Origin of the sequence: Bacteroides sp. 3_1_23, assembly GCF_000162555.1 — a bacterium.
GTDB lineage: Bacteria > Bacteroidota > Bacteroidia > Bacteroidales > Bacteroidaceae > Bacteroides > Bacteroides ovatus.
Map to the genome: position 1 here is coordinate 656583 of NZ_GG774949.1, position 57671 is coordinate 714253.

General features: G+C 42.2%; 29 protein-coding genes and 3 pseudogenes (1 of these 32 only partly in view). 10 read left to right on the forward strand and 22 right to left on the reverse strand.

Translation table 11 applies throughout. From position 1 onward, the window contains the following. Nucleotides 1–750 precede the first annotated feature (750 nt). Nucleotides 751–1194, forward strand: coding sequence for a VOC family protein (locus HMPREF9010_RS21655; protein ID WP_008646812.1), 444 nt, complete (start codon nt 751–753; stop codon nt 1192–1194). Between the two features lie 169 nt (nt 1195–1363). On the opposite strand, the pseudogene HMPREF9010_RS21650 reads toward HMPREF9010_RS21655, so the two are convergent. From HMPREF9010_RS21650 to HMPREF9010_RS21630, 5 genes and pseudogenes are all read right to left on the reverse strand, one after another. Beyond that, nucleotides 1364–3568, reverse strand: a pseudogene (locus HMPREF9010_RS21650) (glycoside hydrolase family 2 protein). 5 nt (nt 3569–3573) lie between these two features. Next, nucleotides 3574–5241 (reverse strand): arylsulfatase, encoded by a 1668-nt coding sequence (locus tag HMPREF9010_RS21645; RefSeq protein WP_004298622.1) that lies wholly within the window; start codon nt 5239–5241, stop codon nt 3574–3576. Continuing rightward, a complete protein-coding gene (locus HMPREF9010_RS21640) occupies nt 5238–6425 on the reverse strand; it encodes a family 43 glycosylhydrolase (RefSeq protein WP_008646813.1) in 1188 nt (395 codons plus the stop codon). The genes HMPREF9010_RS21645 and HMPREF9010_RS21640 overlap by 4 nt, the downstream gene beginning before the upstream one ends. A 47-nt stretch (nt 6426–6472) precedes the next feature. Next, the gene (locus HMPREF9010_RS21635) at nt 6473–8026 is read right to left on the reverse strand and encodes a sulfatase (protein ID WP_008646815.1); all 1554 of its coding nucleotides are present in this window, start codon (nt 8024–8026) and stop codon (nt 6473–6475) included. Between the two features lie 26 nt (nt 8027–8052). Further along, a complete protein-coding gene (locus tag HMPREF9010_RS21630) occupies nt 8053–10110 on the reverse strand; it encodes an alpha-L-arabinofuranosidase C-terminal domain-containing protein (protein ID WP_008646817.1) in 2058 nt (685 codons plus the stop codon). A gap of 208 nt (nt 10111–10318) precedes the next feature. On the opposite strand from HMPREF9010_RS21630, the gene HMPREF9010_RS21625 reads away from it, so the two are divergent. Continuing rightward, nucleotides 10319–14329: a two-component regulator propeller domain-containing protein gene (locus tag HMPREF9010_RS21625; RefSeq protein WP_008646819.1), complete on the forward strand. Its 4011-nt coding sequence runs from the start codon at nt 10319–10321 to the stop codon at nt 14327–14329. A gap of 106 nt (nt 14330–14435) precedes the next feature. On the opposite strand, the gene HMPREF9010_RS21620 is transcribed toward HMPREF9010_RS21625, so the two are convergent. The 10 genes from HMPREF9010_RS21620 to HMPREF9010_RS21575 all read right to left on the reverse strand — a co-directional run bounded on the left by HMPREF9010_RS21620 (nt 14436) and on the right by HMPREF9010_RS21575 (nt 31934). Beyond that, nucleotides 14436–15338, reverse strand: a complete 903-nt coding sequence (locus HMPREF9010_RS21620) for a BT_3987 domain-containing protein (protein WP_008646820.1) — start codon at nt 15336–15338, stop codon at nt 14436–14438. A 29-nt stretch (nt 15339–15367) separates the two neighbouring features. Continuing rightward, the gene (locus HMPREF9010_RS21615; protein WP_032852425.1) at nt 15368–17164 is read right to left on the reverse strand and encodes a RagB/SusD family nutrient uptake outer membrane protein; all 1797 of its coding nucleotides are present in this window, start codon (nt 17162–17164) and stop codon (nt 15368–15370) included. A gap of 25 nt (nt 17165–17189) precedes the next feature. Beyond that, nucleotides 17190–20273, reverse strand: a complete 3084-nt coding sequence (locus HMPREF9010_RS21610) for a SusC/RagA family TonB-linked outer membrane protein (protein ID WP_008646822.1) — start codon at nt 20271–20273, stop codon at nt 17190–17192. Between the two features lie 22 nt (nt 20274–20295). Then, complete coding sequence (locus tag HMPREF9010_RS21605; protein WP_022199270.1) at nt 20296–22182, reverse strand: RagB/SusD family nutrient uptake outer membrane protein; 1887 nt, start codon at nt 22180–22182, stop codon at nt 20296–20298. 20 nt (nt 22183–22202) lie between these two features. Further along, nucleotides 22203–25391, reverse strand: coding sequence for a SusC/RagA family TonB-linked outer membrane protein (locus HMPREF9010_RS21600; RefSeq protein WP_008023524.1), 3189 nt, complete (start codon nt 25389–25391; stop codon nt 22203–22205). Nucleotides 25392–25531: 140 nt separating this feature from the next. Beyond that, nucleotides 25532–26521, reverse strand: coding sequence for a glycoside hydrolase family 43 protein (locus tag HMPREF9010_RS21595; RefSeq protein ID WP_008646827.1), 990 nt, complete (start codon nt 26519–26521; stop codon nt 25532–25534). Nucleotides 26522–26565: 44 nt separating this feature from the next. Continuing rightward, on the reverse strand, nt 26566–28191 hold the full coding sequence (locus HMPREF9010_RS21590; protein WP_004317375.1) for a DUF1735 domain-containing protein: 1626 nt from the start codon (nt 28189–28191) through the stop codon (nt 26566–26568). Nucleotides 28192–28203: 12 nt separating this feature from the next. After that, nucleotides 28204–28614, reverse strand: a complete 411-nt coding sequence (locus tag HMPREF9010_RS21585) for a hypothetical protein (RefSeq protein ID WP_004317373.1) — start codon at nt 28612–28614, stop codon at nt 28204–28206. Between the two features lie 21 nt (nt 28615–28635). Beyond that, nucleotides 28636–30294 (reverse strand): hypothetical protein, encoded by a 1659-nt coding sequence (locus HMPREF9010_RS21580; RefSeq protein WP_008646829.1) that lies wholly within the window; start codon nt 30292–30294, stop codon nt 28636–28638. Between the two features lie 113 nt (nt 30295–30407). After that, complete coding sequence (locus HMPREF9010_RS21575; RefSeq protein WP_008646831.1) at nt 30408–31934, reverse strand: sulfatase-like hydrolase/transferase; 1527 nt, start codon at nt 31932–31934, stop codon at nt 30408–30410. A 930-nt stretch (nt 31935–32864) separates the two neighbouring features. On the opposite strand from HMPREF9010_RS21575, the pseudogene HMPREF9010_RS26835 reads away from it, so the two are divergent. Beyond that, nucleotides 32865–33404, forward strand: a pseudogene (locus tag HMPREF9010_RS26835) (transposase); the annotation flags it as partial. Between the two features lie 46 nt (nt 33405–33450). Here the strand turns inward: HMPREF9010_RS26835 and HMPREF9010_RS25135 are convergent. The 7 genes and pseudogenes from HMPREF9010_RS25135 to HMPREF9010_RS21540 all read right to left on the reverse strand — a co-directional run. Beyond that, nucleotides 33451–34076: pseudogene (locus HMPREF9010_RS25135) on the reverse strand (glycoside hydrolase family 3 N-terminal domain-containing protein); the annotation flags it as partial. A gap of 451 nt (nt 34077–34527) precedes the next feature. After that, nucleotides 34528–36084, reverse strand: coding sequence for an endo-1,4-beta-xylanase (locus HMPREF9010_RS21565; RefSeq protein WP_008646838.1), 1557 nt, complete (start codon nt 36082–36084; stop codon nt 34528–34530). 97 nt (nt 36085–36181) lie between these two features. Then, nucleotides 36182–39268 (reverse strand): glycoside hydrolase family 2 TIM barrel-domain containing protein, encoded by a 3087-nt coding sequence (locus HMPREF9010_RS21560; protein WP_008646840.1) that lies wholly within the window; start codon nt 39266–39268, stop codon nt 36182–36184. Nucleotides 39269–39283: 15 nt separating this feature from the next. Beyond that, nucleotides 39284–41746 (reverse strand): hypothetical protein, encoded by a 2463-nt coding sequence (locus HMPREF9010_RS21555; RefSeq protein ID WP_008646842.1) that lies wholly within the window; start codon nt 41744–41746, stop codon nt 39284–39286. 133 nt (nt 41747–41879) lie between these two features. Then, entirely contained in the window at nt 41880–43409 is a 1530-nt protein-coding gene (locus tag HMPREF9010_RS21550) for a hypothetical protein (RefSeq protein ID WP_157453719.1), read from the reverse strand. Between the two features lie 13 nt (nt 43410–43422). Continuing rightward, nucleotides 43423–45153 carry a RagB/SusD family nutrient uptake outer membrane protein gene (locus tag HMPREF9010_RS21545; protein ID WP_008646846.1) on the reverse strand — a complete coding sequence of 577 codons (1731 nt, stop codon included), beginning with the start codon at nt 45151–45153 and terminating at the stop codon, nt 43423–43425. A gap of 11 nt (nt 45154–45164) precedes the next feature. Beyond that, nucleotides 45165–48545: a TonB-dependent receptor gene (locus HMPREF9010_RS21540; RefSeq protein WP_008646848.1), complete on the reverse strand. Its 3381-nt coding sequence runs from the start codon at nt 48543–48545 to the stop codon at nt 45165–45167. 243 nt (nt 48546–48788) lie between these two features. Between HMPREF9010_RS21540 and HMPREF9010_RS21535 the strand changes: the two genes are divergently transcribed. The 7 genes from HMPREF9010_RS21535 to araJ form a co-directional block, all read left to right on the forward strand. Continuing rightward, nucleotides 48789–50663, forward strand: a complete 1875-nt coding sequence (locus HMPREF9010_RS21535) for a fimbrillin family protein (RefSeq protein ID WP_008646849.1) — start codon at nt 48789–48791, stop codon at nt 50661–50663. 22 nt (nt 50664–50685) lie between these two features. Next, on the forward strand, nt 50686–51558 hold the full coding sequence (locus tag HMPREF9010_RS21530) for a fimbrillin family protein (protein ID WP_008646850.1): 873 nt from the start codon (nt 50686–50688) through the stop codon (nt 51556–51558). A gap of 107 nt (nt 51559–51665) precedes the next feature. Next, the gene (locus tag HMPREF9010_RS21525) at nt 51666–52226 is read left to right on the forward strand and encodes an RNA polymerase sigma-70 factor (protein WP_008646851.1); all 561 of its coding nucleotides are present in this window, start codon (nt 51666–51668) and stop codon (nt 52224–52226) included. Nucleotides 52227–52266: 40 nt separating this feature from the next. After that, the gene (locus HMPREF9010_RS21520) at nt 52267–53292 is read left to right on the forward strand and encodes a FecR family protein (protein ID WP_008646853.1); all 1026 of its coding nucleotides are present in this window, start codon (nt 52267–52269) and stop codon (nt 53290–53292) included. A gap of 6 nt (nt 53293–53298) precedes the next feature. Continuing rightward, entirely contained in the window at nt 53299–55305 is a 2007-nt protein-coding gene (locus HMPREF9010_RS21515) for a glycoside hydrolase family 97 protein (RefSeq protein ID WP_032852431.1), read from the forward strand. Between the two features lie 386 nt (nt 55306–55691). Then, on the forward strand, nt 55692–57101 hold the full coding sequence (locus tag HMPREF9010_RS21510) for an alpha/beta hydrolase family protein (protein ID WP_022199497.1): 1410 nt from the start codon (nt 55692–55694) through the stop codon (nt 57099–57101). Nucleotides 57102–57402: 301 nt separating this feature from the next. Further along, nucleotides 57403–57671, forward strand: partial view of an MFS transporter AraJ gene (gene araJ, locus HMPREF9010_RS21505; RefSeq protein WP_008646862.1) — the 5' portion only. Its footprint extends 874 nt past the window's final position; the window shows 269 of its 1143 coding nt (coding positions 1–269); its start codon is at nt 57403–57405; its stop codon lies off the right edge, out of view.

Here is a 57671-nt window from a genome sequence, read left to right on the forward strand (position 1 = left end):
ATTAATTCTGACCTAGAAGATAGAGGATGAAAACGAAGATTATTGTTGAAATTTTCTTCTTCCATTGCTATTTAGTTGATTATATCGGCTCAAAAATCATAATATTATTAATATATCGGCTACAAAATGAGCCAATAATTACAGTGTATAGGACTCTTTTTGAGCCGATATAAAAATCTTCAGCTACCTGTTAGTAGTCTCATATTGTTTCTGCATTGCTTTGATCTATTCTTCAGAATTCTTATTTATCACAGCAATTTTATCCTGTAATTCTTTATTCTGGATTTCAGATAATCTCATCTGTTCAGTATGGATCTTCTGACTGTCCTCTGTGGTGAAATAGTTTATTTACGTACGGGTTTGGCTCATTCTCTGTACGGTTTTGAATAAAATAATGAAGTATTCTGGAAACGTTGTGGTAAATCTGAAAAAGATGATTGAGTTTTTAAGATTCCCCGTTATCTTTTTATTATAAGATATGGGTCCAGGGTGAGGGGTGGTGAGGGTAGATTTATAACTTTCGTATTTTTTTTTGAGGATAAAAAAGGAGATAGTATAGAAAATAATAAAATAAAAGGTTATAAATCTACCCTCACCACCCCTCACCCTGGACCCATTCATTAGCGCACCGTTTAACTCGTTTCTATGCACTAATGAGGTAAATACAGTTTTTTGAAACGCTATCCAATAGAATGATTATATTTGCATTTTGATATAAGAAACAAATTACAAACTATTAATCAGTAAACCATGAGATTCAGCAACGTAAGATTATTAGTGAAAGACTTCGCCAAATGCTTCAAGTTCTACACCGAACAACTCGGATTAGAGCCATCCTGGGGAGATGAAAATAGCGGATATGCCAATTTTAAAGTAGCTGACGGGATAGAAGGCTTCACCCTTTTTGTATCCGACTGGATGGCACCTGCGGTAGGCAATGCAGATAAGCAACAGCCCGTTGCGATGCGTGAGAAATTAATGGTTTCATTCAGTGTAGATAACCTCGACGAAACTTTTGCCGATCTAAAAGCAAAAGGCGTGACGTTTATCACCGAACCTGCGGATATGCCCGATTGGGGGATGCGTACCCTATACCTGCGCGATCCCGAAGAAAACCTGATAGAACTCTTTACCCCTCTAGCACCGGAGCAATATAGCCAAGAGCTCCTCGAAGAAGATAAGAAATTTCAATAAGAAAGTTTGTTATAAAGAAATGTGCCCATACGAGTGAGCCGGAAAAATGATAGTTAATGAGCCCTATAGTGACATCGCTATGGGGCTCATACATTAACTTGATATTGCAGATATTCACTTGCCTTTCAACTTTATAGCAAGAAACTCACAAAGTAGAATATGAATCTGATTAATAAGCCCTCAACCCATAATCGAATCTCATCTTCTTGCTATCTTTCACTTCGATTTTCAACAGATTACTTCCTTTCCGCAAGTAACGGCTGTAATCGCTGATATTATATTGATTATATTGCCTGGTCTGCTTTGCCTCCTGCGCAAAGACTTCTACACCATTCAGCCAAACTTTGGCTTCTCCGGCAACATTCAGCCATAAAGACAGATGATTGAAATCCTTATCCACCTTAAAAGTAGCTTCTGATACTACCGTAGAACGAGGGGGACAGTCGAAAGGCAAAGAAGTCATTTTCAGCTCCTGACCGTTCATACCGACAAGGCGGGTATTCTTGCTTCCGTTCTGACTGTCTGCAATCAAAGTAACCGCTTTCACGGGAGTGATTTCATACAAACGGTTGTGCATCAGGTGTAACAAGCCTTCCGGTATTTTAGTTACTTTCCGGTCGTAAGTAATCAGGCCGTTCACTTCTCCTTCCACATCAGTGGTTTGTGTATAAACAGCCGCACTCAACCCTTGGGCAATCAGCGTTTCCAAATCATATACCAGACGGCCGTAACTATCAATCAGAGCCATTGCTCCGTCTATATTCTTATACCCCCAGTTCCTCATATTCGGATTCCAGATATGTTCCTTGATCGCCCAGCCATAGCCGCCGAATTCTCCCAGTACGGAAATGCGGTTACCGTTGTTCTCCGGCAGAATCATGGAAGTGACAGGATAATTATGTACGTCGTACATATCGCCTACGCCTCTGTCCGTCCAGCCGGTCACTCCGTTTATCAGGCGTGTATCGTCGTATTTTATCACTTTATTTACGATTTCCACCGTGTTATGCTGTCCCCATCCTTCATTGAAAACCACCCAGGTAGTGATACAGGGATAGAAACGGAGACGGTCGATCATTTCGAACATTTCTTTTTGCCATTGCCGGGTGTGTTCTTCGGGAGCGTTCCAATCAGTAGTAGCCAACGGATTGACGTGTTCCTCCTTCTTCCTTGACGTAGCAAAACCGGAAACCATGTCTTGCCACATCATCAATCCCAGAGAATCAGCGTAATAATAATATTGCTCCGGTTCTACTTTGATATGTTTACGGATCATATTGAATCCCATCTTCTTCAACTGCACCATGTCCCACAACATCGCTTCCTCGGAAGGAGGAGTCAACAATCCATCGGGCCACCAGCCTTGATCGAGCGGACCGTATTGGAAGATGGGTTGGTTATTCAGGCAAATACGGTTATATCCGCACTCATCTTTACGGACATCTACTTTTCTCAAGGCAAAGTAACTCTTTACCCGGTCTAAAACACGTCCTCCATTGGATAAGACAATATTCAAATGATACAGTTTCGGAGATTCGGGAGACCATAAGACAGCGTTCGGAACGTCTATTTCTATCGCATTAGTCAACTTCTGTTCCACCGTCTTGATTACTTTGCCATCATCCAACACTTCTATTTTCACTTCTTCATTGCCTTTGGCTCCGATTATATCGAAAGCCAGCTTCACGGATTTTCTCTCAATATCAGTGGAAGGAAGTACCTGACGAATATAGGTTTTATTCACCGCTTCCAGCCACACAGTTTGCCAAATGCCCGATACAGGCGTGTACCAGATACCTTCCTGGTTAAGTTGCTGTTTTCCTCGGGAGATAGACTCCGTGTCCGTCGGGTCGGTGACGGCTACTTCAATGCTTTGAGGACCACTCTTCTTCAGGTATTTAGTAATATCAAACGAGAACGGGTTATTTCCTCCTTTATGCGTACCGACCAACCGGTTATTCACCCATACTTGACATTCATAATCCACTGCTCCGAAATGCAGGATAGTAGATTTGTTCTTTCAGGAAGGATCTAAGGTGAACTCACGTTGATACCATAATTTATCCGTAGGAAGAAATGTTTTCTGCACTCCGGACAGAGATGATTCAATCGCAAACGGGACCAAGATTTCCCCTTCAAAGGAAACATTCTTCCGAGGCGTGTTCTGATCCGTTACGGCATACTTCCACAATCCGTTCAGATTGATCCATTCTGCCCGTTGCAACTGTGGTCTAGGATAACTTTGCCACACATTTTCCGGCGTCACCTGTTCAGCCCATACTGTTTTAATTTTATCTCCTTTAGGCTCCCATGCATGGGTAAACACCTGCGACATGGCTCCTAAAGCCAGAGTTAGTAAGATTCTCTTATCCATAAGCATTAGCGGGTTTTATATTCTTTAAAATCTTTCCGTCGATTCTTATTGTAGGTATTCCACATTTTCTGGAAATACAAAACATCACTCTTGTCCGCCCATTCGAAATAGGCTGTTTCCAATTCTTTTGCCATTTCAGGATATTTACCGATCAGGTTGTGCTGTTCGGTACGGTCTTCCTTGATGTTGTACAATTCCCATTCATCTCCCTTGAAGTTGGCGGAAACCAGCTTCCAGTCACCTTTACGCACCATGCGGTTGCCTTCATGCTCGGCATAAATATATCTTTCGGGCATCTTCTTTCCTTTCACAATCGGAAGGATAGACTGACCTGCCGTAGGCAGAATCGCTCTTCCCTGATATTCTTTCGGATAAGTGGCTCCTGCCAGTTCCACACAGGTAGACATGATATCGGAGAATTGTGCAGGCTGATGATTCAGTCCGCCTTTGTTCTTCACATGATTACCCCAGGAAATGATACACGGAGTGGAAATACCTCCTTCGTGTGCATAATGTTTATAGAGCGTGAACGGCGTGCAGCAGACATTTGCCCAGCCTGTACCGTAATGATGATAGGTTCCGGGCAAACCCATCTGGTCGAGTTCTTCTCCGGTATGGGTATGGTATTCGACTCCGGTCTGTTTGTCGAAGCCAAATTCGTGCCATTCGGCACAAGCTCCGTTATCGGACATAAACATGATAAACGTATTGTCCAACTCACCGTTTTTCTTCAATTCATCCACTACCCGGCCGATGTTCGCGTCCATCACATCTACCATAGCGGCAAAAATGGACATACGGCGTGCGAGGTCGGTCTGCTGATCTTTCGTCAATGAATCCCATGCCGGTAGCGGATGCGTTTCATCTTCAAACAGACTTTCGGGAACTACACCACGCGGACTAAGTGCCGGCTTTCCCTGCATAAGTTTCAGGTCCACAATCCGTTTCCAGCGGGCGTCACGAATCTTGTCCCATCCCTGCATATAGAGAGACATATATTTATCGGTCACTTCTTTCGGTGCGTGCAAAGGGAAATGGGGAGCGTTATAGGCCAGATACAGGAACAACGGTTTCTTCTCCTGATGTGCCTGGTCGATAAAGTCAATCGCATAATCCGTTATCACATTGGTAGCGTAGAAAGTTCCTTCCTCATAATGTCTGGGGGTACGGTCTTTCGGCAAACGGGTATATACTGCCGGATTCCAGAAAGAATTAAATCCGCCCAACAAACCGTAATACTCCTGGAAACCACGAAGAATGGGATTCGACTTATTCCCTAGATGCCACTTTCCTGACATAGCCGTAAAATATCCGGCATCTTTCAGGACTTCTGCAATCGTGACGTTGTCCGAATTGGAACGGAAACCGGAATATCCTTTCGGCCAGGCAGGATGACTGCCGTCCATGTGTCCCAATCCCGTCTGATGCGGATAAAGTCCCGTCAACAGGTTGGCACGCGACGGGCAACTACGGGCACTGTTGTACATCTGCGTCATACGGACGCCATTCTTTGCCAGTTTATCCAGTACCGGTGTATGAATCTCACCACCGAAACAGCCGAGATCGGAGAAGCCCAAATCGTCTGCCAGTATGATAATAATATTCGGCTTGTCCTGCGCATACGTCATCGGGACCAGAGCCAGGCTGCCTGCTATCAATAAAGAAGTTTTCATTTGGTATTATAATTAAAGTTGGGTTTGAATTTACCATTCTCATAGATCATCGGAATTAATCCGGGACGGCACGTCACTTTATACTCTGCCGCCTGTGCCCCACGCGGATTGAAGAACATGGTAGCCCACCAGTTTCCATCCTTATCCTGGAAAAGATTGTTGTGTCCTCCTCCCGTGATGGCATTGTAGCGTTCGCTATAGGGACCATACACATTATCGGCTGTCGAGATGATGCAGTCGTAACTATAACGTGTCTTCGGCGAGGTTACTCCCTTTTTCTCGATATAGGTATCTCCCTCCGACGTACGGTGCGACCATATAGCCTGTACGAGGTGATATTTGTTATCATATTTGAAGATAAACGCTCCTTCAATATACGGTTCCGGATTATATTTTTTCTCTTTCAATGTTTTCAGTTCCTCGGCAAATCCGCTCATATCCGGTTTCATACGGGCGATATAATGGTTGTGCCCGACAAAGTAGACAGTGCCGTTCGTATCTTCGAACAAACTTCCGTCGATGTTCGGGAAGATAGCTTTGTCTTTATTACCTTCGACATTCTCGTACGGACCTTCCGGTTTTCCGGTCTTGCTCCGCAAAATAAAAGAACCTCTCCCGCCTGCCGACTCATTCATGCAGGCAACGATAAACCAGTTCTTCGCGCTTTTGATATAATGCATTTCCGGAGCCCACACTGCATGAAAGCGGTTGTCCATCGGATCACCGTTGATGGATTTCTTCTGATATTTCTCTCCTGCTTTATATACTTTCGGTTTCTTTTGCCAGGTTCCGTCTTTTTCCATCGACCATATTTGTCCTCTGGCTTCCCAGGACTTCATATCTTTGGAACGCCACAGGTACAAACCGTCGTTCCAGTCCCAGCAATGCCTCTGTCCCGGAAAGTAACGATCGGGAGTAGAGGTGGTTCCTGTGATATAATAATAACCGTCGGGACCCAGTGTAGCCCAAGTGTCCCTCATCCAATAATCAAATGCCGGCTTTACAGATGTCGGAACACGTAGTTCCGGAGCGTTTGTATCTGCCGTTCCATATAACTGTGCTGATGCTGTAGAGATGGAAATAAATCCTGTAAACAAGATCAATCCTAATCGCAAAATCAATTTCATATATTTCTGTTTTATGTTTACGGATACAAAAATAGGCCGTTGCGGGGCAGACTTCATGGAATCATGTTTTTAATATCCGTAGGTATGTACAATCTTCTTATTTTTTAGTATTCCGGATGGAGATAATTAAATGGATTCTGTTTAAAATGGTAACGTCTTTGCGGGAGAGGCAGCGGGTCCTGCAAACGCAACTCCCATGCCAGTAAACGGGTCAGAAGTTCTGTTTGAATTTCGCTGTATTTCTTCTCGCCAAACAGATTATGAACTTCCGAAGGATCTTTCTTTAAATTATAGAGTTCTCCGTTGCCATAATGATTCATGACCAGTTTCCAGTCATCCTTTCTTATCATGCGTGAGGTACCGCTTTGCGTCCAGGTGTTCAGTTCGTCGAAGTGGGCTATTTTGCCGGGAGTCAATGCTCCTTCCTGTTCAAAAGTCAGGGAGGCATCCAGTCCGACATCGGCTCCTCCGAAGCCTTGTTGTACGACCATGCTGGAGAATTCTTCTTTAGGGTAAGCTTTTCCGGTCAGCATCGGCCACAAGCTACGACCCTGAACTCCTGCCGGTATTTCGGCACCGATGGCAGAGCAGAAGGTGGGGAAAAGGTCGGCTATCGATACGTGGCTATCCATAGGGGCAGGCTGGTTTTTAATGTGATATCCTGCCCATACCATCGGGATACGTGCGAGGCTTTCGGAAAGTCCGGCTCCTTTACGGATCAATCCGTATTCCCCCCAGTAGTCACCGTGGTCGGAAAGTACGACAAAGAGGGTGTTTTCATATTGTCCGCTGGCTTTCAATGATTCGATCAGTCTCTTGATCTGATCGTCTATCAACCGGATCATTCCGATATAGTTGGCACGGATTCGAGGCAAGTCTTGTTCCAGGTTCGGGCAGGACGCGTCTTCCTGTTGCGCCAAAATACGGTATTTCTCTCCTTTCTTTGCCAAATCTTTGCGGGAGGTCTTTAAGACAGGGAGCTTATCGGGGGAGAACATGGAGTAATAGGGTTCACATACCTGATAAGGGTTGTGAGGTTCCGGAAAAGAGACCCATACGAAGAAAGGATTTTCTTTCTGCTGTTTAATCCATGCCAGCGCTTCGTTCACGATTTTGGTGGGATGCTGTTCTTCCAGCGAGATGGGAGATGGCTCCAGCCATTGCCCCCTAGCTTGCTGATTCAGGAAACGGGCAGTCTCTTTCTCTGCGGGAGTCGTCTTTTTGTGCTTTCCCCAGTGTCCGTATTCAGACCAAAAATCCAAGTCGGCAGGTTTCAGGTAAGCGTGGTTCTTGCCGACCAATGCTGTTTTATATCCGTTTTCTTTCAATACTCTCACTAAGTCCTGTTTATAGGAGATGTCGGGAATATTATGATTCGTGCGTACGTGAGTGGCGGAAGGAAAACGCCCGGTGAACATGGAACAACGTGCCGGAGAGCTGGCCGGCATCACAGTGTATGCCTTATTGAACCATACATTCTCCTGCGCCAACCGGTCGACAAAAGGAGTCACTTCCAGCGGAAAACCTTCCCTGCCGCACAAATCGGCACGCTGCTGATCGGTCATAATAACCACAATATTCGGTTTGCCGATTTGCGCCTGGACTGACATAGCCAAACCTTGTATGGCAAGTCCTGTGATACAAAAGATTGTTTTCATTTTATTTATTTCTTATTTAAAAGATCCTATTTAAAACGATATACAACCATGGAAGCGGCCTCCAGTTCGAGCGGCTGGTTCAGATCCAGTCCGACTTCCGTCTCTACCGGTTGGACTTCATTCGGAGCAAACGGTGTGTTTTCTTTTCCCGGAACCAGTACCAGGCTTGTTTTATGTGCCTTGACGGGACGTTTAAAGCCGGAAACTTCCGGTTGTAGAGTGACTTTTTTATCCTGCAGGTTTATCAGTTTCAGGATATATTGTTTGCTGGCCGTATCATATCCCATCGTAACAAAGATATTCTGCAAACCTGCTATATCCTTGATCGCTGCATCCAGACACACGTCAAACGTGTTATCCCTGAACATCTTTGCCAGGTAGAAGAAGGAAGTCTTTACGCTACTGTCTACTCCATTAATCAACATCGGCAGGAAGATACGGTGTTCCAGAAAGTCCCAATGCCTCATCACCGGACGTTCAGCAAACAAGGGATTCAAATCGCCGTTGCGTTCTATTGACATACGGATGGCTCCGGTAGCCAGCAGGTTATAAGGATATTTTCCGTTGATTCCCAATTCGCCGATAAATAGATCGGCAACACCCCGTTTGTAGTTATCAAAACGATAATGCTGTTCGCAAGCCCATTCGATTGAGTTATAATAATGTTCGTCGAACACTTTCACATTCTTCGGGTTGACAAAATTGGGAATATCCTTCCGTTTGTCATCATTCTCTCTTCCGACTACACGGATGACACTATTGGCTATATAAATCAAGTCAGGATATTTGGCGGACAACGCCTGATAGATTTTCTCATAACGCTCCCAATACACAGGTCCGAAATCTTCATTTCCAATCTCGATATATTTTAGCGGGAAAGGAGCAGGATGACCGTTCTTTGCCCGTTCGGCTCCCCATTTCGTAGTTGTATCACCAATGGCATACTCGATGGCATCCAATGCATCCTGGATATAAGCGTCCAGATCGACATCAATGTGTCTGAAATTCCACTGTGGACTTTGCTTCACCCAACCGCTGCAAATCATACCCGTAGGCATCACATACATCGCATCAGCTCCCACATATTCGCACAATTCATAAAACTCATGATAACCGATTCCGTCGGTACGGTAATAAGGCGCCCATTTGCTCCACTGTCCCGGACGATTTTCAATCGGTCCGAGCGTCTTTTTCCAGTGATACATCGTTTCTTCATTGACTCCGTGCACGATGCACCCGCCCGGAAAACGGATAAAGCTAGGAGAAAACTCTTTCAAGTTCTGAACAATGTCTTTACGAAATACGGATTTTCCATCGTTCCAGGTATCGGACGGGAACAGGGAAACAACATCTACCTGAAATTGCCCTTTCGACATCGGTTGTATGGCAAACATTCCACGCCGGACGTTCTTTTCCGGTTTCAGTTCACCGGTGTATTTTGTCCAGTCCCGATTCCCTACATTCACTTCGATCACATTGCTCACTCGTTGTCCCCATTCGTCAACTAGAAATACACGTAACGGAGCGGAATAATTCCTGTTCTTCAGAAACAAGGAAAGGCGGTAAGACGTATCCGTCTTCAAGTTCATTCCATAATATCCACGGTTGAGAATCAGGGCATCCGGATGGTTCGCAATATCTTCCGTGACATTAACCAGCATCGAATACTTATTTTCCCCGCTCATCGGATTTTCATCCGTGCGACTGATAAATACAGGAGTATATGATAACGGATAAGTCGTCCATCCAATCAGCGGATCGGCCTGAAACACTTTTTTCTCTTTAACGCGGGGAGCCGGAACATTTTCATAAAGACCGTTCTTCACAGATAATCCGGCAGGCGGTGTAGCTTCTTCAAACGAACGGTTACGTATCAGTTCGGCGTGCAAGGCACCCTCGCCCATCATTCCTATTTCCTCATAATGGAAACCGTACTTTACGGGAGCCACTTTGTGGGTTTTCGATTTATTGATATACAACGTTCCATCGGAGGAAGACGGAGAGGAACTATTCCCATATACCAGAGGTAATGTGAAAAACAGACCGATACCAAACGTAAAGGATTTGAATGTCGAATGATTCATAGCATTTGTTTTTAGAGTTTCACATTGCAAATGTGGTCTTTTCTATCCAAGAAAAACAGAAAAATAATGCTTAATACCTGCAATCATGTATAAAAATCTGTAGCGAAGCGGCAAACTGAACATGAGTGCTGCCCGTTTGAACAATTCTACGACTGTTCAAAACAAAAAAAGACGTATCTTTAGGTCGTGAAAATCAATCAGAAAAGCCATGAGAACCACCTTACTTAAATTCGTACTCTTATTTAGTCTCGTGCTCTTAAATACAAGCTTGTCGACGGGACAGATTCAATATAATAACATACGCTTCAAACAGCTAAGTATAGCTGAAGGACTCCCGCATAATACGATCAATGCAATCACCCAGGACAACCACGGGTTCATCTGGTTTGGTACACGCAACGGATTGTGCCGATATGACGGTTATAATATCAACCTGTTCGCACATAATGAAGCCGACAGCACCTCACTCCGCCACAATTTCATCACACGCTTATATAACGATTCGCTCCGTAACATTCTATGGATCTCTACCGATCAGGGCATCTGCAGCTATAACTACGAGACAGAAGATTTCAGCCGTTACCAGATTAAAGGGAACACTAAGGATGATGTTTGTTTCCTGAACACCAGCGATGGTATGCTTCTGGCAGCTTGTAGCAACGGACTCTATCGCTACAATGAACAAGACAGCTTGTTCGTTCCTTTTCTTCTCGATGAAGAAAAACCTCATGTGAGATACTTTGCGGAGGACGGAGACAAAACCTTATGGATAGACACCAACAAAGGACTGATGCGATACAGTCTGGAAAAGAAACAGTTCGTTTCCCTCCCGACTCTCATCCAGCCTTTTACACTGCAATGCAACAATGCCGTCCTGATCTCGTCCAACCAGCTGTTATTTAATACTAACAACGATTTTTTCGTCTATCATATACAAAGCAATACCCTGTGTAATCTCTCGAAAGACCTGGAAGTAAAACACTTCCGCTGTGCGGCAACCGACCATACGGGGAATATATGGGTAGGCACGGAGTATGGCATCTTTGTCTTCAACAAACTCTATCAACTGATTGCACATTACGAACAATCGGAACGGGATTTAAGTGCGCTGAACGATTCTCCCATTTACAGCCTTTATCAGGACAAGGCTCATAATATGTGGGTGGGAACCTATTTCGGAGGAGTCAATTATTATATATTCGGTTCCGACCAGTTCCAGATATATCCATACGGAGCCAGTTTCAATCATTTGAGCGGAAAGGCTGTCCGCCAGATTATCAATGCTCCGGACAATGGTCTGTACATCGCCACCGAAGATGGCGGATTGAATTACCTGAACAATAAGAAAGAAATCACCCGTGCCGAACGGCTGCACAAGCAGATGCAAATCTACGCCAAGAACATACATTCCTTATGGCTCGACAAAGATAACAGTCTGTGGCTCGGACTGTTCCTGAAAGGAGCTCTTCACTATATACCGCATCTAAACCGCACGGTGGACTATAATCTACTGTCGGATGAGGTTTCTTCCGGCTTCTGCATCATCGAAGACAAGAACGATCATATCTGGTACGGAGGCCCTTCCGGCTTATTCCTGATCGACAAGAAGAAAGCAAACTCCCGCCCGGAAAAGATTTCATCTCTCCGTGTCTTTAACCTGGTACAGTTTAATGACAGTATACTTTGGGCAGGAACCCGAAAAGGCAGTATATTTCAGATCAATACCCATACACTGAAAGTAACCTCGCTCCCCATCCTGCCGCATACCGATCTCTACATCACCTATATCTACCCCGATTCACATCAACGGATATGGATAGGTACAGACAACAACGGGCTTTATGTATCAGACCGCAACGGTAGCATTATCGCCTTTTACAGTAAAGAACAGTTGGGATCCAACGCCATCAAAGGTATCATTGAAGATGAGATGAGTAATGTTTGGGTAGGTACCGGAAACGGGCTTTGTTGTATCAATTCCCAAACAGGAAGCATTGACCGATATACCACGGCCGACGGATTGCCCATCAACCAGTTCAACTACTCCTCCGCCTGCAAGAAGCCTGACGGAGAATTGTATTTCGGAACTATCAACGGTATGATTTCTTTCTACCCGGAACAGGTACGCTCCGTCAATCCCCGTTTCAACATTGCACTGACTGCCATTTGGAGCAACAGCGAATATATGTCGCCCAACAATGAGAAAGCATTCATCCCTTCCTCTATCTCCGAACTGACAGAGATCACCCTGACGCACGAACAAGCCCAATCCCTGCGTCTCGAATACTCCGGACTGAATTATCAATATACCGACAACACTCAATATGCGATGAAAATGGAAGGTATCGACAAGGACTGGCAGTTTGTAGGCAACCAGCATCAGGTACGCTTCTCCAATCTGCCGTCAGGAAGATATATCTTAAAGATCAAAGCCAGCAAAGATGGTATCCACTGGGACGAAACGGGCCAAAAGGACCTTGCTATCAGAGTCCTTCCTCCCTGGTGGCTCTCGCCGGGAGCATATTTAGTTTATGCACTACTCTTCCTATTAATCATTTACGCCGCATACAGATATACCAAAACGCGTATCATCCTGCTCATGCGACTGAAAACGGAGCATGAACAGCGCGTCAACATAGAGAATATGAATCAACAGAAGATCAATTTCTTCACTTACATCTCCCATGACCTGAAAACACCGTTAACTCTGATTCTATCGCCTCTGCAACGATTGATCCAGCAGCCACAAATCAGCAACAACGATAAAGAGAAACTGGAAGTCATCTACCGAAACGCCAACCGGATGAATTATCTGATTAATGAACTATTGACGTTCAGTAAAATCGAGATGAAACAGATGCGTATCAGCGTCCGGAAGGGAGACATCATGCACTTTCTGGAAGAACTGTCGCACATCTTCGACATCGTAGCCGGAGAACGGGAGATTGACTTCATCGTCAATCTGGAAGACACCGAAGAGGAAGTCTGGTTCTCGCCTTCCAAGCTGGAACGGATTCTTTATAACTTGCTCTCAAACGCATTTAAATATACCCAGCCCGGCGGATACGTCAAGTTGAGTGCCAAACTAATAAAAGAAGAGAAAGAAACATTTGTGCAAATCTCCGTCAAAGACAATGGCAGGGGGATTCCTAAAGAAGCTCAAGAACAAATATTTGAAAGTTATTACCAGGTTGAGAAGCGCGACCATCGCGAGGGATTCGGACTGGGACTATCGCTTACGCGTTCGCTCATACACATGCACAAAGGGGAAATCCGGGTAGAAAGCGAAATCAACAAAGGTTCGGACTTTATCGTTACCCTGAATGTATCCGAGGATGCTTACAACCCCGATGAACGCTCGTCCGAGAACATCACGACCGAAGAAATACAGAAATATAACCAGCGAATCAAGGAAACCATCGAACTCATTCCTGAAAAGCTGACCAACAAAGAAAAAGATCCTGCCCGGGAATCTATTATGATTGTGGAGGACAATAAAGAAATGAATGATTACCTCGCCAGTATATTCAGCGAGAAATATGATATTATACGGGCGTATAACGGTGCAGAAGCCTGCAAGAAGATAGCCAAACAGTTACCTAACCTCATTATATCGGATTTAATGATGCCAGTGATGGACGGACTGGAATTTACGGAACGTGTCAAACAGGACGTAACGACCAGCCATATCCCCGTTATCCTCCTGACTGCAAAGACCGATGAAAACGACCATACGGAAGGTTATCTACGGGGAGCCGATGCGTATATCACTAAACCTTTTAACGCCAAGAATCTGGAACTGCTGGTACAGAATATCCAAAAGAGCCGGAAACAGAGTATTGAACACTTCAAACAGGCGGAAGAACTGAACATCAAGCAAATAACCAACAACCCGCGGGATGAAATATTCATGAAAGAACTGATGGAACTGATTATGGCGAACCTCACCAAGGAAGACTTCGGAGTAACGGAAATCACAGCCCATCTCCGCATCAGCCGCAGCCTGTTGCACATGAAGCTGAAATCACTCACCGGATGTTCCATCACTCAATTCATACGGACCATCAAGATGAAAGAGGCTAAAACTCATTTACTGAATGGTATGAATGTCTCCGAAGCATCATTTGCCGTCGGCATATCAGATCCGAACTACTTTACAAAGTGTTTCAAAAAAGAATTTAATATCACTCCGACAGAGTTTCTCAAGCAGTTGAAGTAGAAGTTACTATGATAGAAAAGATATCGCCGGTAATTAACCTGCAACATTCGCTGATGCACCTAATTACCGGCGACCAATAGCCACCTATAATTGACTAATACCTATTCTACCATTCCTGGAAGCGTAAATCGGCTTCCGGATTCTGACGTCGGATCAGTTCCTCGTCAACCTGATAAGTGACGCCACCTTTCGTGTACTTATAAGAAAGTGTAAACTTAGGCTGTTTCCCTACAAATTCCAATGATTCGGCTGCAGGATCTAATGTGGCAGATGCATCTGTGATAGCGACGCTTCCTCCGGCTTCAATATTGACGCTTCCATCCGGATTGACTGTCAGATTCACTGATTCATTGTTTTCCAATGTGTTTCCGAAACCCGGTCTGCGTACTTTGTTTCTACCTAACGAAATAAAGTCGCGGGTCATATTCTGACTCAAATCCTTGTTACTGTATTCAGTAACCTGCTGGGTAGACAAATTGGTAACCTTTCCTTTCACAAAGTAGGTGCCGTGATACTGGCTGACAAATTTGACAACTACAATACTGTAATCCTTCAAATTACCATTCACATCAGTACTAATTTCATCCTGATTATGATCGACCAACCGGAAAGGGATTGCATAGTGCTTGTTCAAAGCAGCATTGTCTTCATAGAAAGCATCGGAGAAAGTCACTTTCACATCTGCAATTGCCAGGTTCGGGTTGCTGATCGTCATCTTGTTCGGATTAGCCAACTGATAATAGTTTTCCGGCATTAGTGTCAAGCCCGTACCATCCAATAAAGACGGATCGATCTCGAATGTAGCCCAATCATCGGTATGCACCTCTCTTTTACCGCCAATAGCCACTCCTACCTTTATCGACATATCTGTATCGGCTACCAGTGTCCGCAGAGGTTTTTGCGAAGCAAAGTACACAGAACTCTTATCGTAGTCCTTTTCATAATCGTCATAACAAGCAGTCATCAGAACGCTTATCAGCCCTATCCATAATATATTTAGTCTTTTCATTGTAAATAAGTATTTATATCAACAGCACGTTATTCCCAACCCTGATTATTCATTAGATTCTTATTCTTTTCCAGCTCTGCATACGGTAGCGGCATGAAATAGTTTTTCACTTCATATTTCCGTTGTTCCACTTTCTGTACTTTGAAGCTGAATGTACCATCTTCCTTGCGGGTAACGGCAACGCCCTCCACCTCTTCGTTCAACGGTAATACCCAACGACGCATATCAAAATAACGATGATTCTCGAAAGTAAATTCCAAGCGGCGTTCGTTCTGAATCAACTTTCTGAACGAGTCTTTACTTTGAGCCATTTCATCCAGATAAAGATCAAAATTGATACCCCCGGCTTGCGAACGGATTGTTTTCAATATTTCGTATGCAGAATACAGGCATCCTTCGGCTTTCACCGTCGGGTTGCCCCAAGCCTCATTAGCAGCTTCGGCAAAGTTAAGAAGAACTTCCGATTTTCGTAACAAAGGATTGTAATGAACCGAGTTTAAGGTCTGAATCGGATTCAGCATAGCCGATTTCTTGGAAACGAATTTAGCCAAATAATAACCCGTACGTGTAGCATTCTCACTAAACGAAGGAGAATCTTTTCCACCCTCGGACATATCCAACGGCTGACCGGAATCGCCAAATGTAGCACTATGATAGTAGACATTCAGCGCAAAGCGATTATCCAGTACGGCATAAAGCTGCGTCAGATCGAAATCAGGATCAGACAGATCGACACCGGAACGGACATCGGTTGCCGGATAACCATTCTTCGCATAAAAAGCCTTTACCAGATTATGAGAAGGAGTGGCACGGGCACTTCCATAATAGAATGGCGGGAAATGAAGGCCTTCCAGTAGATTACTATTAAAATATTTGCGGAAAGCATAATCGGAACTTTCGGTCTGCACATCGGCAATGGAGGAAGCCGTAACAGGAACATAAGTTCCGAAACCTTCCATGCCCAGAATCTTATTGATCTCTTTGGCCACCGCTTCCCATTTTGCCTGGTAAACCGTAGGGTTCAGAATTTCGAATTGTCCCATGCCGGTGACCTTCGTCACGTCATCATCCTGCATGGCAGGACTTGCGCTATATAAAAGCGCACGACTTTTCAGAACAGCTGCCGCCGCTTTCGTGGCACGGCCGATTTGTGTATTACCAAACTCCAGGTCATCTCCCTGATACACATTCGGCAATAACTCGATGGCATTATTCAAATCGTTGACGATAAAATCGACTGTTGCCTGATAAGTAGGACGAAGAAATTCACCGTTCTGCGCGGCCTCATCCTGCGAAATAAAATGATCTGCCAACGGAATACCCAACGCTTTTCCATTCTTCGCCTTTCCGCCATACATCTTCAATAGCTCAAAATGCCACCATGCACGCAAGAAATACGATTCACCTTCCAGACGCAGCTTGATTTGCTTGTCCACTTCCGGATCGGTGCGGTTGTACTGCACCTGGTCGGTCAGGCCGTTTTCGAGGAAGGAGTTTACATAGTTCAACATGTTGTACGCATTACTCCAGTTTCCGATCGGGTTGTTAAACGCCGTCATCCCACCCATATTTAATTTATAGACAGAAGAGCTGCGCAGATTAGTCACTGCATTATCGGTAGCACAATCCAGAAAGTTATTGTCAAAACAATCTGGACGGTTGGCTATGCCATTATAAGCTTTATATAGTACGCCTTGAGCAAGTTCCGGAACTCTCCAGGTATCAGAGTCTCCGATCTGCCATGTCACCTTTGTATCCAATGTGTCGTCACAAGCACAAAAGAGAAACAGACCTGCTAAAACGCAACTTCCTAATATATGTTTCATATTGCCATCTATTAATTGTTCAAAATTAAAATACAAAAGAGACTCCGCCTGTAAAAGTACGTGTCACCGGATAGTTTGTCACACCGGCATTCAGCAATTCAGGATCCAAATCTTTCACGGAAGAAAGGACAAATAAGTTTGCACCACGAGCGAAAACCTTCATCTTCTTCACGACCGAACTTGGGGAGAACTGATTAAACGTGTAGCTCAATTCAACATTCTTCATACGGAAGAAGCTTGTATTCTTCAACCAGAAAGAAGAATTGCGGAAGTTGTTCTCACCGGCAGTGGTTGTCAGGCGCGGATAACTTCCGGTCGGATTGTTTGCCGGATGATAACGGTCTAATGCCAGTTTGGAGTATTTACCTTCTCCATTATTCCAGTAATAAGCATTCGTTGCCCAAGTGTGAACGCCCAGTTCGGAATATCCCTGAAGATACAATCCCCAGCCTTTGTAACTTACATTGAAGTCAATGCCCAATGTAGTACGTGGGAATGAGTTTCCGAGTTCCTTTACGTCACGACCGTCAATGATCTTATCGCCGTTCAGGTCTTTGTAGGCGATGTCGCCTTCCTGATAATCGGCAAACGTCTGGGGGGCATGTCCGTTGATGGCTACATCTTTGCCAAATAATCCTTCGGCAACCAGTCCCATCATAGCATCGGTAGAACGCCCCACTGTGTAACGGTATTCTTCACCATGCTTCACCTGGTTCCATTTCAATACTTTATTCTTAGACCATACGAAATTGGCTCCTACCGAATAAGCCCAGTCGTTGATACGGTCGCTCCAAGTGAACATTCCTTCTATACCGTGATTCAAGACAGAGCCCATGTTGTCCTGGTAGGTAAAGTTACCAGTATAATCCCCGTAAGAGGCATCAACAGAACCAATGATGTCCGTATGTTTCTCACGGAAATAGTTTATTTCGGTATATAAGCGGTTATTCAGGAACAGGCCTTCCACACCAATGTTCCATTCTGCTGCCTTTTCCCATTTCAGGTTCGGATTGCCTGCACGGACAAAAGTGGAATAGTAAGCCGTAGCACCGTTGTTCGTTGTTCCGAACCGGAAGCTGCCGTCTTGCGACCAGGCGCGTTCATACAATAAATGTTCCGTGCTTCTGTCATAGCCCAATATACCGGCGCTGGTTTTCAGTTTCAGGAAGTTCACGTATTCATTGTCTTTCAGGAAATCTTCATTGCTTAGAATCCAGGCTAGGCCGCCTGCTGCCGAGAAGAAGTATTTATCTCCCGATTTGAAACGGTTGCTTCCCATCAATGCCATGTCGGCTTCCACAGCATAGCGGTGGTCATACATATAGTTCAGACGCAATGCGTAGTTTGCATTGATGATGTCTTGGGTCACTCCCTGATTCGTTGTTTTCGAGTACATGTAAGTCAGCCGTGCCGATACATCATGCTTTTGGTTGAATGTATTCTCGTATGCGGCAAAGGCATTCCAACCCAATGTCTGCTGCAAGGTAGTCGACTTCCGGCTTTGTGAAGTGGCTACATCTGTTTTCTTCATCTGGGTGTACATAATTTGTTCCTCACCGGCAAAGTCACGATATGTCTTGATGGCATACGTCGGATAGACTTTGCTCAAAGAGAGTTGCAGGTAATCATAGTTGTCGAAAGAAAGGAAAGCACCGGCTTTCAATCCTTTTGTCAGCATATCAAGATCAAATTTCAAACCGATATTGGTCTGGCTGCGTGTATAACGCTCATCCGTATATCCTCCGTACATCGTTTCCGCGTATGCATTCATCGGACGCAACAGACTTGCGCCAAACAAGGGAATCCCGTCCGAGCTGGCTAGTCCGGTTTCTTCCGGTGACATAGTCAGCGGGTATTCATTCGGACGATGCGTAGACAGGGCCGTAAATACCTGACCACAGTCCAATTGCCCCCATTTACGCATTTCCATACGTCCGGCAACGTCTGCGGATATAGTCAGGAAATCCGTTACATTGAAGTCGAGGTTTCCGCGAAGAGTCAGACGGTGCAGTTGCGGAGTATAGGTAACGTCTTCAAATCCGCTACCTCCTACATATCCGGCAATCAGGGCATAACGCACTCTGTCGGTACCTCCCGTCATATCGAACGATACTTTCCGATAGTTGGCATTTTTGTTCAATAACTGATCGTACAAATCGACGTTCGGATACAATAGGTCATTGGCTCCTTTGGAGTTTTTATATCCTTCCAGTTGTTTCTGATTATAGTAAGGAGTCAATCCGTCATTTGCACGCGCTTCATTGTACAGATTAGCATACTGATAAGAATTCAGAAAATCAGGAGTACGCGTCATCTGTACCACACCTGCTTCGGCGGTTGCGTTATAAATGCGGCGGTTGGCCTTTCCTCTGCGGGTAGTCACCCAAAGTACGCCATTCGCAGCACGCGCCCCATAAAGAATCTTGGCAGTGGCATCTTTCAGCAACTCGATACGTTCGATTTCTTCAGGAATCAAATCCGCTGCCGGACGTTCCACACCATCGATGATAACAATAGCTGTATTCTCCGACATGCCATGCTGGCCACGGATAAATAAATCAGGCGTATTATTACCCAATCCGCTGACTGTGGAGCGAACTTGCAGACCTAACATTTTACCTTGCAGCATATTAGTCAGCGTCAAATCAGGGAACGTTCCGAACTGTCCGTTCTCCAGTACGCTCGTTGCGCCTACTTCATTCCCTTTATACGTCTTGCCACCATCGGCTCTATTCACCAACGATTCTTCGGTCAGGAACAGAGGCTCTTTCTTCAGGACAATCTTTTCAGGAACGATATTGCTGCCTGTCAGCTTATACACTTTATCTTCATATCCCAAAGCCTCCACCATGACGGTTGCGTCATTCTCGACCTTCGTCTGAAAACGTCCCTTTGCATCTGTATATAGAACGACTGCGCCTTCTCCACAAATGATAGAAACATTCTTCAACGGGCTACCTTTCTCGTCGGTAACAATAGAAACTACTTCCACCAAAGGCTTCTTCGCCGACTTTCTCTTTGATTTATTCTGTGCGAAAGTCAGGCTAGAGCCAACGATAAGGACAAATATGAGCCCTATCAGTCTTATATATCTAATCTTGTTTCTCATATACTTTTCTTTATTTTAGGTATCACCATCCGGGGTTCTGTTGAAGATTATCCAAAGCCGCCACTTCATCCATCGGTAGCGGATACCAATAATTACGCTTGTTAAACGTCCGCACGGCTGTCCTCACCGGAACATACTCGTAAGTAAAGTCGGTCAACTTATAAGTGCAGGCTTTTTCCACTTTCAACTGGTCGGCCGTATAAGAATGATTGATCGGGGTTGCTTTGACACCCATGATCGGATATTCACCCTTAAACAGGTCTTCAGCAATCATCCAACGGCGGATATCATACCAGCGGTGTCCTTCGAACATCAATTCCACACCACGTTCCCGACGATAAGCTTCTCTAAAATCCACTCCATCCGGTAGTTCGCCGATTCCGGCTCTTACACGGATTTTATTCAAAGCCTGACGGGCCGACATCGTACAACCCGTAACGACTGCATCCGGATCACCTGTCGCCTCGTATGAAGCCTCTGCCATATCCAGATAAACTTGCGAAACACGAATGTACACAGCCACCAAACGATATAATTGGAAACCAGCTTCGCCAAACAAAGGCACACTTGCTTCCGGCCAAATGAACTTCTTACACATATATCCGGTCTGTTGAGAGCCTCTCGTAAACTGATTGGTAGAAATGAAGTTCTCGGAGTAACCGCCCGAATAAGTAGTCAGATAATAAGGAACACCCTGTAAATTCTTTCCCCATTGCTCACCGGGCACGAGGATATTATTAGTGAAGCGAGGGTCTCTATCCGAGTAAGGATTGGTAGTCTTTACCGCATCATAACCGGAACGCGGATCAGTGATCGGATAGTAGTTGCCGTCAGCTCCCTTACGTTCGTACATATCTACCGCATTTTGTGTCGGAGCATTATAAGGAGTACCTTCGGCACCGGTTTTATTATCGTATGGTTGTGTCAGCCATTGCGCTCTGACGAAAGCAGACCAGTTGCCATGATGCCAACGCAGGAACCATAAGTATTCCGGCTGTGCGAATTGATTGGAATTAGGCATTAATTGAATACTACGATATTCGTCGTGATTCATCAAGCGATAATATTCGTGACTTTCAATAGCATTGATCGCCTTTTGCGCACTACGGGCAGCTTCGGCAGCCATCTCTTTTCCATACCCTTTGTTTTCAATAGAATTCAAGTCGTTCTGCATCAAAGGGCTGGCAGCATAAAGCTGTGTCATCGCTTTTAATGCCATGGCGCCTACTCTGTCAGGCCGTCCATGTTCCTCGTCAGGCCAGCTTATAGGTAAATATTCAATGGCTTTATCCAAGTCTGTCTGCATCCAAGCATTGGATTCCTGATAAGTTTTACGGGGAAAGTCAAAGTCATCCGATGCTCCCCAAAGCTGGTCAAAGATGGGCATTCCGCCATATCGCTTGATAATCTCAAAATAGAAGTAGGCACGTAGGAAATGAGCCTGTCCCAACAGTTTTCTCCTTTGGTCGTCTGTGATGGATTTCACTTGATCTACTCCGCTAATTACACGGTTCACGATACGAAGTCCGGTATAAGCACGAGAAATAGCACTTTTGAAATTCTTCCCATCACTTTTACTTCCTATTTCGAAACGTGTACCGGCATTCTCCAGCCAGTTACCTGCATTGACAAACTTCGACGGATCATTATCGCGAACGGATGCATATTCATCCGATAAATTACCTACCGTTACGTATGTATTCGAATAAGAGTTGATACCATGTGTAAAGATTAATATATCATCATTTTGAAAGATGCGGTCCATGAACCCTAACAAACTGCTATAATCTTTATAAACATCATCTTCGGAAAGTCCGTCATCGGGAGAGCGGTCCAGATAGTCCTCACAACTTCCTACAAACAACCCCAATAGAATGATCCATATCCAATTCAACTTATGTCTTCTCATATCAGTAAATTTAAAGTGTCTCATAATCCTAATCTAAAACCAATGTTATAACGTCTCACCACCGGATAAACATTCTGTCCCGAATGTTCGGGGTCACGGCGGGAATCACCTTTCGAGAACGTCAACAAATTGGTACCGTTGACATATACTTGCAGTTTTGTCAGACGTAAAGGCTGCAACCAACGCTTCGGAATCTGATAATTCACTTCCAGGTTCTTCAAGCGAAGATAAGCATGGTTGGTATATGTGTATGTACTAGCCACCGAATTATAACTTCTCTGAACATGAATACTGGGGCGAATCGGACCGCCTTGAATCGGAGCATCGGCTGTCCATGTATTCAACGTATTTGGTTGAGCCTTGATATTACCTTCCGGGAAATCCCATAAATAGGAAGGAATCGCTTCTTTATAAACGTCCATAGCACTGTACCACAACATATTGAATCCGATTCCTTTGTAAGAACCTCCCAATGTAAATCCGAGGGTAGTAGTCGGATAGTTCAGGTTTTTCATCGGAACCATATCCTTAGCATCAATCATGCCGTCACCATTATAATCGATGTAATACAAGTCTCCCGGAATCAATGTATTATGTGTACCATTGGCAATAGTGGACTGCGCCGAGTTATAAATATCATCCAATGACTGGAAGTTTCCTGTTGCCAGGTATTTATTCACATATCCGATTGACTTTCCGGCTTTTTTCAAATATTCGCTCTGATTCTTCGGGTCATCAATAAAGACAACACGGTTCTCACTGGTTGCAAAATTAAACTTCGCGTAATAATTAAACTTTCCAATACGGTCGTTCCAAGCAATATCCAGTTCAAGACCGTGATTTTTAGTCTTACCCAGATTCACCTGCGGAAAAGCAATACCACTATCGGCCCATGACGGAATCGTATTACGTGTCATCAAAATGTTATTACGCTTTTCATCGAACAAGTCCACAGTAAAGTTTAGTTTACCCCACAAACCTATTTCGATACCGATATTCTGCTTAATAGATTCTTCCCAGGTAGCATCGGGGTCGGCCAATTTTCCTTCTTTGTATAAAGGTCCCCAGTTACTGGTCTGATATTTACCAAACTGCGCATTGGCAGATAGTTGCTCAAACTTCTGAATATAGTTGAAACGGGTAGCACCTTTATCATTACCAACTACTCCATACGAATAGCGCACTTTCAGGTTGGTCAGTACACCTTTGGTCAATTTCTTTACCCATGGTTCTTCACTGATACGCCAACCAATAGAGGCAGAGGGGAAGAATCCGAAACGGCGTCCCGGAGCAAATTTTTCCGAACCAGTGTAGGCACCGTTAAATTCAGCAAGATAACGCTCTTTGAAGTTGTAAGTGACACGGCCTACCCAGTCTTCTTCGTAAGCCGGGAAGTTCATCACACCCGAATTAGCAGTATTGGTTGATTCGTTCATCTTACGGTTAAATACAAATAAGGCACTTACATCGTGATCGCCAAACTGGCGACTATAATTCAATGCTAATTCGTAATAAAGTTTACGTCCGTAAGCCTTGAAACCGTCATAAACACCACCAACAGGCAAATCTCCGGGAGCATTTTCATCCGGATAGCGTTTCTCGGTATAATTATAAGTAATTGTTCCGTCAGCATTATAAATAGGATTGGCGTAATCATACACACGATTAATACGAATATGTGTACGTTGGGCAACCAAATCGTCTTTACCTAAAATCTTACCCGGCATGATCTGGGTAGTCCATGAAGAAGAAGTAGTGTAAGACAATGATGCTTTTAATGACAGTCCCTTTGTAATAAAGTCCAGCTTCTGATTCAAGATTACATCGTAGAAACCTTGATGTTGCTTAATATTACGACTACCTCCTTCGTTCATCAGACAGGCTATATTTTGATCGGAGCTTAACCCGTCTCCCCATATTCCATTACTATATTTAATCGGAAATTCATTACTTGGAGCCGTAAAGAACGTTTTAAAAAAACGTTCATCCGGAGAATCGACATTCTCATAATAAGACGGTTGGTTCTGATAACCCATCTTACCGGCCACATTGAACGAAAGTTTAGTAGTACTTGTGATATTGAAGTCGAAATTACTACGCCAGTTATAACGACGGTAAGAGAAGGAAGGATCGAAATCCTCTTGTTTGGTAGTATTAAAAATATCTCCGTCATGCAAATAACCCAAAGATACGAAATAACTCATTTTCTTCGTACCACCACGTACATTAAGATTATAAGCCTGTTCATAACCTACATTCTTTACCAGTTCTTTCCACCAGTCCACTTCGGGAAAGACATCGTTATATGGACCGTAATTTCCGGTAGCATACGCATTTTCCCATGCGGTAATGGTAGATTCGGGAACCATTGCTCCCCAGTTACCATCATTAGCCTGGGCTCTGTTATACTGTTTCATAGAGGTCACATAGTCAGACCATTCAGGAGCAGCAGAAGGTTGTTTAAAACCGAAGTTAGCTGTGAATGAGATTTCCGGTTTCTGTTCGAGTCCGCGTTTGGTTGTCAACAAGATAACGCCGTTCGCACCTTTCACACCGTAAACCGCAGTTGCCGAAGCGTCTTTCAGTACAGAAATAGATTCGATTTCGTTCACATCGACATCGTTGAAGTCACGTTCGATACCATCCACTAATACCAGTGGCTCCGCTTCTCCCCAGGTAGACTTACCACGAATCAATAAAGAAGCCTTATCGGCTCCCGGCTTTGAAGTGGAATTGATGGCAACCACACCCGGCATCTGACCTTGCAAGGCTTCGGAAACGGAGTTCACGCTACCTATCTTTAATAAATCATCTCCTTTTGCAGTAGCAATGGAACCGACACTGGATACCTTTTTCTGTACACCGTATCCAACCACTACCACTTCTTCCAGTGTCTCCGTATCTTCTCCTAAAGAAATTACTCCTAAAGTCGTTTTATTCTTTAAATCCAGTTCCAGAGTTTTATAACCCACATAAGAAATGACAAGTATGTCTCCTTTCGATGCCTTCACAGTAAAATTACCGTCAAAATCAGTAATCGTACCGCTTCCCGTACCTTTCACGCGAACACTGACGCCAATCATCGGTTCACCAGATACTGCATCCTTCACTTGTCCCTTCCAATAATCTTGTTGTGCCTGCACGTCCAGCGCACAAAACAAAAAGCAACAAAGACATAAGAAAGAAAAATAAAGTCTGTCTCTTTTCATAAACATTATTTTTAACTGTTAACAAATTCTTTATCTCAAGACACAAATTAAGCGGGAAAATCTTCAAATGAAAAGGAAGATTATCCTCAAAACCCGTACAAATGTGCAAAATAGATTTCTCTACTACATTTCTGAACAAATCATTTCCACATTGGCTTTATGACGTGCTCTTTGTCTACGGTGATGTTGTATATGCCATCGTTTCCTTTCTTCAGGATGAGCGGAACAATACGTGTTTTACGAGGGGACACGGTGGAATCTGAACGATGAACGTGGTAAACATAGTAATATTTTCCATCCAGACCTTTAAATACATCTCCATGTCCTGATCCGTTTTCTCCTACGAGGCTGTGATGAATGATCGGACTGTTCGGATGCTTTTTCCACGGACCGAAAGGGGAAGAAGCAGTGGCATAACCTACCGAATAGTCGATATTCATAAAATGATTGGCAGAATAGAAGAGGTAATATACCCCGTCCCACTTCATAACAGTCGGTCCTTCCATCACCGGTGCAGACTTATAGTTCGGAGTCTTTTCCCAAGGCTCCGTACAGTCCATACATTGTTTCAATGTTTCCGGTTTGATACTTCCTTTCTTTATGTCAAACTCGGCTACCCAAAGGTAATTTCCTTTATTAAAGCGGACATGATATAGGTAGTATTTCCCATCATCATCCTTAAATAGGAAAGAGTCTATATTCTTAGCAGAAGCGTCTATCGGCTTGACTTCCTTCTGACGAAAAGGTCCGAATACCGATTTTGAGGAAGCAATTACTGTTTGCTCATTAGCGGTATAAGTGAAATAATAAGTTCTTTTATCCTTAAAGTATTGAGGTGCCCAGAAGCCTTTTTCACCATACGTTCGATCTCCTTTCCGCAGAATCAGTTGCAGGGAACTGCCATCAGGCACTGTCCAATGCTCCAGATCGGTCGATTCGAGAATGGCAAATCCAAGAGGTTCCTGATTACGTGTACCTGTGAGGTAGTACTTGCCGTTTTCCACATAAATTGTAGGATCGGCATAAGTGATCTCCTTCTCATTAACTGAATCAGCCCGCACCCCGGTGACAGACAAACAAATGATTCCTAATGCGAGAATAAGTCTTTTTGTCATTTTATGTTTCTTCATACCTATTTTATTCTATATCTGATCTTTATCTCATCTACAAAATTTCAATCTATCATCCAAACCAAACCGGGTTTATCCCCTGTGAGATTCCATATTGATTTATCCCAGGAAAGAGCCTTGGCAGCATCTATCGGGGTGCTCATCGTAGAAAGACCATTGTAACGGTCGGCACCAAAGTTTTGTGCTGCGTAGTTGGGTATTTGTTCATCTACGATAGCAGGCGTATTGGCAGAAAAACGACATTCCATATTCGGATTCGCATAGCAATTATTAGCCTCATTCTTGTTAAAGCGTCCGCAAATTCTTCCCGACTTGGGTGCACCGTTAGAGAATAATTTCTGGTTCCAAGCCACACAATGTGTTACGGTGATTCCTGTCGCCTTGTTAGCAAATCCCATAATACCGCCTACCTGGTTTTGAGCGGAAACCTCGCAATCGGAATAACAATAAGAGATCACAGCTGTCGGACTAGGATCTACAAATCCGGCAATACCACCCGCAGGATTCGCCACTTTCATCGGGAAAGCTTGTGCGAGACCTGAAGAATAACACTGCGTAACGATAGAATATAACATACGTCCAACGATGCCTCCTACACATGATTCAGTCACAATATCCCCAGTGGAAGAGCATTGAGAGATCGTTGCTCCGCCTCTCGTTTCCCCACAAATACCGCCGGCGCACCATACGGCAGTAATATCCGTTGCCGATGTACACTGATGAATTTTACTATCTGCACCATGAAGTCTTGCACAGATACCACCAGCCTGACCGTTATCCCAGGCAGCCGCTCCCGTTCCCGAAGTTAAAGAAATCGTACCGGATACCCGAACATTCTCCACGATACCCGGAGAAGTAGCAGCTCCCACCTGTCCGGCAAGGATGCCTGCCATCTTTGTATTGGCTGTAATCTGCGCATTTTCAAAGTTTATATTGGAACACTTACCAACCAACAATCCAAAGAATCCCTGATTAACAGAAGAGGAAGTATTTACTTTCAGATTACGAATCGTATGTCCGCCTCCATCCAATACAAGTTGTTTGGAAACCGAAGTCTCTATCGGTTGCCAGTCTACACCTTGCAAATCAATATCATTCTCTATCTTGGCATAGATCGTCTTACCATCTTTGAGTTTCTCTCCGAGAGTTATCAAGTCGCTCGTTGTCGCCACGGTATAAGGGTTGTCGATTTCTCCCTGTTTCTGTTGCAGGAAGAAAGTCATTGTACTTTTCTCTTGATTGACTGCAAGATCGTCGGAAACCAGTTTCAAACCGAGAACGTATTTCTTTGATCCGTCAAGCGTACCTAAATCATGGAAGCGCAAATTTACCATACGCAGGACATCGTCCCCCTTAAAATTAAAATTACTTCCATCCAGATCATAATATTCCACAGGTAAGAGGTGATATTCTTCACCAAACTCTTTGGCATCGACAACAGCCAATTCCGCCTTTGCTTCTTTTTCGCAATGGCTTTTCTCCACCATAATGTTATATTGGTATTCCGGCTCATCCAGATATAAATCATATTTGCCTGTCTGATAAAGCGACAAGGTAATATTGGAATAGGTAACTTCAGCCTTTTCCGGCTGTGTCAGATCCATGACTTCACCACATGCTATCAACGAAAACGCCATTAATGACGCTACAACAGGAATGTATCTTTTCATAATATCTTTCTTTTAATTATTAAAAACAGGGATTACCATACCGACATTATCTCCTGACAACCAAACTTTATCTCCGTCTATACGAACTACCTCCATCTCCATCCCTTCTTTGAGGAAAGAAACTCCTTGGAATGAGAATTCAGCCTTTATCTTTTGACCGACAGCCGTGGGCTTCCCGTCAAACTTCACATGAATGTATTTGCTTTGATCCGAATTTTGCAGGCGATAAGTCAACCGTTTAGGATTAATTGCAGCCTGAAGTTGTTCCTGCTCTGTAAAAGTACAAATTCCATCCAAACTATAAAACCCAACTTCGGTATATCCTGTTATATTCTTCTTATCAACCCCGTTTTCGGCATATTCCGTCTCCGCACAAGAGGTGAAAGCCAACAAACATACCAACACTACATATATTACTTTCATAAGCGAATAAATTTAAGATAATTACTTTCTAACAGTTGTCGACAATATTTCTACTGACCCATCCTTATAAGTCACTTCGGCGGTAAGTATTTGTCCGTTCAGGTTCTTATTCACTATATTGATTTCCTGTCCATCCAGCTTTACTTTATAAGATAAGACATCATCCGGCAAATTTAATAGTTGTACTAACATATATTCATCCACTTGTTGATATTTCAACAAAGGAAACTTTCCTGTTACAGACTTGGTCTTAACATCATCCTTCCACAACACGGCATCATCCGATTTCAGCAATGCTACATGGTAGGCAGTTCCGGGAACAAGATTTTCAACCAATGTATAGTCATTCTCCGAATCAAGCGACCGACGTGCTACCTCTGTTCCATTTTCATCTGTTACTGACAATATACCTGTTTTATCGGCTCCATTTCCCCAACGAATGAACAATTCCCGTTGTCCTCCGACAAGGCTGGAAACAGCCAATCCATCCCGAGCAGCGATGAAATCGGGATACAGCAATGGATTGGGATTGTAGAATCCGTCTGCATCCAGTCCTAAATAACGGGAAAAATAAATTCCTCCAAGTTCCCACATTTCAGTCTTCGCATCGTAAACAGCTCTCGCTCCACCGGGAACCACACTAAAACGTCCGGTAATGGCATACGTATCATATTTCTTGAACACCTCATAAAAAGTTTTATACCAATTCTTCGGATACCAGGAATAACTCTCAAAAAGACTCTTGAACTCGGTTGCACTGACTGGTGTACCGGCATTAGCTTTTTCGGCTATCAGATTAAGGTATTCGTAAATTTTCATCCCGGCCGTATAACCATGCTTGGTTCCCCATTCTCCCAGTGCGTCGGCTACATGAGGATTTAAAGCACGTACCATAGAGAATTCCGTGCAAATCAGTTTCTTTGTTACACCATATTTATCGCGGATAATACGGAAATCATCTTCCGCTTGGTTGATTTTCAATGCGTGAACGTGTAAGTCGAGCCCTACAACATTAGGATTGTTATTAACCACAGAGACTACCGCAGGTACCGTTTCGCTCTTCGGCAATTCGGATACACGGTTCAATGCTCCGGCATAAATATCAAATGTCCATCCATTAGCCTGTTTCCAGGCAGTCAGCCGATTGGCAAACTCATTCAGAAATGCCCGATAATCCTCACCGTCCGCATGACAAAGATCGGTATCCAATGCATTCTCCCATTCCGGTTCGTTACCCATGACAAGTATTTCAATATTCTTCGCCATATCATAGGTTTTCAGTAATACTTCAGTTGCCTGAAATATGTACTCCATCTCCTTAGTTCCTACTTTGGGAACCGTGTCGGTATATAATTCAAAAGGTATTTTCAGGCTCAATATAAATTTCACACGGTCGCCCAAGGCTTTCTTGGCCTGAATAAATTTCAATGTAGGAATATGTGTCCTGATGGCATTTTCTTTCACACCAACAATCTTCCCGTTTTCATTCTGAAGAAACAGATTGGGGATATTGACAAATCCTCTCACCCAAGTCACTTTCGACTGTTTCAACATCTCTATTTCCGTAATCGGGTAATCTATATTTTCATTATAGTTCGCCCCCAAATCCTGCGCCTTTGTTCCCATCGAACATAAGAACAGCAATACAAACATTAAAAAAGCTTTCATTTTCATATACATACTTCAAGGTTAATTGTCCGACATCGAACAGAACAAAGGTAGAGAAATAAACTCCGGTAGAATAGAACGATTGTTTTATCAACGGGATTTATGTTCAGAATAAACATTTGACCTTATTTTAATGGTTCTTCTTCTACTTCACTGCGATAATAACCGTCCACTTCAGCAAAGAAATTCTGCTTCAGGGAGTCCAGAAGTTCGGGCTGTTGTGCCGCCATATTCTGTTGTTGAGTCCGGTCGGCTTTTACATTGAATAATCCGTATTCACCCAGATTACCTAATTCATTTCCGGTCAGGTTTCGTTCGGAACCTTTATAAGGAGGCATCATAATCCAGTCGCCCGAACGATAAGCCATACGCCCTTGCGCTTCCAGCACTACATCCTTGCGGGCATTCTGTTCTTTTCCAAAGAAAGCATCCAGATAGTTCCGACTATCCAAACCTTCCGGTAAATCGGCATGTATCATCGAACCCAGAGAAGCAAGAATATCTACCTGGCAAACCAGTGCATCGGACACGACCGGCTGAATCTTTCCTTTCCAATAAACAAACAGAGGAATATGCGTACCACCGTCGAACAAACTATATTTACCTCCGCGCAGACCTCCTGCAGGAAGATGATCGCCTGCCAGTTCGGGAGCACCGTCTTTGTAACCGTCATTCAGAACCGGCCCGTTATCGCTGGAGAAGATAATCAGTGTCTTTTCCAACAAGCCTTCTTTCTTCAAGTGGGCAAGCAGTTCGCCGACACACCAGTCTGCCTCAACGATGGCATCGCCACGAGACCCCATCGTTGTTTTGCCCACAAATCGCTGGTGGGGAGCACGAGGTACGTGAGGTTCGTGTAAGCCATAATACAGGAAGAAAGGAGCACCTTTGTGTTCAGTAACAAAGTTCTTTACCTTATCTACAAAATAGTCGGCCATATCCTCGTCTTTCCAACGGGCTTTCTGTCCGCCTTTCATATATCCGATACGGGGAATTCCGTTTACTATAGAGTTATTGTGTCCGTGTGCCCACTGCATTTTCAGCATCTCCGGATGAGAGATGGCAGTCGGTTCGCCTTCAAAATTATGCTCGTAACTTACTTCGATGGGGTCAGCCGGATCGAGTCCTACTACATCGCCGTTTTCCACGTAAACCGTCGGGACACGGTCGTTGGTTGCTGCAATCAGGCAAGAATAGTCGAAACCGATTTCTTTGGCACCCGGTTTGACGGTTTCGTTCCAGTTGACATTGCCGTCTCCCATCCCCAAGTGCCACTTTCCGATAGCTCCGGTCACATAACCGCATTGCTGCATCATCTTCGGCAAGGTAAACTGATTTTCATTAATGATAAGAGGAGCATCTCCCGGCAGGATTTTTGCATCCTTATTTTTCCACGGATACATTCCGGTCATCAAAGCGTAACGACTGGGAGTGGAAGTTGCCGAAGTGGCATATCCGTTCATGAAACAAACTCCGCCATGAGCCAGACTGTCGATATTCGGAGTATGAATCGTAGTAGAGCCGTAAGCGCTGACATCACCAAATCCCAGATCATCGGCAAGAATCACAATCACATTCGGCTTTTCTTCTACGCGCTGTGAGGTACAACCTACTAAAGACAACGTAGGAACTAGATAGATTATCTTTTTCATAATATTATGTAGTTAATAACGATGCAAATTTAGCCACCACTTATTTATTTATGTAGAACAAATGTTTAATAATGGGGAGAAATGTCCATCCTGCAACTATTCCAGAGAAATAAGGTATGAAAATGCGTGTGATGAATTAACTCGAAATGATAGCATAGGCCTGTCAATGTTCTACTTTTAATATTCTACAGGAAAATAGCCAGTTAGAAAGTAGCAAACTAGAAAATAAACTGTATAAATAAACGCATGAGCATACAAAAAACAGTCTAATATTGCATAAAGCCAAACAAGATATACATCTTTCTCTATTCAGGAACCGTTCATTGCCTTAAAACCAACGAAGTGTTCCTCGGTGTGCATCGACTTGTTCCTCACCGAGGAAGCTATCGTTCCCCGGTGAAGAAGATAAAAATGGACTATTAAGAAATATTTTCTCCCTAGTTTATCATAATATATTGGAAAAGAGAAAATAATAAAATGATTGGTTATTCAGGTATCTACTCTCCAAATAACAAAAAGAATCAAGAATCTATCACAATTCGATTAGTATATTCTCAAAACAGCGAAAATAGAGAATCACGTAATTACAAATGCATGGCATTTTCCGGCTTTTCTTTACCAAACTGCGATTTATGTCCTTCTCCGATGATTAAATATTCCTTTTTTAAGAATCATCGTTTTTTAAGGGAGGCTATATAGTTTGGAATAGAGGTTGTGCTTAACAATAAAAACTGTAATAGTATACACAATAGTTCGTTAAGTTTTGAATTAACAAATAAAAAGTAGGTCAAGTCCTACCGATTCATTATATTAAGGTTTTCGACATCTTTAATAATCATGAATCTGAACGAACTTGACCAATATTTGGAGCTAATAAATAGTGTGCTGCTTAAATCGGCGGTAAAGATAAACAAATGGCGTGAGAAGTTTATGCTTGAAGTGTTACTTTTACATTTGATTATCCCGGGTCGGATTAATTTCCTTCAACTGGGTCGTTATGGTCGCTTTGGTGAACAACGCTATCGTCAGCAGTTTGGTCGCAGGTTCGACTGGTTGTCCTTTAATGCCAACTTGGCAGGATCTCAGATAGGTAATCGTGTTGCGATTGCTTTCGATCCGAGCTATATCAGCAAATCGGGTAAATGTACTCCCTACCTTGGGCGTTTTTGGTCGGGTTGTGCCAGGATGGCTAAACGTTGTTTGGAAATCTCCGGCATTGGTCTCATTGATATGGACCTTCATACCTGCTTCCATTTGGAGGCTGTTCAAACACCACCGGCAAAAACACTGGAGCAAGTCAAATACACATTAATAGACTGGTATTTACATGTGCTACGTACCCGCAAAGAAAGACTTCTGCGACTGACAAACTATGTGGTTGCGGATGCCTACTTCTCCAAATCCACATTTGTAGATGGTGTACTTGAAATGGGATTTCATGTAATCAGTCGATTTAGAGATGATGCCTATTTCCGGTATCTCACCACAGAACAGCCTACAGGTAAAAGAGGGAGACTGCCATCGGCCCAATCAAAGCAATCCTACCTTTCTTCTTCAAAGGAAGAAGATTATCCGTATTTTTCAGTAGAACAAACGTTTCGACAGCAATCTCTCGTGCCACAGCACGATGAGCGGTCGTATACAGCTCGTTTTCACCACGCAACGTATCACAATATTTATATGGGTCGACAAACAAGCCCAATTTATACTTTGTTTCCAGCACACGCCTACACGCAGCATTAATCTGTTCTTCTGCCACTTTTCCTTCCGCTATAGACTCTTCCAACGTATTCAGGAAACCACAGGAAACCATATCCATATCCGTACCCGCCAGCAAAGCACGCGCAGCGGCTTCTTTCAAAGGAGCAACTCCGTGGGCATCCATCTTGCCCAACGCATAATAATCTGTCATCAATAATCCTCGAAATCCCACTCATTTCGAAGCAAATCAGTCAGCAACCATCTGTTGGCAGTAGCCGGGATAGCATCCACAACATTAAAGGAACTCATAATACTGCCTGCACCTGCATCAACAGCGGCACGATAGGGAGCAAGGTATTCATTATACATACGCAAACGGCTCATATCAACCGTATTATAATCACGCCCTGATTCACTTGCACCATAAAGAGCAAAATGTTTCGGTTCTTCTTCAAATTTGGTGGTAGTTTTTTCTTCGTTCATTTGGCAAATTCAGTTAGTGCCTATATTTTCTTATGGAAGTGAGTCGAGGAGCAAAATGATCATCAATATCGCCCATATATTTGCCATTTATCCCGAATGTGCCTCGAAGTGCATACCGATTCAAATGGGGGGGGTACTAAAGTATAATGCTCTTGGATACCATCGTCAAAAGTAAGGCTCACTGCGGCTTGGAGATCACCCCAAAAATCGGCTACACTTACAGTTTGTGACTTGATAAGAAAAAGAAAAAAGATTGTCATGCAGAGAAACTGCTTATTTCTTGTTACCAAGTACTCCGTTCTACAATCTGACATAACACTGATAGTTTTTGTTTTTTATGATTAGATACGAATCAGTAGTTAAAAGTTAGGTTTCGATTTACATTTAACTACCAATTCACATTAATGATTTACTTTAAATAATATTCTTTAGTTAGGACATTACCAGACTCGTCAATCCATGAAATAACATAATTTCCTCTGAAACCACGAAATTTTATTTGTCTACAGCTGTCAACTTTTATCACTCCTTTAGTCTTCCACTCGTGATTGATCAATTCATTCAAAGCATGATACGCTTGTTTGGGTATCATGTCTTTGGTGAATAGCCCGGAAACACCGGTCTCATCCACTGCTCCACATCCGTCGACTACGTTCCACCATGTGATGCCCATCATTGGCTCAAGGCTAAACCACAGTCGATACAAATTCCGGGTAATTACAGCCTGTATTTTCTGTCCACGTTTATTGTTGTTAGGAGAAGTGATGGTTATTTCACTCAAATGAACAGGCAGTCCTGTCGCTGCCAAACGATTTATGACACTTCTCACTTGTTGAGGAGACTGAATATGTTTACCCGCAGCAATATCCAAGCATTGTTGTGGGTCGAACAAATGCATTTGAGAACCAATTACATCAATTTTGGCTCCCCGTTTTATTAAATCCCTAACTTGGGAAGCATATTCCGGTCCTGTCCAATAATCATTTATATTTAGTTGCACCCCATCCGGGAAAAGTGATGAAGCTTGTTTGAAACTGTTATAAGTATAGTCCCCCGGCATAATGCCATAACGGGAACTCAAACAAAGCTTACTATTTGGATGCATCTTACCTTTAGCATAATCTACCGCACTCTCATTCACGACATCCCAACTGCCGATACGCCCGCCATAATGTCTGGCAATTTCCTGCATACGTTTCTTAAACAGTTCTTCTAATTTTCTGGAGAACCGCGGTAATTTGGTTTGTAATTCATCTGGAGATATTTTTTGATAATTATCATTGTATTTCTCCTCTCCAAAATAATAATCATCAGATTCGACGTATGCAGTCACGAGCTTGTTAAATTCTTCACGTTCCTTTCCTGTTAAATATTTTTTAAGTATCCAATTGGGGAAATGTGCTTTCCGAAGTCCCCAGACTAACGGATGTCCATGGATTGCTATCCCTTTGGCGATACAAAAATCGACAATAGGATCTGTAGCCGGACGTCGCCAATGTGGTTTTGATTTAGGGTCACCCTGTTGGTTCCAATATATTTCTGTATCCCAATACTCTTCTTTGAACCGCAATCGATCCGGCTCTGTTTCAAACGCTTTCCAATAAAAAGGAATAGTAGCTCGATTAAACAAAATACCAAACAAATCTTTGTATTTCTGATTATGCTCTTCCGTTCCTAACTGATTGAAGTTAAATATACTGGCTCCGAATATGAAATCATGTGACACTTGTTCGATTTTCACTTCTGTTCCCTCGTTTACTTCCGGCAATTCAATTGTGGCGTTCGCTTTTCGATATTCTTCTATATCTCTATCTATACACGCTTGAACACTGTCATTCCAGATTTCCCAATATAAATCACTCATTATTTTCTCTTTATCTTCGCTGGCATTTTTAGGAAAATCACTTTGTGCATATATACCTGGCAGGAAGAATAAAAAGAAGACAAACAAAATAAAATTTTTCATTATTGCTTACATATTATGTTAATTAAGAGCATAGGCTCGGCTGCCTTTATGCTCTTAAAATAGTATTGATTATCATTAATTATATTGTCCGTTCATCCTAAAAGGCATTATCCACAGGAGTAAGAACAAATGAGAATTCATAATCCATATATTTTACATGATATTGTGACAACGGCCACCCACCCCAGCTGTTTACACATCCTAATCCCATTTGTATTTTATCAATACAAAGATTAGTCAGGTCGGCCTTTCTCACCTCGGGGAAATGCCTTTGGTCTTTACTCCATCCATCATCTAAAGACTCTATCGTATAATGAAGGGCAGAGGCCGAGAACGGAGCCCCGGCTACAATTTGCAAACCTCGTCCTGCTACATTTAGTTGCTTCCACCAACGAATGTCTGTTTTTGTCCCGGTTTCTTGCGGACGAATATAAGGATAAGGCTGCTCTGTAACACATTGATGATAGATTCCCAAGTCACTACTATGATTCCGGTCACAATAATTTTCAATAGGACCACGGCCATAATATTCAATCATTTCAAAATCTTCCGGCATTTGCATTTGCATACCAAAACGAAATAATGGTGGAGTCTTACTTTGCGGATTGACCGACATCCTTTGTGATACCTTTAAAGCTCCCTGATTATTGATGACATAAGTAAGATTTAGTCGGGCAGAGACATTCTTCATCTCGTAATCGGCATATATCATTACCTGCTCATTTCTTGTTTCCCATTTCAAAGAATCAAGCTTTATACCAGGGTTCTTCCATACTGAAAGTTTGCGATGTAGATTAGCTCCCATATCGTTGTCAGTAGGGGCACGCCAAAAGTTAGGGGTTAATGCAGCACCCTCATCCATCAATTCCAGACCTGCTACTTCATAACGAGTCAGATACCCTGTATGTTTGCTGAACTCCAAATGAAAGTTGTCACCGTTTATATGCAGATAATTCCTGTCGTTATCCCGGATTTGTGGAACTTCAATTATTGTATTGACAGTCTCTACATTTTTCAATTCCAGAGCAGGAGCCTTATATGCATTCAGTACAAGCTGATCTTTAGCGACAATATGTCCGGCCGGAAGCAGACCTTCCCGTTTCTTCAAACGATAAGCCACATTGAGTAACCGTTCTCCACATTTACTATCGCCTAAGTCCAATGTGACTTTTGCTTTCTGTCCGGGAGCGACATTCAATGTTTCTACAAATCCTGTACGCACAGTTTCGCCATCCGCCAATACAGCCCATTCCATATAATAGGCAGAGAGGTCTCGAAAGAAGTTTTCGTTATGAATGTTGATTTCACCTTTGGTTACATTGCTTAGAGTAGTCCATATGTTTTGATAAAAATACCCGACTTCATGCATGTGAGGATTAGGCGCACGATCAGGGCTGACCAAGCCATTGTCACAGAAATTATTATCTGAAGCATCGTATTTGCTAAAGTCACCCCCATAGCCATAAATACCCTCTCCTTCTTTGTTTTTCCAATGGCAGGACTGATCTGCAAAATCCCATATAAATCCACCTTGTAAATGAGGGTGTTTACGGATAAGTTCCCAATATTCTTTAAACCCTCCCATTGAATTACCCATGGCATGAGCATATTCACACTGAATCATCGGTTTTAGCAAACCACTACGTTTAGCGTATTTTTCCATTTGAGCATAATCTGCATACATCGGGCAATACACATCTGTAAATTCATTTCCGTCTGCTTGTTCGTATTGCACGGGACGACTTGTGTCTTCCGCCTTTATCCAACGATACGCAGCTTCAAAATTCGGTCCGAAACCCGCTTCGTTTCCTAATGACCAGAAGATGATACAAGGATGATTAAATCCACGTTGTACATTGCGTTGGTTTCTTTCTAAATGAGCCTTCTTATAGTCCGCACGTTTGGCTAATGTTCCATTTCCTCTATAATCCATCCCATGGGACTCTATATTAGCCTCAGCCACTACATAAAGCCCGTATTTATCACACAAATCGTACCATAAATTTGCATCCGGATAATGACAGGTACGTACAGCATTAATATTAAATTTCTTCATTATCTGTATATCCTGTATCATTCGTTCCTGTGACACCACAGCCCCGTCGTCCGGGTCTAATTCGTGACGATTGACCCCCTTGAATAATACCGGCTTGCCATTGATCAAAATCTGCCCGTTCTTCTGTTCTATTTTGCGGAAACCGACTTTCACGGGGATCACTTCATTATTCTCTTGCAAAGTCGCAAGCAACGTATAGAGATAAGGCGTTTCTGCTGTCCATTTCCGAGGATTCTCTACATTCATTACAACAGTATTGCTTCCTTTTACTATTCCCTTTGCTACAGTCCGTCCGGCTATATCTTGTAAATCCAGATTAACGGTACCATTGCCCTTCAGGCTGATTGACACATGCAAAGCGCCGTCCTCATAGTTACTATCCAAATCCGGAGTCACACGAATGTCATTAATACGTTTCTTGTTGCGGGCGTACAGATAGCAATCGCGCCCTACACCGCTATAGCGGAAAAAATCCTGGTCTTCCAGATACGATCCGTCACACCAGCGGAATACTTGAAAGGCAATCAGATTCTTTTGTCCAGGTTTGAGGAAAGGAGTAAGGTCGAATTCCGCTTCCAGCTTACTGTCTTCACTATATCCTACATACTTTCCATTTACCCATAAATACATATTAGAAGTGACAGAACCGAAATGAGCGATGATGTCTTTTCCTTTCCAAGAAGTTGGAATAATGAATTCACGGCGATAGGAACCTATATGATTATTCTCAACAGGCAATTGCGGAGGGTTGTTTTGAAACTGGTTCCGCCAGGCATAACCGTGATTAACATAAATCGGGACTCCGTAGCCGTTCAGTTCCCATACTCCAGGTACTTTTAACTCCTGCCAGCCCTTGTCGTTAAAGTCCGTTTTCCAAAAGTCGACAGGACGAGAAGTTGCATCTTTTACCCAGTTGAATTTCCAAAGTCCATTCAAACTCATATAATTAACAGACTTCTCTTTATGACCTAGTAAAGCTGTTTCCTCTGATTCGTATGCAAAATAATTGGTATGCATAAACGTTCGGTTAACAGCGTTTACTTCCGGATTCTGCCATTCGTCAAATGTTTGGGCGTTAGCATTAATTATTCCCAATGTAAATAGACCTATAATATAATTTTTATTCATTACTGTATTTCCATTTTATTTATATTCGAGCCATGTCGTTGCAACACATTTACTATCTGTCCTGAATCTAATCCAGCGTGCCTGGACAGCTGGAGGGAAATGGTGTATGAATGACTCACCGGGCGCAATATCAAAATGCTTGTACTCCATCCAATGACCATCCCCTGTCGGGTCCATTTCTACGTAAAATCTGACCGGTTGGAAAGATTTGTGAGAAATATTCAGAATACGCTCATCATAAAATCCTATCAAGTAGGGATCGGAATACTCGTCTGCCTCAATTTGTGCATCTACCCATGGTCCACCGCTTCCCACCGGTTTTCCCAGCTCCCACAGGTCGTCAATGGTTCCAGCCCAAAGCGTGAGTTTTTTATCGTCAGACACCACCATGCGTTTATTGCCGCAATCATTGGCATTCATACCTGACAGAATCAATAAGCCACGATAAGAAGCATAGTCGTTAATTCGTAATTTGTGGGAAGATATCGGTCGGATTTTTGCAAAGCCGTCCGCATTTTCAGCTGGTAATTCATAAAATGTGCCATGGCAATTGAACAAGTCACGTTCTGTTGCCACTTCCCGACAAATTCTCAATTTGTTTTGCTTTGTCAGAGTGGTAAACTCATTCTTGCCCAACGGCAATCTCCAGCGACGTTCCTTGTCATCTATAATCAGGACGGATCCGTCTGATACAACCATTTCTCCGGCATTTATTTCAAAATTTCTTCGGATATATTCTACAGTCTTTATGTCATTTTTATTTTCCAGTTTCATGTCTCCAGAAAGTTCATAGTATTTTTCCCCTTCTGACGTTCTCGCTAAAATGCCCAGGCAACGACGATTATCACCCAGGCAATATAACGTCCCTTCCGAAACGGGCTTTTCGTTCACTCGGGTGATGCCCTCAAAAATGGCAGCGGAAGATATAGTTCTTTTCTCGTTCATCGCAAAAACAAAAGTGGCGCTTATAACAGACGTCTTATCTGTAGATATACGAATCCACTCTCCTTTATCTTTCGGAGTAAAAGTTACTAAAGAAGAGCTCTTCGGGTCTATACTCTTAGAGCATAACACAGTCCACTGTCCATTTCCTTGCACATCTACCTCAAAAGTCAGGCAAACTTTATCTTTGCTATCATTACGAACCCATACACATCTGTTATCCCAACCATTAAACAAAAACGGATCACTCGTTTGTCCGGCAACTACAGTGTCGTTCATCCAAACAGAACCGGATGCATTTGTAGGCCCCAATTGATCAATACGTTCCGGTGAGACAAACCACAAATTGGAATTAGACTGACCGGGACCACCAATATTTCCTTTTATCTTTCGCTTGTTCAAAAAATCTTTCTGTGCCGTATCGTCACATCCGAACACAATACGGTCATGCCAACGAGTAAAATCACCGACTACTTTCAAGTAAGATGAACGCGGGAATATCCCGGACGTATTATTTATACAAAATGTTTCGGGAAAATGCCAAAACATACCATGCATTGTCATCAAATAATCCGGATTATCCTTTGTTCCTATATTCCGGATACGTGGCCATTCTGTGTTCCAGCCGTGTGCACCGTCATAAGAATTGCTTGCTTTAGGAAGCCGAAAGAATCTCCATTCTCCTTTTTCCCGTAGAGCAAGAAGTAATGATTTATAATCCCAGCCTGTAGCCCAAACCGGATCTGTTTCCGGATGTGGATTACCGTAAATTCCACCTGGGCCTGTTACTTCTGTAAACTGATTACGGCGTATTACTTTCCAGTCTTTTCCGTTCCATTCCGCCAAACATCCTGCAGGTATGTTAAATTTCTCCAGTGCTTCGTGGGTTGCTTCTCCGTTGTTAGAGAAAACCAATACTCCTTGTCCACTATACAACCCCTTACCATGTGCGCCGGGGAGCAAGTCATTAGTCGGATTAATATCTGTGTCATCATGCATTCCTCCGTTCACATCCGGATAAAGGGTATTCGCCTTTAGTGTATTTACATCTATTTCATAGAATCCTTCCTCCATAGTAGCGATATACACTTTCTCCGCCGGATTAGATAAATGACGTGCAACGCCGGTGTAACGGCCTTGCGCTTCTTTATATGAGATAACACGTACATTACGGTTACTGTCTATAGCGTAAGGACCTATAAAAAGTTGGTTGCTTTCGCTATGAATTAATCGGTTGGCAGAGGTCCCTCCCACACTTTCTGCACGTGCGCGAACTCCAAGTGTGTCTGTGATTTCATAAAGTTTGTCACTGGACCCCCATGGTAAATGAGGCCCGTAAGTAACAACCCATAACCTGTTTTGCCATGGAACGATTGCTCCTGTGCCACACTCTCCTTCATTATTATAATATGCAAGGTGCGGGTAAATCCCGCTATAACAGGGTTTGTGGGAGTCTGTCACGGAGTTCTGCGGACGGCAGGAAACAAGAACGACAAACAGCAACAACAGGTTGCCTTTGATAAGATATTTATTCATTACTATATTATTACATATTACAAAATCAAATGGTGGACATGTATATCCAGTGTGCTGAAACTATACATAACAATATACTGGACACATACATCCACCAAATCAAAAATAAAACCTATTAAAAACTATGATTGACCTATTCTTCTACCCAGAAATCAATACTCCACGGTTTCACCTTGGCCGAAAGGATAGAACTATCTGTTTGTCTTCCCAAATCCAAATTTACCCCTTCTTTATTATATCGGTGCCCATTAAAAGAACGTTCTTTATCCAAGGTAATTTTAAATTCAAACCATTCGTCAGAACGGTTGGTAACGGCTATTACATATTTACCATCCGGTTTTTTCCATGCCATAACGCGGTTATTACTCCGCTCCTCATCCTCCTTTATATTATATCGCCTTGAATCCCAAGGCATATATTTCAGGAAACCGGCAATAGCATTGTAGTTAGACCATTCATAAGTGAAATGCCCGTGCTTTAAATTGGGATAATCAAGTCCTCTGTTTTCAGCACTCGGACGGTAAACGCCCAAACCAAATCCTTCCCTGTCTATCTCACTTATCGGTTTCAACACATGCAGCCAATACCATTTCGGCGACTGGATAAAAGTCATCCAATTCATAATGGATTGTGCTGTGTTTACCATTCGCCACTCACGTGTATAATCTTTAACTTGTTCTCTAAAGTATTCAAATTCATTCTGATAAATAGGCTTGCCCTGATTGTTTGCCAGATAATTCTCACGACGCTTCATCACATTGTCCGAGTTATCCCCTATACGGTGGTATACCCAAGCATCTACATATTGCAATAATTGTGGATTTTCCTTCCACAATTTCTCACCATACGTTCCCGCATTTCCACTATTGGTGTCATAGATTATCTCTATTGTATTATCTAATGCGCGAATCTTTGGAGCGGCCATTCCAAATACCTTCACCAATTGATCTTCGGTATAGTGGCAGTGTGGATAAGTGGGGTTAGAGTATTGTGATTCATTTTGCAACCCCCATGAAGAGATCTTAAATCCCTGTTCTTTCATGTATTTCGCGTCTTTAACCAAAGCATCGGTAAATTCCTCCAGAAAATTATCATCGTTGTAGTCCTTTAAGGTACCGTTATTCAGACTGTTGTTATTTTTCCAATAAGGAGCTGGAGACCAATACTCCATAGAGATTCCTTCCACACCGGCATCATTCATCAGTTGCAACAAGCTGTTTACTTGTCCGGGAAAACGTTCCTGAAAGTTTTTCCGGTCATCACTGATTCCTCTGAACCAAATTCCCATAGCTACACGCATGTAACGAAATCCGGACAGCATTTCCTTTGCCAAACGCGTACGTTCGGCCGGTGCTAAATCCCAAGGAACTCCGAATTCAGGGTCATCATTTTCATATCGTTCACTATAATTATCGGATTGAATTTCAAATCCCAATCCTTCAATTACCTGTCCGGGCTGGCTGGTTAGTAATTGATAGTTACCACTGGACATCTTTGAAGGAATTTCATCTTTCTTGTCCGGGTCGTCATTTTCATCAGAAGGCTGCTTCTCATGGTGATGGTAAGTTTTGTATTCCTCCTTGCTACAACTTGTCATTGCGTTAGGAAACAAGAATAGCCCTATTAGAAATACTAAGCGTGCAATCATTTGTCTTTTTTTCATGTCTCTTTGGCTGTTAATAGTTATCATTTTGTCCCAAATTCGGGTTTGTAATAATCTCCTGTGAGGGTATTGGCCAAAGATAATTCTTCGCTGTGTCAAAATTACGTTGAACAATTATCTTGATAAGCCCTTCATTGTACATAGGGGTGAAATCTGCAATTCCGTCTTCATCGATTTCTGGTGTATATGGGAAAAACCATTTATTTTTGTTGACAACTTTATTTATCAGTTCATCCTTGTCAAGCAACCCATAGTTTGGTAAATTCAAGACTTTCTCTGCCAGCTTCCATCGGATAATGTCCATATACCTTATACTACCTTCAAAAGCCAGCTCCATACGTCGCTCAATTCGTACTATTTGGCGCAACTTGTCCCGATCTTGGGTAGTGACTTTGGGGTATCCTGTTGCAGCCGCGTAGTCTTTTTTGTAAGCCCGAGCTCTAACCTGATTGATGGCATCCAACACAGACTGGTCAATGTCATTGGCCTCAATCTTCGCTTCGGCATAGGTCAGCAGCACTTCTCCATAACGAATAAACACAAAATCGGGGTCTACCTTGAATGTTCCGTCATTAATCCATAGTTCATCCACTCCTTTTTTCCTGAGCAAACCGTTGTAAGAAGCATATTGGCTTCCGGTTTTGCAATCAAGATTGGTAATTTCTTTTCCGGCAATAGCACTCCAGACCCTGCTGATGTTAGGATTAGGATTATATATTACACCTACATGTTCAGTTCCAAATTCTACGATTGTGGCAGTGCAGCGCGGATCGCGATTCTTGAAAGGATTTTGTGGGTCAAACAATGGTGATTCATCAATGGGAAGCCCGTCTGTACAAAGAAAAGAGCAGAATAGTTCCCAAGAGGGATATTCGGAAGCATATCCGCCACGGTTTCTAGGGCAATACGACATGGCTGCACCTACGTCCAAGTAGTTTTTTAGTTCTACCGAACGAGGCCAAGAAAGAATATTCTCCTTCGCATGGTGTGTAGAAGCTATAAACAACTCCTCGAAGTCCGGATGAAGTTCATATATCTGTAAATCCATACATTTTTTTGCTGCTTGTGCCGCAAGTTCCCAATCTTCATTATACAATGCGTAACGGGCTTTAATGGCATAAGCGGCTCCTTTGGTTGCAAATTCCCGTTGAGTGCCGTAAGTCTCGGGCAGATAATGCGCTGCTTCATCCAAATCTTTGTACACGTTTTCCATTACCTCTTCCCGATCAGTTCGCCCCATTTCAAACGCTTCATCAATACTGATCTCTTTGTCTATATAAACTACATCTCCGAAGAGAGAAGTAAGTATGGCATATTGGGTGGCACGGACAAAAAGAGTTTGTGCCCTGTACAATTGCTTTTTTTCTTCCGAGATGCCTACACTGTTTGCATCCTCAAGTTTTTCTAACAGAATATTGGCGCGTGCGATAGCCTTGTATCCATTCTGCCAACGTTTCTTTACCTGATCTGATTCTCCATTAATTGTTCCACCTGTTATAAAATTCAAACTGGCTCTAGACTGGTTATCATCACTCCACGGTGAATAATCTATTGTACTTTCATTTCCATTTAACGTGAAGAACACAGTACGATATAGCCCGCCGATAGAACGTTGGATTTCATCTTCCGAACTATACCAGGAATCTCTTGATCCTGTGTCCAACGGATCTAAATCTAAATTGGCACAACTGCTCCATAGACATACTGTTGTAAAGATAAAAAGAATATGATAAACCTTTTTCATATTATTCAGTTTTAAAATTTAATGTTAATACCTCCAAGTATGGATCTGGTAATAGGATAGAAATCTTTATTATCCGTACCACCGATTACGTCCGAACTGTTCTCCGGATCCCATCCTTTCGGATATTTGCTGAAGCACAGAATATCGTTGGCACTAAGATAGATGCGCAGACTCTTAATACTCAATTTCTCTGTCAAATGCTTGGGGACGGTATAACCGACAGTGATATTTTTCAAGCGAAAATAGGCGCCATTGAACAGCCAAAAATCGGACATTGCATAGTTGTGGCCTGATTGAGTGGATGTAAGGCGGGGGTACTTTGCTTCTGCATTTTGTTCGGGAGTATTGTAATTGCTCCAATATTTGCCATCAATCAGTCGGGGAATAGCACCGAAATTGTTACGCAACGGCTGAACCATTTCCGTTTTTTTGCATTGCAATTGTTTTCCTATTCCTTGCATGCTAATATTCAAATCAAAACCCTTGTAATCGGCATTTAAAGTGGCGCCATATAAAAAACGGGGTTGTGAATTACCCAATAATACTCTGTCTCTGTCCGGAGAGATCGGTGAATTATCGGTTGGATCGGCTTTCAGATACTTGATATCACCCGGTTTCACATTATTATTCATCACTGGAGTATTCGCAATTTCTTCCGATGTTTGGAAAATACCATCTGTACGATATCCGTACCATTCGTTGAAATAGCTACCCATTCTCTTTATTCGGTCTCCTAAAAATTGATTTCCCCCAAGGTAACCCATTTTAGAACGATAATCGCTTAGATTGGCAGATATTCCGTAATGAAAGTCATTGATATGATCATTCCAGCTCATTTCAATTTCAAAACCGGTTGTTTTCATCTTGCCGGTATTCTGTTGAGGGTTGTCATATCCTACATAATCCGGTATATCTACATCCAAAATCATATCCTTAGTTATCTTGTAGTAATAGTCTGCAGTCAACCGCAAACGTCCGTCCAATAAGGCTACATCAAGTCCTAATCCAAATGTTTTTGTTGTTTCCCATGATATATTGCGGATGGCGTATTGCCACTGTGCGGCAGTAAGATAGGAAGTAACATTATTACCTTCATAAAATAATTGGTCACTATAAGCCAGTAAAGGCAAATAAGGGTATTCTCCGACACGGTCATTACCCAACAAGCCATAAGACGCACGGAATTTCAGAAAAGACAGCGGTTTGATATGGAGATCCTTAAAGAATGGTTCTTCGCTGATGACCCACCCGCCGGATATGGAAGGAAAATATCCGATACGATGTTTCTTGTCGAAGCGGGAGGAACTGTCACTACGCAGGTTAGCCTGAAGCAAATACCGATTGTTATAATTATACATAATTCTACCGAAAGTAGATCGGTAAGCAGTGTGCTTGGCATTGCCATTATTGAACTGATAGTCACTTGAACCTCTGTCAAGATAGGGGTATTGTGTCAATTCAAAATGATCGCGGGAAGCCTTGAGGTCTTCCGTTTTATAGGTATTGTCTTCATACCCCAGAAGTAAAGTTAATGTGTGATTACCAAGCGTACAGTCATAATTGGCGAACAACTGTTTGGTAATGCTTTGCTTATTGCCTCTTGATTCACTTAGCTGTGTAGAACCATAGTCTGTAATGGCGCCAATCAGTTCATTCGGATTCTCTGCACTAAAGTATTCGATACGCTTTCTGAACTCCTTTGTACGTGAATCGTTATAAATGGGAGATAACACGGCTGATAATTTCAATCCCTTGACCGGAGTCAGATACAAAGCTATTTTCCCACTGACCTGATTGTAATACTCTTTTTTGTTACCGCCATAATGTAACTTTGCATAGGGATTATCTCCTGATTTTCCATCGGCTATACGTCCGTCGCTCCAAGTAGCGGCATAAACCTGAGGGAACAAGTTACTGGCATCCATAGGATCGTATGTTGGCTTGGTATAGCTGGATCTCTTTACACTGATATCAAATGCCGCAGAAATATATTTGTTGATTTTTATATCATTATTCATACGAACAGTGAAACGCTCATAATCACGGTTGTTGTACAAACCGTCAGCATAGTCATATCCGAAAGTGGCTTTGGTTCGTATATGTTCCGTTCCTCCTGCGATGCTGAAAGAGTGTGTCTGTTTGGTAGCTTTGTTCTTTAGCAAGACGTTTCTCCAATTCGTATTGGGATATTTGTCTGGATTTTCGCGGTTATACTCCATGTAATTATCTATCGTTGTAGCAGCGTATGTAGGATACTCGTCGCTTCCATTACCAGCATCGTTCCAACGTAGCTCATTAGTCATTTCCATGAAGCGTTGTACATCTACAAAATCCGGTCTGGCGGTAGGTTTATCTATCCCGAATTCATAAGAATATTCCAAAGAGAGTTGGTTAGTCTTGGCTCGTTTGGTTGTTACAATAATAACGCCTGAAGCAGCTCTGGAGCCATAAATAGCAGCTGAAGCAGCATCTTTCAGTGCAGTGATACTTTCCACGTCGTTGGGATTGATATCATTAATGTTATCGGCAGGCACACCATCCACTATCACCAATGGGCTGCTTTCGCCAATCGTAGTGATACCACGAATGCGTATCGCACTTTGTGCTCCAGGAGCATTGTTGGTACGAGTAACAGTGACTCCCGACATGGCACCTTGCAGTGCTGTAGACAACTGTGCAACCTTTCGATCGGTGATCCTGCTACCCATGACAGAACTTACAGAACCGGTCAAGTCCTTTTTCTGTGCTGTGCCGTACCCGATAACGACCACCTCGTCTAATCCTTGGGCTGCCTCTATCAAAATGACATCAATAACATTCTTATAATCATCCACTTTAACTTCCGTCGTCTCATATCCGATGAACTGATAAGATAGAACACTTCCGGCCGAAACTGTTATCATATAGTTTCCGTCCATGTCGGAGATCACTCCAGTCTTTCCGTCTTTATCGGCTATGGTTGCTCCAGCCATGGGTTCACCGTGTTTATCAGTGATACGTCCTTTGACTGTCTTTCTACTAACGGTCTTTTTGACTTTTTTCAAAATAACATAGTTTCGGTCAAACTCATACGTAATGTTGCTATGGGCAAAGAGCTTATTTAAAGTTTCTTTCATCGAAGCTTTCTTTAATGAGAGAGTAACAGTCTTGCTTACGTCAACTTCATTCTTGTTGTACAAGAAGCTATATTGGCTTTGCTTTTCAACCATGTTCAATACTTCCGAAATGGATGTGTCTTTCACTTGTAATGTGATTGTTTGCTTCTCCTGTGCCAATGCCGGCAGAGAAAAGCAGAGCAACATGATAACTGGAAAACAAAAAGTCGCCCACCACTGCTGAGCAGTTTTCTTCAGTTTATTCCAGTTTTTGCTGTTTAATAATTCTTTTGACATGTTTCTTTAAAGATTTAATTGTTAGCAAATTCTAATAATAAGATTAGTTTATTTTATACAGTTTGCCAATGTATTTATAAGGCGATTCCAAATTGTAATCACACACGTTGATAATCATATTTTTTTAAAATCTAAAAAACAATATAAGAATGATGTGGAATTTTCTTTTTAAATCGCCCTTTAAACAAGAATAGTTTATTTTATGCCTTAAGAGCCTTTGCATATTACTTAAAAAAACAATGTATGAAAAAAATTTGCTATTATTGTATAGGAATTCTTTCCTTGTTTTCCTGTCAGCAGGAAACAGAACTCGCAGAGACCTCTCCTTCAGGCGGGGAGCAGATACAATTTGTTTTGGCTGTAGACAATGACAAAAACACACGTGTGACTACTGACGACAGCTTTAAGACCTTTTTTAATGAAGGAGATGCGGTTGGTGTCTTTGCGGTATCGCATTTACCGGGTAATTCAACAGCGCTTCAATCTCAAGGTAATTACATAGACAATCGAAAATTAACACTTAAAGACGGAGAATGGATAATGGAAGGAACTCCTGTCTATTTTCCGAAGAATGGAGAAGTTCTCGATTTTTATGCTTATTATCCTTACTCCAAAAACATTAATCCTACAGCAATCAACTATGATGCTTCCAAATCCATGTATGACTTGATGCTGGCAAAAACAGTAGACTTGGCCTCATCTTCCGGAACAGTGCAATTATTATTTAAACATCAACTGACGTTGGTGGACGTCAAGCTGACTTCGGGCGGTGGGAAAAATATAGAGATGAAAAATGTAATACCCGCCTGTACGTTTAATCTCGCTCAAATTGGTACACCTGATAAAATGAAGCTTGCAGATGAAGAGACATCTATGGGAAATATAGATTTCGATGAAGAACGGAAAAAGAATTTCAGAGCTTACATACCTTCTCAGCCTCTACAGGAACTGTCTTTTATTATAAAAGCCGGAAATTCGGAACATGAATATTCTCCCGCTAATAAACAGTTTGAACCTGGTAAAGCTTACAGTTATCAGATTGCTTCAAAACTTGTAGATTTGCCTTCATTGCCCAACTGCTATATGGTGAAGCCTGGTGGAGAAATTACTTTTCCCGTATTGAAAGCGTACGAAGTCTGGCGGCAGGAATCCTACTGCGGGAATCCGGATTTGTCCGGGACTTTGAGCGTATCATTGTTGTGGATGGACACAGAAGACCTTATTCCTGAGCAAGGTGTAATTTTAAGTAAAGACGGACAACAGGCAGATAAAAGTACGATTACTGTGAGAACATCTGCCGGCAAGCAAGGAAATGCTGTCATTGCAGTAAAAATCGGTAATGATACCCGTTGGGTATGGCATATTTGGGTAACAGATTACAATCCGGATGAACACACTTATGCCTATGACAACAATGGAGACGGGGTGACAGATTACTACTTTATGGACCGCAATTTAGGCGCCTTGACTGATGATGCAAACAATCCTAATTCCGTCGGTTGCTTTTATCAGGGAGGTAGAAATACCCCATTTCCCACTAGTTCTGTCACATTTCCCGGAGAAGGAGCATCCGTCGCGGATATCCAGTTGTTCGGACACAACGGAAATAAGCCGAAGATTAAAGTAGAAGCTATTTGGGGAGACGACCAAGGACAGTCTATTCGTCGTGTATTGAAAGATCCTCTGCTATTTATCTCTGCTAAAGGCGAGCCCTATAGTTGGGTGACTACTAATCCAAATGCCTCTAACGACCTTGCCGCTGACTTTTGGCCTAACAGTAAGACAAAGGAAAAGACTATTTATGACCCGTCGCCTGCGGGCTGGATGCTTCCCATCTACAAAAACGGGAAATCGCCTTGGGAGAATCTGCCGACTACGTATACTGAATATCTAGCTTCGGCAGGAACTGCATTCGGTAACTATCCTTTGGCAGGAAGATTAAAATTCGATGGCACTTTCCAATGGGCAACAAAGTCGGCAATGATTTATTGCGGAGAGTCTTCCTCCAATCTAAAGACTTATATGGTAATGCTTGCAAAAGACCAAAACAAAATAGATAATAATTATTATAGTCGTGCCAACGCTATGCCGGTACGCTGTGTGAAAATTGCAAAATAAACCGAATTAATTATATGGAATTATGAAAATAAAACAATTGATAATATTGTCATTTTGCCTGTGCGGCTTGGCAGCTTGTGAAGACATCTATAAAGGCGGTGAAAACCATCAGCAAACAGAAGTTGCCGTTTTGTTCAAGCCATCTATCACTTCTTATGACAAAGATGAAGTCGAAAAGTGGAAAGAAGGTGAAACGGTAGGTGTTTATATGATACGGAATAAAGCCGATTTTTCATTAGAGAATTCGATCAACCAAATTTTCAATAAAAAAATGCAAGTTCAGGCGGATGGCATGTTAAAGGTCTCCGGAGAAGAGCCTGCTTTTTTGTATCCGACAGATGCGACAAAGGTGGATTTTATTCTCTATGCACCATGGAATCCAAGTCTGGAAGAGAATGTACTACAACTTGACGTCCGGAATCAAGCAAAATCAGATTTTTGCGATTATCTTTACAGCAATAATGCTAAAAACAAGTATCGTACAACCACACCGGTAAAAGTGGTATTCAAACATGTTTTTGCGAAAATGATCTTTCATATTAGAAACGGTGAAGGTATTAGTGCGGAAGACCTGAAAGTGTTGAGACTGACTTGTTCTGATTTGCCGGCAATAGGGAAATTTTCTTTGGGAACTGCCGAAATGACAGAAATGGAAGCGGGAGATATCCCTGTTTCTGTTTCATCAGAAGGTTCTTATGGAGAATGTGTCTTACTTCCAAGTACGGGAAACGGGCTTCTACTATTTGATGTTGCCGGAAATCAGTATAGAAAAAAAATAGGGAACATGACATTTGAAATGGGAAAACAATATACCTTTGACATTGTGGTTTCTCTGCCCGGCATTGAAGTTAATTTAAAAGAGATTGAAGATTGGGATGTAGAAACTTTTTCATGATTAAAGAATATTTCTGAAAAACATTTTCGGGGGATAATACTTGTTAATAAATTATCCCCCAATGACCATGGCAATAAGGACAGTATATATAATACCTTAAATAACAAATGAAAGAAAAACATGTCATAGATGATTTTGAATTAGTCAATCGGATGCGGAAAAACGATCAACATGCCTTTTCCACTCTTTTTATTAAGTACCATTCTGACCTGTTGTTATACTGTGGGACTTTTATTGCAGACAGAAACGAATGCGAAGATATTATTCAAAGCATATTTTTGGAACTTTGGGAGAAAAGAACAGAATTGAGTATTGATACTTCTTTGAGAAGTTTTTTACTGAGAGCTGTACGGCATGACTGCTATGATGCAATCAAGCATCGTAGAATAGTTGAAAGTCATATAGCTTATGTACTTGAATGTTCTACTGCAACCAATTGGGATGTAGATCATTATGTAAGCTATTCTGAGCTAGAGACACAAATAAATACATTGTTGGAACAATTTGATAAAAAGTCTGTCGATGTGTTTCGTATGAGTCGTTTCCAATCTATTAAATATGATGATATCGCAAGAGAAATGAACGTATCAAGAAGAACCGTTGAGGTACGCGTTGGAAATGTATTGAAATACCTTAGAGATAACCTGAAAGACTTATGGCCTTTGTGACTTATTTTATTAATTATCTAACAATATAATAGATTAAATAATGGATCAACAAGAATACATAGATGAACTGATTATAAAGTGTTTGTCAGGCGAAGCGGGAGTTGATGAATCTAAAGAGTTGTCTCGTTGGATGGATGCGGACAAGGAGCATTTGGCTTATTTCCTGAAGATGAAGAATATCTGGGATATCTCTCATCCTGCTTTTGATATTGAAAGCATTCAACCTCAGTACCGGCTGGAACAACTCTTAGAGAAAATAAAAGGAAGGCAAAGAAGAAATCGGCTTGAAATTTTCGTCAGAACTTGGCAACGGATAGCTGCTTTCATAGCTGTTCCATTGCTTCTTTCGACTTTCTATTTGGGATATCTTCAGAAGAAAGAATCGACAAATCACGTCTGGCAAGAACTGAATGCCTTATATGGCACACGAACTAAAGCAGTGTTACCTGATGGTAGTGTAGTTTGGATGAACGGTGGTAGTACATTGCGTTATCCGCTTCCTTTCGAAGGTAAAAAGCGCGATGTCGAGTTGAAAGGTGAGGGCTATTTTCAAATAGCTCCTGATAAAAAACGTCCATTCATTGTACATACGCCTCGTCTTGATATTGAAGCTTTGGGAACGGAATTTAATGTCTATAGTTATGATAGTGACAGTTTGACGCAAGTTACATTGGTCACAGGCAGTGTATGTGTTTCGTCCAAAGAACGTCGAATTCTTATGAATCCGAATGAACGTATCGTTTACAATCACCGCAACAAAGATTATCAATTATATTTGGGTAATCCTGAAAAATGGTGTTCATGGAAGCAGGGAGAATTAGTTTTCCGCAATGAACCGTTGCAGGATATTTTTAAACGGTTAAGTCAAATGTATAACATCAGTTTCCAATTGGATGAAATGAGTAAAAATCTGATCTGTCATGCAACTTTTAAAGATGAATCATTGGATAGGATTTTGCACTTATTGGAAAAAACTATGTCAATAGAGTGTCAATATCTTAAGAATGGAAGTAGCGATCATACTGAAAAACAATATGTTAAAATCAGCTGTAAAAAAAGAAATTAATAAATTATGAAGAAATATTATCTGTTGTGCGTCATGACATTTACTGCGATAAGTTCAATTTTCGCTCAGAAACAATACACTCTTACATCTCCTGACGAAAATCTGCAGACAAATGTGTATGTAGGAGAAAAAATTGAGTACCAAATTCAAAATAAAGGAAAAATTTTATTGGAAAATTCTCCGATAGCACTGACACTCGTTAATGGAAACACATGGGGAGAACAACCCAAAGTCATTAAAGCGAATCATTATGAGAAAAAAGGCAATATTGTTTCTCCTTTTTACCGTGCAGATTCAATAACCGAAAACTATAAGTCGCTTGTGCTTCGCTTTAAAGGAGATTTCAGTATCGAGTTTAGAGCCTACAACGATGGAATAGCGTATCGCTTCATTAATCACTCCAAACAACCTTTCTGCATCAAAAATGAGACGGTAGAGTACCATTTTCCTGATAATTATCAAGTCACAGTTCCTTATGTTAGGGAAAATGAAGGAAATATAGAAGCACAATTCTTTAATTCATTTGAAAATGTGTATGAAACCACATCGCTTACAGGCTATAACCCTAAACGTCTGAGTTTTCTGCCACTATTGGTCGATACGGGCACCGGAGTAAAAATGTGCATTACTGAGACCAATCTGGAGAATTATCCGGGACTCTATATGAATATTTCCCAAATACATCCACATACAATGGTGGGAGTCTTTGCCCGTTATCCAAAGTACGTAAAGCAAGGTGGTCATAATAATCTGCAATTACTCGTTACGGAACGTGAACAGTATATAGCAGAGGTGAATGGAGCGCGAACCTTTCCTTGGCGAATTATTGCTATAGCTCAAAAGGATACAGATTTAGCTGCATCAGACTTGAGTTTCTTATTGGCAGAGCCGTCCCGTATTTCAGATATCTCATGGATAAAACCGGGAAAGGTGGCTTGGGAGTGGTGGAATGCGCTTAATTTGGCTGATGTAGAATTTCGTGCTTGGAAAAATACGGATACGTACAAATACTATATTGATTTTGCCGCATCAAAAAATATAGAATATATAATATTAGATGAAGGATGGGCCGAAAACGGTAAAGCGAATTTAATGTGCGTTGTTCCTGAAATTGATTTGAAAGCTTTAATAGATTATGCAGCTACAAAGAAAGTTGGCATTATACTCTGGGCGGGTTATTATGCTTTTCATCGGGATATGGAACAAGTGTGCAAGTACTATTCCAAGTTGGGAGTAAAGGGCTTTAAAGTGGACTTTATGGACCGGGATGACCAAAAAATGACAGCCTTTAATTATCAGGCAGCTCAAGTAACTGCCAAATACAAACTATTACTTGATTTACATGGGACACATAAACCTGCGGGGCTAAACCGAACCTACCCTAATGTACTGAATTTTGAAGGTGTACATGGATTGGAGCAGATGAAATGGAACGATATCAGTAAGGACCAGATGAAATATGATGTTACCATTCCTTTCATTCGCCAGTTAGCCGGTCCCATGGACTACACGCAGGGAGCTATGCTGAATGCAACCAAAAAAGATTTTTACCCTTGCTATTTCAAACCTATGAGTCAAGGAACCAGATGCCACCAGTTGGCTCTTTATATGATTTTAGACTCACCGTTGAACATGCTTTGCGATTCTCCTACTCATTACAACAAAGAAATAGAATGTACAGAATTTATCGCTTCCATTCCTACAGTATGGAATGAAACAAGAATTATTGACGGAGAAGTAGGTGAATGGATTATAACTGCCCGGCGTAATAATTCCATATGGTATGTAGGAGGAATCACAAACTGGACATCGCGTGATGTAAAATTAGATCTCTCTTTTTTACCGCAAGGAAAATATAAAATAGAAATCTTCAAAGATGGAATCAATGCAGACCGCAATGCAACGGACTATAAGAAAGATTTTTTTGTAACAGAGGATATTACAAAAATACATAAGCTTCATTTAGCACCAGGAGGTGGATTTGCGATGAAGATAGAGGGCTACTTACCTTAATTTGATATAGATAACTCAAGCAATTATAATTCCACTTTTTAATGACAATAGTTCGTTAAGTTTTGAATTAACAATAAAATATTAAGTCAAGTCGAACCGATTCATTATATTAAGGGTTCCTACATCCTGAAAAAAATGAATCTGAACGAACTTGACCAATATAGTGAGATAATCATCGGCTTGCTGAATAAATCGGCGGTAAAGATAAACAATAGTTCGTTAAATTTTAAATTAACATTTAACGAACTATTGTATACAGGAACAGCCAAATAAGATATTACCGGATTCTGACAAGATTAGGTAATGTCTTATTTTATAATGAGGAAAATTGTTACCTTTGTATATATCTTATATTTACAATTAAGATTAAACCTAATTTTTCGCTTATGAAAATAGTTAAGGCTACCTACATCGTTATATTATTCATTACCGGACTATTAGCCGGAGTGTTCTTCTCATCCTCTGTTTCCGCCCAAGAAATTTCGGGAACCTGGCACGGAAAACTTTCCCTTCCCACCGGTTCATTGACTATTGTATTCCACATCAGTCAAACGGAACAAGGCGCTTATGTGACCACACTGGACAGTCCCGACCAAGGAGCCAACGGTATCAAGACACAGACCACTTCTTTCAATGATTCTACTTTAATTATCCAGATACCTGTGATTCATGCTTCGTACAAAGGAAAGCTGAACAGTGATAACACAATCAACGGAACATTTACACAAGGAATGCCCCTTCCGTTGAATCTGGTAAAGGGAGAAGCCAGCCGTCCCAAGCGTCCGCAGGAGCCTCAACCGCCTTTCCCTTACAGAAGTGAAGAAGTCACCGTGAGGAATGAACGCGATGGAATTAACCTTGCCGGAACATTGACTCTTCCCGAAAAAGGAACTAAGTTTCCGGCAGTGGTAATGGTGACGGGAAGCGGTGCGCAGAACCGGGATGAAGAAATCATGGGACACAAACCTTTCTTTGTCATCGCCGATTATCTGACCCGAAACGGAATTGCTGTACTTAGATGTGATGACAGGGGTACTGCCGCTTCACAAGGTACTCACGCAACAGCTACCAATGAGGATTTTGCCACAGATACGGAAGCAATGGTGAATTATCTGCGCAGCAGAAAAGAAATAAATGCAAAGAAAATCGGAATTATCGGACATAGCGCAGGCGGAATCATTGCATTCATCGTTGCTAAAAAGGACCTATCCATTGCATTTGTCGTTTCATTGGCAGGAGCCGGTGTAAGAGGCGACAGTCTGATGCTGAAGCAGGTAGAGCTAATCTCTAAATCCCAGGGAATGCCGGATGCCGTCTGGCAAGGGATGAAGCCTTCAATACGGAACAGATATGCCATACTGCAACAAACAGACAAAACTCCCGAAGAGTTGCAGAAAGAACTGTATGCAGACGTCACAAAAACAATGTCTCCCGAACAATTGAAAGACCTAAATACCATCCAGCAGATATCTGCACAAATCAGTTCGATGACTTCTCCATGGTATCTTCATTTTATGAGATATGACCCAGGCCAGGATTTGAAGAAACTAAAATGTCCGGTTCTGGCTCTGAACGGAGAAAAGGATATTCAAGTGGATGCCGCCATGAATCTTGCTGCCATTCAGGAAAGAATCACCGGAAATGGAAACAAAAATGTAACAGTCAAAGCCTATCCGAACTTAAATCATCTGTTTCAGACTTGCGAAAAAGGAACATTGGCCGAATACGGGCAGTTGGAAGAAACAATCAATCCGGAAGTCTTGAAAGATATCATTGAATGGATAAGGAAACAATAAGTCTATTAATGATATTACTTAGCAAGTACACATTTCTCAATATCACATTCTTTTCTTGCTAATTCTTGCAAATTCTTCAAATATTTGCAAGAATTGGAAAGAAAGTAAATGGCTACAATTTACATATACTACATAAATCTCCCGTCATCAGCTTACACCAACATTGTCTAATTTGATTTAAATCAAAATCCATCTCATCGAACTCACCCTGAAAGATTTTGTTTTACCTTTGCAGCCAAAACAAATAAGCGGCAAATAATAGTAAGGTAAAAAGGTAACAGGTATTAAGGTAAAGTTTTGTATGAAGAAGAGTCTTATTGCATTGGCGTTCGGCACACTGGGATTAGGTATTGCCGAATTTGTAATGATGGGAATTTTGCCCGATGTGGCAAAAGATTTAGGTATTAGTATTCCTACCGCAGGGCATTTCATTTCTGCTTATGCATTAGGCGTCTGTGTCGGTGCACCTGTATTGACACTGGCTCGCAAATATCCGCTAAAACATATTCTGTTAGTATTAGTTACCTTAATTATGATAGGTAATATCTGTGCGGCTATGGCTCCCAATTA

What these genes read in the sequence shown, in the direction of transcription:
- HMPREF9010_RS21515 (WP_032852431.1), top strand. Translation starts at nt 53,299, where the DNA reads ATGAAGAAATATTATCTGTTGTGCGTCATGACATTTACTGCGATAAGT.
- HMPREF9010_RS21565 (WP_008646838.1), bottom strand. Translation starts at nt 36,084, where the DNA reads ATGAAAAATTTTATTTTGTTTGTCTTCTTTTTATTCTTCCTGCCAGGT.
- HMPREF9010_RS21580 (WP_008646829.1), bottom strand. Translation starts at nt 30,294, where the DNA reads ATGTATATGAAAATGAAAGCTTTTTTAATGTTTGTATTGCTGTTCTTA.
- HMPREF9010_RS21550 (WP_157453719.1), bottom strand. Translation starts at nt 43,409, where the DNA reads ATGAAAAAAAGACAAATGATTGCACGCTTAGTATTTCTAATAGGGCTA.
- HMPREF9010_RS21530 (WP_008646850.1), top strand. Translation starts at nt 50,686, where the DNA reads ATGAAAATAAAACAATTGATAATATTGTCATTTTGCCTGTGCGGCTTG.
- HMPREF9010_RS21615 (WP_032852425.1), bottom strand. Translation starts at nt 17,164, where the DNA reads ATGAAACATATATTAGGAAGTTGCGTTTTAGCAGGTCTGTTTCTCTTT.
- HMPREF9010_RS21645 (WP_004298622.1), bottom strand. Translation starts at nt 5,241, where the DNA reads ATGAAAACTTCTTTATTGATAGCAGGCAGCCTGGCTCTGGTCCCGATG.
- HMPREF9010_RS21595 (WP_008646827.1), bottom strand. Translation starts at nt 26,521, where the DNA reads ATGAAGAAACATAAAATGACAAAAAGACTTATTCTCGCATTAGGAATC.
- HMPREF9010_RS21575 (WP_008646831.1), bottom strand. Translation starts at nt 31,934, where the DNA reads ATGAAAAAGATAATCTATCTAGTTCCTACGTTGTCTTTAGTAGGTTGT.
- HMPREF9010_RS21625 (WP_008646819.1), top strand. Translation starts at nt 10,319, where the DNA reads ATGAGAACCACCTTACTTAAATTCGTACTCTTATTTAGTCTCGTGCTC.
- HMPREF9010_RS21610 (WP_008646822.1), bottom strand. Translation starts at nt 20,273, where the DNA reads ATGAGAAACAAGATTAGATATATAAGACTGATAGGGCTCATATTTGTC.
- HMPREF9010_RS21510 (WP_022199497.1), top strand. Translation starts at nt 55,692, where the DNA reads ATGAAAATAGTTAAGGCTACCTACATCGTTATATTATTCATTACCGGA.
- HMPREF9010_RS21585 (WP_004317373.1), bottom strand. Translation starts at nt 28,614, where the DNA reads ATGAAAGTAATATATGTAGTGTTGGTATGTTTGTTGGCTTTCACCTCT.
- HMPREF9010_RS21605 (WP_022199270.1), bottom strand. Translation starts at nt 22,182, where the DNA reads ATGAGAAGACATAAGTTGAATTGGATATGGATCATTCTATTGGGGTTG.
- HMPREF9010_RS21555 (WP_008646842.1), bottom strand. Translation starts at nt 41,746, where the DNA reads ATGAATAAATATCTTATCAAAGGCAACCTGTTGTTGCTGTTTGTCGTT.
- HMPREF9010_RS21635 (WP_008646815.1), bottom strand. Translation starts at nt 8,026, where the DNA reads ATGAAAACAATCTTTTGTATCACAGGACTTGCCATACAAGGTTTGGCT.
- HMPREF9010_RS21620 (WP_008646820.1), bottom strand. Translation starts at nt 15,338, where the DNA reads ATGAAAAGACTAAATATATTATGGATAGGGCTGATAAGCGTTCTGATG.
- HMPREF9010_RS21520 (WP_008646853.1), top strand. Translation starts at nt 52,267, where the DNA reads ATGGATCAACAAGAATACATAGATGAACTGATTATAAAGTGTTTGTCA.
- HMPREF9010_RS21545 (WP_008646846.1), bottom strand. Translation starts at nt 45,153, where the DNA reads ATGAAAAAGGTTTATCATATTCTTTTTATCTTTACAACAGTATGTCTA.
- HMPREF9010_RS21655 (WP_008646812.1), top strand. Translation starts at nt 751, where the DNA reads ATGAGATTCAGCAACGTAAGATTATTAGTGAAAGACTTCGCCAAATGC.
- HMPREF9010_RS21535 (WP_008646849.1), top strand. Translation starts at nt 48,789, where the DNA reads ATGAAAAAAATTTGCTATTATTGTATAGGAATTCTTTCCTTGTTTTCC.
- HMPREF9010_RS21590 (WP_004317375.1), bottom strand. Translation starts at nt 28,191, where the DNA reads ATGAAAAGATACATTCCTGTTGTAGCGTCATTAATGGCGTTTTCGTTG.
- HMPREF9010_RS21640 (WP_008646813.1), bottom strand. Translation starts at nt 6,425, where the DNA reads ATGAAGTCTGCCCCGCAACGGCCTATTTTTGTATCCGTAAACATAAAA.
- HMPREF9010_RS21600 (WP_008023524.1), bottom strand. Translation starts at nt 25,391, where the DNA reads ATGAAAAGAGACAGACTTTATTTTTCTTTCTTATGTCTTTGTTGCTTT.
- HMPREF9010_RS21630 (WP_008646817.1), bottom strand. Translation starts at nt 10,110, where the DNA reads ATGAATCATTCGACATTCAAATCCTTTACGTTTGGTATCGGTCTGTTT.
- HMPREF9010_RS21560 (WP_008646840.1), bottom strand. Translation starts at nt 39,268, where the DNA reads ATGAATAAAAATTATATTATAGGTCTATTTACATTGGGAATAATTAAT.
- HMPREF9010_RS21540 (WP_008646848.1), bottom strand. Translation starts at nt 48,545, where the DNA reads ATGTCAAAAGAATTATTAAACAGCAAAAACTGGAATAAACTGAAGAAA.
- HMPREF9010_RS21525 (WP_008646851.1), top strand. Translation starts at nt 51,666, where the DNA reads ATGAAAGAAAAACATGTCATAGATGATTTTGAATTAGTCAATCGGATG.